The 55,047-nt window shown below is 58.5% G+C and carries 61 protein-coding genes (2 of these 61 running past the window's edge); 13 read left to right on the top strand and 48 right to left on the bottom strand.

Annotated features, from left to right (window positions below; genetic code table 11):
• Together FY034_RS00265 and FY034_RS00270 are read left to right on the top strand one after the other, a co-directional pair.
• Positions 1–586: the 3' portion of an MGDG synthase family glycosyltransferase gene (locus tag FY034_RS00265; RefSeq protein ID WP_265552857.1), read on the top strand. 566 nt of this gene lie to the left of the window's left edge; 586 of the gene's 1,152 nt are visible here — the last part of the coding sequence; the start codon falls outside the window, past its left edge; its stop codon occupies positions 584–586.
• Entirely contained in the window at positions 583–1,074 is a 492-nt protein-coding gene (locus FY034_RS00270) for a hypothetical protein (RefSeq protein ID WP_265552859.1), read from the top strand. The genes FY034_RS00265 and FY034_RS00270 overlap by 4 nt, the downstream gene beginning before the upstream one ends.
• A 24-nt stretch (positions 1,075–1,098) precedes the next feature.
• Here the strand turns inward: FY034_RS00270 and FY034_RS00275 are convergent, their stop codons facing one another.
• Positions 1,099–2,214, bottom strand: a complete 1,116-nt coding sequence (locus FY034_RS00275; protein ID WP_265552861.1) for a 3'-5' exoribonuclease YhaM family protein — start codon at positions 2,212–2,214, stop codon at positions 1,099–1,101.
• A 185-nt stretch (positions 2,215–2,399) separates the two neighbouring features.
• On the opposite strand from FY034_RS00275, the gene FY034_RS00280 reads away from it, so the two are divergent.
• Entirely contained in the window at positions 2,400–3,107 is a 708-nt protein-coding gene (locus tag FY034_RS00280) for a response regulator (protein ID WP_265552863.1), read from the top strand.
• On the top strand, positions 3,104–4,273 hold the full coding sequence (locus FY034_RS00285; protein ID WP_265552866.1) for an ATP-binding protein: 1,170 nt from the start codon (positions 3,104–3,106) through the stop codon (positions 4,271–4,273). Before FY034_RS00280 ends, FY034_RS00285 begins: the two co-directional genes overlap by 4 nt.
• Positions 4,274–4,277: 4 nt before the next feature.
• Here FY034_RS00285 and FY034_RS00290 read toward each other — a convergent pair whose 3' ends face one another.
• From FY034_RS00290 to FY034_RS00300, 3 genes are all read right to left on the bottom strand, one after another.
• Positions 4,278–4,787, bottom strand: a complete 510-nt coding sequence (locus FY034_RS00290; protein ID WP_265552867.1) for a hypothetical protein — start codon at positions 4,785–4,787, stop codon at positions 4,278–4,280.
• An 81-nt stretch (positions 4,788–4,868) separates the two neighbouring features.
• Positions 4,869–6,224: an MATE family efflux transporter gene (locus FY034_RS00295; protein ID WP_265552870.1), complete on the bottom strand. Its 1,356-nt coding sequence runs from the start codon at positions 6,222–6,224 to the stop codon at positions 4,869–4,871.
• Positions 6,225–6,402: 178 nt separating this feature from the next.
• On the bottom strand, positions 6,403–9,306 hold the full coding sequence (locus FY034_RS00300; RefSeq protein ID WP_265552871.1) for a CHAT domain-containing protein: 2,904 nt from the start codon (positions 9,304–9,306) through the stop codon (positions 6,403–6,405).
• Between the two features lie 82 nt (positions 9,307–9,388).
• On the opposite strand from FY034_RS00300, the gene FY034_RS00305 reads away from it, so the two are divergent.
• Entirely contained in the window at positions 9,389–9,886 is a 498-nt protein-coding gene (locus FY034_RS00305; RefSeq protein WP_265552873.1) for a hypothetical protein, read from the top strand.
• Positions 9,887–9,933: 47 nt separating this feature from the next.
• Here the strand turns inward: FY034_RS00305 and FY034_RS00310 are convergent, their stop codons facing one another.
• The 27 genes from FY034_RS00310 to FY034_RS00440 form a co-directional block, all read right to left on the bottom strand.
• Complete coding sequence (locus FY034_RS00310; protein ID WP_265552875.1) at positions 9,934–11,169, bottom strand: MFS transporter; 1,236 nt, start codon at positions 11,167–11,169, stop codon at positions 9,934–9,936.
• Entirely contained in the window at positions 11,169–12,122 is a 954-nt protein-coding gene (locus FY034_RS00315; RefSeq protein WP_265552877.1) for an HD-GYP domain-containing protein, read from the bottom strand. Before FY034_RS00315 ends, FY034_RS00310 begins: the two co-directional genes overlap by 1 nt.
• 105 nt (positions 12,123–12,227) lie before the next feature.
• Positions 12,228–12,812 carry a DNA-3-methyladenine glycosylase I gene (locus tag FY034_RS00320; protein WP_265552879.1) on the bottom strand — a complete coding sequence of 195 codons (585 nt, stop codon included), beginning with the start codon at positions 12,810–12,812 and terminating at the stop codon, positions 12,228–12,230.
• Between the two features lie 163 nt (positions 12,813–12,975).
• Positions 12,976–13,302, bottom strand: coding sequence for a type II toxin-antitoxin system HicB family antitoxin (locus FY034_RS00325; RefSeq protein ID WP_265552881.1), 327 nt, complete (start codon positions 13,300–13,302; stop codon positions 12,976–12,978).
• Positions 13,299–13,553, bottom strand: a complete 255-nt coding sequence (locus FY034_RS00330) for a type II toxin-antitoxin system HicA family toxin (RefSeq protein ID WP_265552883.1) — start codon at positions 13,551–13,553, stop codon at positions 13,299–13,301. The genes FY034_RS00325 and FY034_RS00330 overlap by 4 nt, the downstream gene beginning before the upstream one ends.
• Positions 13,554–13,629: 76 nt before the next feature.
• Complete coding sequence (locus FY034_RS00335; RefSeq protein WP_265552885.1) at positions 13,630–13,938, bottom strand: hypothetical protein; 309 nt, start codon at positions 13,936–13,938, stop codon at positions 13,630–13,632.
• Between the two features lie 259 nt (positions 13,939–14,197).
• Positions 14,198–15,064: an archaetidylserine decarboxylase gene (gene asd, locus FY034_RS00340; protein ID WP_265552889.1), complete on the bottom strand. Its 867-nt coding sequence runs from the start codon at positions 15,062–15,064 to the stop codon at positions 14,198–14,200.
• 273 nt (positions 15,065–15,337) lie between these two features.
• A complete protein-coding gene (locus tag FY034_RS00345) occupies positions 15,338–15,754 on the bottom strand; it encodes a type II toxin-antitoxin system VapC family toxin (RefSeq protein WP_265552891.1) in 417 nt (138 codons plus the stop codon).
• A complete protein-coding gene (locus FY034_RS00350) occupies positions 15,751–15,996 on the bottom strand; it encodes a DUF6364 family protein (protein WP_265552892.1) in 246 nt (81 codons plus the stop codon). The genes FY034_RS00345 and FY034_RS00350 overlap by 4 nt, the downstream gene beginning before the upstream one ends.
• A gap of 99 nt (positions 15,997–16,095) precedes the next feature.
• Positions 16,096–17,313 carry an MFS transporter gene (locus tag FY034_RS00355; RefSeq protein ID WP_265552893.1) on the bottom strand — a complete coding sequence of 406 codons (1,218 nt, stop codon included), beginning with the start codon at positions 17,311–17,313 and terminating at the stop codon, positions 16,096–16,098.
• Between the two features lie 219 nt (positions 17,314–17,532).
• Positions 17,533–18,699 (bottom strand): phosphoribosylaminoimidazolecarboxamide formyltransferase, encoded by a 1,167-nt coding sequence (locus tag FY034_RS00360; protein ID WP_265552894.1) that lies wholly within the window; start codon positions 18,697–18,699, stop codon positions 17,533–17,535.
• Between the two features lie 249 nt (positions 18,700–18,948).
• Entirely contained in the window at positions 18,949–19,485 is a 537-nt protein-coding gene (locus FY034_RS00365; protein ID WP_265552895.1) for a DUF2127 domain-containing protein, read from the bottom strand.
• Positions 19,486–19,582: 97 nt separating this feature from the next.
• A complete protein-coding gene (locus FY034_RS00370) occupies positions 19,583–20,284 on the bottom strand; it encodes a hypothetical protein (protein WP_265552896.1) in 702 nt (233 codons plus the stop codon).
• A gap of 25 nt (positions 20,285–20,309) precedes the next feature.
• Complete coding sequence (locus FY034_RS00375; RefSeq protein ID WP_265552897.1) at positions 20,310–20,633, bottom strand: DUF1634 domain-containing protein; 324 nt, start codon at positions 20,631–20,633, stop codon at positions 20,310–20,312.
• Positions 20,630–21,460 carry a sulfite exporter TauE/SafE family protein gene (locus FY034_RS00380; RefSeq protein ID WP_265552898.1) on the bottom strand — a complete coding sequence of 277 codons (831 nt, stop codon included), beginning with the start codon at positions 21,458–21,460 and terminating at the stop codon, positions 20,630–20,632. Before FY034_RS00380 ends, FY034_RS00375 begins: the two co-directional genes overlap by 4 nt.
• Positions 21,461–21,621: 161 nt before the next feature.
• Positions 21,622–22,284, bottom strand: a complete 663-nt coding sequence (locus tag FY034_RS00385; protein ID WP_265552900.1) for a Crp/Fnr family transcriptional regulator — start codon at positions 22,282–22,284, stop codon at positions 21,622–21,624.
• 32 nt (positions 22,285–22,316) lie between these two features.
• Positions 22,317–22,754 carry a DUF4242 domain-containing protein gene (locus FY034_RS00390; RefSeq protein WP_265552902.1) on the bottom strand — a complete coding sequence of 146 codons (438 nt, stop codon included), beginning with the start codon at positions 22,752–22,754 and terminating at the stop codon, positions 22,317–22,319.
• 21 nt (positions 22,755–22,775) lie between these two features.
• Positions 22,776–23,072 (bottom strand): DUF4242 domain-containing protein, encoded by a 297-nt coding sequence (locus tag FY034_RS00395; protein ID WP_265552904.1) that lies wholly within the window; start codon positions 23,070–23,072, stop codon positions 22,776–22,778.
• A gap of 166 nt (positions 23,073–23,238) precedes the next feature.
• Entirely contained in the window at positions 23,239–24,489 is a 1,251-nt protein-coding gene (locus FY034_RS00400; protein WP_265552906.1) for an MFS transporter, read from the bottom strand.
• A 33-nt stretch (positions 24,490–24,522) separates the two neighbouring features.
• On the bottom strand, positions 24,523–25,143 hold the full coding sequence (locus FY034_RS00405; protein WP_265552908.1) for a DJ-1/PfpI family protein: 621 nt from the start codon (positions 25,141–25,143) through the stop codon (positions 24,523–24,525).
• Positions 25,144–25,162: 19 nt separating this feature from the next.
• Entirely contained in the window at positions 25,163–25,585 is a 423-nt protein-coding gene (locus FY034_RS00410; RefSeq protein WP_265552910.1) for a GNAT family N-acetyltransferase, read from the bottom strand.
• A 66-nt stretch (positions 25,586–25,651) separates the two neighbouring features.
• A complete protein-coding gene (locus FY034_RS00415) occupies positions 25,652–26,563 on the bottom strand; it encodes a cyclase family protein (protein ID WP_265552911.1) in 912 nt (303 codons plus the stop codon).
• Between the two features lie 114 nt (positions 26,564–26,677).
• On the bottom strand, positions 26,678–28,006 hold the full coding sequence (locus FY034_RS00420) for a GGDEF domain-containing protein (RefSeq protein ID WP_265552913.1): 1,329 nt from the start codon (positions 28,004–28,006) through the stop codon (positions 26,678–26,680).
• Between the two features lie 59 nt (positions 28,007–28,065).
• Positions 28,066–28,752 (bottom strand): DUF2461 domain-containing protein, encoded by a 687-nt coding sequence (locus FY034_RS00425; RefSeq protein ID WP_265552915.1) that lies wholly within the window; start codon positions 28,750–28,752, stop codon positions 28,066–28,068.
• Between the two features lie 38 nt (positions 28,753–28,790).
• On the bottom strand, positions 28,791–29,561 hold the full coding sequence (locus tag FY034_RS00430; protein ID WP_265552917.1) for a hypothetical protein: 771 nt from the start codon (positions 29,559–29,561) through the stop codon (positions 28,791–28,793).
• A 203-nt stretch (positions 29,562–29,764) separates the two neighbouring features.
• Positions 29,765–30,238, bottom strand: coding sequence for a hypothetical protein (locus tag FY034_RS00435; RefSeq protein WP_265552919.1), 474 nt, complete (start codon positions 30,236–30,238; stop codon positions 29,765–29,767).
• A 46-nt stretch (positions 30,239–30,284) separates the two neighbouring features.
• Positions 30,285–31,004 carry a PEGA domain-containing protein gene (locus FY034_RS00440; protein ID WP_265552921.1) on the bottom strand — a complete coding sequence of 240 codons (720 nt, stop codon included), beginning with the start codon at positions 31,002–31,004 and terminating at the stop codon, positions 30,285–30,287.
• A 292-nt stretch (positions 31,005–31,296) separates the two neighbouring features.
• Here FY034_RS00440 and rsgA point away from each other — a divergent pair, with 292 nt between their 5' ends.
• From rsgA to FY034_RS00460, 4 genes are all read left to right on the top strand, one after another.
• Positions 31,297–32,373, top strand: coding sequence for a ribosome small subunit-dependent GTPase A (rsgA, locus tag FY034_RS00445; RefSeq protein WP_265552923.1), 1,077 nt, complete (start codon positions 31,297–31,299; stop codon positions 32,371–32,373).
• 10 nt (positions 32,374–32,383) lie between these two features.
• Positions 32,384–32,974 carry a TIGR00730 family Rossman fold protein gene (locus tag FY034_RS00450; RefSeq protein WP_265552925.1) on the top strand — a complete coding sequence of 197 codons (591 nt, stop codon included), beginning with the start codon at positions 32,384–32,386 and terminating at the stop codon, positions 32,972–32,974.
• Positions 32,975–33,017: 43 nt separating this feature from the next.
• Entirely contained in the window at positions 33,018–33,632 is a 615-nt protein-coding gene (locus FY034_RS00455; RefSeq protein ID WP_265552926.1) for a LysE family translocator, read from the top strand.
• Positions 33,633–33,706: 74 nt separating this feature from the next.
• Positions 33,707–34,429: a VIT1/CCC1 transporter family protein gene (locus FY034_RS00460; RefSeq protein WP_265552928.1), complete on the top strand. Its 723-nt coding sequence runs from the start codon at positions 33,707–33,709 to the stop codon at positions 34,427–34,429.
• Positions 34,430–34,465: 36 nt separating this feature from the next.
• On the opposite strand, the gene FY034_RS00465 is transcribed toward FY034_RS00460, so the two are convergent.
• The 11 genes from FY034_RS00465 to FY034_RS00515 form a co-directional block, all read right to left on the bottom strand.
• The gene (locus FY034_RS00465) at positions 34,466–34,930 is read right to left on the bottom strand and encodes a pyridoxamine 5'-phosphate oxidase family protein (protein ID WP_265552930.1); all 465 of its coding nucleotides are present in this window, start codon (positions 34,928–34,930) and stop codon (positions 34,466–34,468) included.
• A 75-nt stretch (positions 34,931–35,005) separates the two neighbouring features.
• On the bottom strand, positions 35,006–36,514 hold the full coding sequence (locus tag FY034_RS00470) for a helicase HerA-like domain-containing protein (protein ID WP_265552932.1): 1,509 nt from the start codon (positions 36,512–36,514) through the stop codon (positions 35,006–35,008).
• Between the two features lie 9 nt (positions 36,515–36,523).
• A complete protein-coding gene (locus FY034_RS00475) occupies positions 36,524–36,814 on the bottom strand; it encodes a YciI family protein (RefSeq protein ID WP_265552933.1) in 291 nt (96 codons plus the stop codon).
• Positions 36,815–37,027: 213 nt separating this feature from the next.
• Complete coding sequence (locus tag FY034_RS00480) at positions 37,028–37,798, bottom strand: acyl-CoA dehydratase activase (RefSeq protein ID WP_265552936.1); 771 nt, start codon at positions 37,796–37,798, stop codon at positions 37,028–37,030.
• Between the two features lie 2 nt (positions 37,799–37,800).
• A complete protein-coding gene (locus tag FY034_RS00485; protein ID WP_265552938.1) occupies positions 37,801–39,090 on the bottom strand; it encodes a double-cubane-cluster-containing anaerobic reductase in 1,290 nt (429 codons plus the stop codon).
• A 198-nt stretch (positions 39,091–39,288) separates the two neighbouring features.
• Positions 39,289–40,497 (bottom strand): DUF6161 domain-containing protein, encoded by a 1,209-nt coding sequence (locus FY034_RS00490; protein ID WP_265552940.1) that lies wholly within the window; start codon positions 40,495–40,497, stop codon positions 39,289–39,291.
• Between the two features lie 53 nt (positions 40,498–40,550).
• A complete protein-coding gene (locus tag FY034_RS00495; RefSeq protein ID WP_265552942.1) occupies positions 40,551–41,486 on the bottom strand; it encodes a hypothetical protein in 936 nt (311 codons plus the stop codon).
• A 100-nt stretch (positions 41,487–41,586) separates the two neighbouring features.
• Positions 41,587–42,774 carry an MFS transporter gene (locus tag FY034_RS00500; RefSeq protein WP_265552943.1) on the bottom strand — a complete coding sequence of 396 codons (1,188 nt, stop codon included), beginning with the start codon at positions 42,772–42,774 and terminating at the stop codon, positions 41,587–41,589.
• A gap of 8 nt (positions 42,775–42,782) precedes the next feature.
• Positions 42,783–43,790: an aldo/keto reductase gene (locus tag FY034_RS00505; protein WP_265552945.1), complete on the bottom strand. Its 1,008-nt coding sequence runs from the start codon at positions 43,788–43,790 to the stop codon at positions 42,783–42,785.
• A gap of 87 nt (positions 43,791–43,877) precedes the next feature.
• Complete coding sequence (locus FY034_RS00510; RefSeq protein ID WP_265552947.1) at positions 43,878–45,683, bottom strand: serine hydrolase domain-containing protein; 1,806 nt, start codon at positions 45,681–45,683, stop codon at positions 43,878–43,880.
• 14 nt (positions 45,684–45,697) lie between these two features.
• Positions 45,698–45,994: a hypothetical protein gene (locus tag FY034_RS00515; RefSeq protein ID WP_265552949.1), complete on the bottom strand. Its 297-nt coding sequence runs from the start codon at positions 45,992–45,994 to the stop codon at positions 45,698–45,700.
• 107 nt (positions 45,995–46,101) lie between these two features.
• Here FY034_RS00515 and FY034_RS00520 point away from each other — a divergent pair, with 107 nt between their 5' ends.
• Complete coding sequence (locus FY034_RS00520) at positions 46,102–46,629, top strand: DUF2975 domain-containing protein (protein WP_265552951.1); 528 nt, start codon at positions 46,102–46,104, stop codon at positions 46,627–46,629.
• Positions 46,630–46,638: 9 nt separating this feature from the next.
• Positions 46,639–46,851 carry a helix-turn-helix domain-containing protein gene (locus FY034_RS00525; protein ID WP_265552952.1) on the top strand — a complete coding sequence of 71 codons (213 nt, stop codon included), beginning with the start codon at positions 46,639–46,641 and terminating at the stop codon, positions 46,849–46,851.
• Between the two features lie 123 nt (positions 46,852–46,974).
• Here FY034_RS00525 and FY034_RS00530 read toward each other — a convergent pair whose 3' ends face one another.
• The 3 genes from FY034_RS00530 to FY034_RS00540 form a co-directional block, all read right to left on the bottom strand.
• Positions 46,975–47,877, bottom strand: coding sequence for a pirin family protein (locus FY034_RS00530; protein ID WP_265552955.1), 903 nt, complete (start codon positions 47,875–47,877; stop codon positions 46,975–46,977).
• A 123-nt stretch (positions 47,878–48,000) separates the two neighbouring features.
• A complete protein-coding gene (locus FY034_RS00535) occupies positions 48,001–49,089 on the bottom strand; it encodes an alkene reductase (protein WP_265552957.1) in 1,089 nt (362 codons plus the stop codon).
• Between the two features lie 31 nt (positions 49,090–49,120).
• The gene (locus FY034_RS00540) at positions 49,121–51,460 is read right to left on the bottom strand and encodes a PAS domain S-box protein (RefSeq protein WP_265552959.1); all 2,340 of its coding nucleotides are present in this window, start codon (positions 51,458–51,460) and stop codon (positions 49,121–49,123) included.
• 280 nt (positions 51,461–51,740) lie between these two features.
• Between FY034_RS00540 and FY034_RS00545 the strand changes: the two genes are divergently transcribed.
• Positions 51,741–53,015: a putative DNA modification/repair radical SAM protein gene (locus tag FY034_RS00545; protein WP_416222774.1), complete on the top strand. Its 1,275-nt coding sequence runs from the start codon at positions 51,741–51,743 to the stop codon at positions 53,013–53,015.
• Complete coding sequence (locus FY034_RS00550) at positions 53,015–53,764, top strand: TIGR03915 family putative DNA repair protein (RefSeq protein WP_265552963.1); 750 nt, start codon at positions 53,015–53,017, stop codon at positions 53,762–53,764. Before FY034_RS00545 ends, FY034_RS00550 begins: the two co-directional genes overlap by 1 nt.
• On the opposite strand, the gene FY034_RS00555 is transcribed toward FY034_RS00550, so the two are convergent.
• The 3 genes from FY034_RS00555 to FY034_RS00565 all read right to left on the bottom strand — a co-directional run.
• The gene (locus FY034_RS00555; protein WP_265552965.1) at positions 53,754–54,263 is read right to left on the bottom strand and encodes a hypothetical protein; all 510 of its coding nucleotides are present in this window, start codon (positions 54,261–54,263) and stop codon (positions 53,754–53,756) included. The two genes, FY034_RS00550 and FY034_RS00555, sit on opposite strands and share 11 nt — an antisense overlap.
• 179 nt (positions 54,264–54,442) lie before the next feature.
• The gene (locus FY034_RS00560; protein WP_265552967.1) at positions 54,443–54,745 is read right to left on the bottom strand and encodes a hypothetical protein; all 303 of its coding nucleotides are present in this window, start codon (positions 54,743–54,745) and stop codon (positions 54,443–54,445) included.
• Positions 54,746–54,770: 25 nt separating this feature from the next.
• On the bottom strand, positions 54,771–55,047 hold the 3' end of the coding sequence (locus FY034_RS00565; protein WP_265552969.1) for a thaumatin family protein. It continues 1,316 nt past the right edge of the window; the window shows 277 of its 1,593 coding nt (coding positions 1,317–1,593); its start codon lies off the right edge, out of view; the stop codon is at positions 54,771–54,773.

Consider the following 55,047-nt stretch of genomic DNA (forward strand, 5'->3'; position numbering starts at 1 on the left):
GATCATGCCGGCCTTTGACCGGCAGTATGACCGGGCAAGCTGTGCCGCCGAGTTTGGCCTTGATCCGAACCGCACCACGCTGCTGATGATGTCCGGCGGCATGGGGGTGGGCGGCATAGAGCAGTTGGCTGAACGGCTGCTGATGCTTCAAGGCGACTTCCAGGTTGTGGCCCTGGCTGGGCGCAATGAAAAGCTGCTGGCCGGTTTACAGTCGCTTGCCGCCCGCTTTCCCGGCCGGCTGGTCCCGCTTGGCTTTACCACGGTTATTGAGCGGGTCATGGCGGCCAGTGACCTGGCCATTACCAAGCCGGGCGGCCTGACCACCTCGGAATGCCTGGCCGTGGGTCTGCCGATGATTGTGGTCTCTCCCATCCCGGGGCAGGAAGAGCGCAATGCCGATTTTCTGCTGGAAAACGGTGCTGCCCTCAAGGCCTGTGATGCCGGAGCCCTGGCCTGGCGGGTACAGCACCTGCTGGATAATCCCGACCGGCTTGCCCAGCTGCGCAAAAACGCCCTGGCCTGCGGCAGGCCTGATGCCGCCCGCAGGGTACTGGCCACGGTGCTGGGTGAAAAGCCACCGTCATGAGCAGGGAGAATCGTTGCTTTCATCCGCTGCTGCTGCTCTGTGGTGTTGTGGTGATCGGTTTTTTCTTCGGCATGACCGAGATCCAGATTGAAGGAGCTAACGGCTGGGCCTGCGCCCTGCCGACCTGGCGGATTGAGTCACACCCGCTGCTGGACATCTTCTGGGGCGGTCGCCCCATGACCGGCTACCACGCCTGGGTCTTTTCCTTCATGCTGCTGCTGTTCCACTTTCCCCTGCTGCTGTTCTGGCGTTTCAGCTGGCGGCTGGAGGCCCGCTGCATGGGCAGCCTGATGCTGTTCTGGATTATTGAGGACTTTGTCTGGTTTGTGATGAACCCCTGTTACGGCATCAGCCGCTTTGAACCGCGCTTCATCCCCTGGCACAAACACTGGCTGCTGGGGATGCCCACTGATTACCTGACCTTTGGTCTGGCTGGGCTGCTGCTGATCGGCTGGTCGTTCCAAAAGAAAACCTCTGCCCACCGGTAACAGGCCTGATTTGCTCAGGCGCCATTAATTCCCGAACAGGTCCAGATTTTTCAGGTTCGCAAAGGGCTGGTTGCCGAAACTCTCTTTGGCCGGTTTCGCTTTATCCTTTTCAGCAGCTGCAGGCGCTTGCGGTGCCGCCTCTGCCAGCGGTTCAGACAGGGCAACCATCTCCTGCTCCTGCTCATCTTCCATGCCGTTGCCGGTAAAGAAGTAGAGGTTATAGAGCCGGTGGTGGCTGGTCCAGCGGTTGCCCTGGGCGGTTTCTCTGGCAATGTGGGAACGGATGCCGTTGATCTTGGAATCCATGTCGTCCAGGTAGTGCAGGATTGTGGCCTCTACGGTCTTGGGGCGTTTGGGCGAGCCGTATTCATACTGGCCGTGGTGTGACAGCAGCAGGTGCTTCAACAGCATGCCCAGCTCCCGCGGGAAGCCGGGGACGGTGGCGATCCGTTCGGTCAGCATCTCCACGCCGATGCTGATATGCCCGATCAGGCGCCCTTCGTCGGTATATTCAAAGGCGCGGTCATAGGACAGTTCGGTCACCTTGCCCAGGTCATGCAGCAGGGCCCCCACCACCAGCAGGTCACGGTTCAGATCAGGGTAGAGCGGCACGATCGCATCCACCAGCCGCACCACCGACAGGGAGTGTTCCAGCAGCCCGCCGATATAGACATGGTGCATCCCCTTGGCTGCCGGGGCCTTGCAGTAGCCGGCCATGAACTCTGCATCGCCGCAGAAGCCTTCCATCAGGGCCTTCAGATAGGGGTTGGACAGCGATGCCACCACCTGTGCCAGCTCGGCCCGCATCTCTGCCTGGGGCACCGGAGAGACCGGTACAAAGTCAGCCAGATCAACCCCGTCCTCCTCCAACCGTCTGATCTCCTTGGCCACCAGTTGCATCTTGCCCATGTAGAGCGAGGCAGTGCCGCGGATCCTGACGAAATCGCCCTTCTGAAAGGCCTTGTCCAGCTCGTCCACATTATCCCACAGCTTGCCGTCGATCTCGCCGCTTTTGTCCATGAACTTCAGGTTCATATACGGCTTGCCGTTCTTTGCCATGGCCATGGTCTTTTCCTTGACCATGAACGGGGAGTCAACGGCATCTCTATCTTTCAGTTCTGCAATAAACTGTTTGGACATGGGATTCCTTCCTGATGGTGCGAAGCAAGTAAGCCTACCAGAAAGGAAGTAGCTGGAAACAACAGATTTTGCAACACCCTAGAGGGACCGGCAGCAGATTTCCAACGGGATGGTACAAAACTTTACACACGTAACCGTGCAGAACGATTATACTGACAGCAGTTTGCGATAAGGCGGGTGTCTGGATGGAAAACAAAATTCTGGTAATAGATGATGACCGCGAACTGTGCGGCCTGCTGGAGGAATACCTGGTGGCCGAGGGGTTTGCGGTGGAGTCGGTGCATACCGGGCCACAGGGGGCGGAACAGGGGGCACGTGGCAACTATGCCCTGATTGTGCTGGATGTGATGCTGCCCGGCCTGAACGGTTTTGACGTGCTGCGGCGGATCCGGGCCGAATCCTCGGTGCCGGTGGTGATGCTGACCGCCCGCGGGGAAGAGGTGGACCGGATTGTGGGGCTTGAGATGGGGGCTGACGACTATCTGCCCAAGCCGTTCAACCCGCGGGAGCTGGTGGCCCGCATCAGGGCGATCCAGCGGCGTCAGTCCACTGCCCAGAAGGACGGTGCCGCAGCCGAGGCGGTGCTGGTGGTGGGGGATCTGGTGCTGGATCCGGGCCGGAGGACCGTGCTGCAGGGTGAGCGCTCCGTGGTGCTGACATCGATTGAATTTTCGGTGCTGGAGCTGCTGCTGGCGCAGGCCGGACGGGTCATCAGCCGGGATGATATCTGCAGCCAGGCCCTGGGGCGCCAACTCAATTCATTTGACCGCAGCATTGACGTACATGTCAGCAGCCTGCGCCGCAAGCTGGGACCGGCCGGGGACGGCACTGAACGGATCAAGAGCGTGCGGGGGATCGGCTATATCTACCTGCGTCCGGCCGGATCTCCATGAGAACCCTGTTTTTCAAGCTGTTCGTTGCCTTTCTGCTGGCCATGAGTATCTCCGGTGCCGTCTTCTTTTCGCTGGCCTTCTGGGCCAGAAGTCAGCAGCAGGAACATCATCCGGCATTGAGCGCCGATCAGCTCAGGCATGAGCTGAAGCCGCTGCTGCAGCCGTTGCCGCCCAAACATGGGCCGGATGGCATGGGGCCACCGCCGCCCCTGGCAGGGCATCCGCCACCGCCGCCGTTTTTTATGGTGCTGGGTTTTCAGGTGGGGATCTTCCTGGTGGTGGGGGGCTGTATCTGCTATCTGCTGGCCTGGCGGATCACCGCGCCGGTCCGGCGTCTGCGGCAGGCCGTGCAGCAACTGGCTGATGGTAACCTGCAGGCGCGGACCGGGATAGCAACCGGCCGCCGTGGCGATGAGATTACCGACCTGGGCAGCGATTTTGACCGGATGGCAGAGCGGATTGAGGCACTGGTGCTGTCCCAGAGGCAGCTGGTGCGGGACATCTCCCACGAGCTGCGTTCTCCCCTGGCCCGCCTGCAGGTGGCACTGGGGCTGGCCCGCCGCAATGCTCCGCCTCAGACAGAGCAGGCCCTGGACCGGATTGAACGGGAAGGTGAGCGGCTGAATGAACTGATCGGTGAGTTGCTGACCCTGAGCCTGCTGGAAAACGGTGCCTCGTTTAGCGCCAGCGAGCCGGTTGAGATGCAGGCCCTGCTGGCTGAGATCGTGGAGGATGCCAGTTTCGAAGCGGCAGAATCAAGCCGCCGGGTCCAGTTGACAGCAGTACCGGCCCTGGTGGCTGGAAACCGTGAGCTGCTGCGCCGGGCGCTGGAGAATGTGGTTCGTAATGCGCTGCATTACACCGCTGAAGAAAGCTGTGTGCAGGTGGCGTCCGGCCTGGAAAACAGTACCCTGGTGATCAGGGTACTGGACCAGGGGCCGGGTGTGCCGGATGAGATGCTTTCGGCCATTTTCCAGCCGTTTTACCGGGTGGCTGAGGCCCGCGACCGGCTCAGCGGCGGCACCGGGATCGGGCTGGCCATTACCGCCCGGGCCGTGGCACTGCACGGGGGGAGCGTCAAGGCCGTCAACCGGCCGGAAGCGGGGCTTGAGGTGGAGATCAGGCTGCCGGTCATGCCGTTGGAAAAGAAGGCGGCTCCGTGTTAGTGCGCTATTTGGTAATGCAGCTATAGAACTCGGGTTCACCAATCACAATCCGCCTGGCCGTGTCATGGTTGATCCGCAGCTCGCTCTGCACAAAGATTTTCTTACTGCCGCCGGTTTCAAAATCCACGTCAACGGTCTCACCCGGTGCAACCGTCACTGATTTCAGCAGTTCTCCATTACGGTCATTATTTTTGAAGGAAAACTCCATGGGGGCCTTAATCCCGTCGTCAATGTAGATTTTAGCGCGGAATTTGGCAAAAGAACCGGTTGCCTTCATGGTGCCGCCAAAATAGGCCATGCTCTGCGGTTTGGGGTTGGTGACGCCCCAGCGATAGCCGTGCAGAATGGTTTTGTCGCTGGTTACGGCGCTGCCGTAGTAGTCCTGGTAGAGCTTGCCCGATTTGATTGGCAGTGTGCGGGTCTTGGTGCAGCCGCCCTCCTCGGCAACAGCGCTGACAACACCCATCAGCAGGCAGCAGGCGAGCATCACAACTGTTTGCAGCAGCTTTTTCATGTCTTCTTCCCCCTTGGTGCAAGACTGGCTACGCCTCAAGTCTACCAAAGGAAACGGATTTGGCAACGGCAGCAGCTCCGGTCAGGCTGCCGGTCTGTGCACGAGCTGTATCTCTCGCCAGCGGCCCGTTCTGAAACGCAGCACCCAGACCACCGCCGTACAGAACACAAAGCCTGTTGCCAGGGTCCATTCAGCCACCAGGCCGGGAATAGAGCGGTCAATCAGCCAGAGCAGGGTCACAAAGAGGCCTGAGGCGATGGCAAAGGTGCGGGCGATCCAGCGGGTCTCCCCTGCCGAGGCCAGTACACAGCCGAACATGACATTGGCCGCATCAAAGACGCAGTAGACGGCCACAAACTTCATCAGCAGCACACCGGTAGCGATAATTCCGGCAGATTCGGGGCTGGTGCCGGCAAAGATCGAGAAGAGCGGCCCGGCTGCCGTGGCAAACAACGTTGCCATCAGCAGCATCCAGATCTCACAGACCGCCAGTGATTGCCAGGCGATCGCCGGCACCTCATCATCCCGGCCTGCCCCGCGGGCGTGCCCCACCAGGATGCCGGCCGCCTGTCCCAGCCCCAGGGCCGGAAAGAAGGCGATGCCGTTAATCCGGAAGGCGATGCTTGATGCCGCCAGTTCGACCGTGCCAAGCCGTCCCACCACCACCAGAAACAGGGTCCAGGCAGCCAGCTCACCGCTGATCCGCAGTCCCATCGGCGCAGCCAGCGATAAAAAGCGCCGGAACTCTACCCGGTTAAGGCAGCGGGCAGCCTGATTGCCGAAACCGCCTGCCCGCGCAAACAGCAAGGCATACAGCAGGGCCGCCACCAACTGCGCGGTTACGGTTGCCAGGGCGGCGCCGGCGATTCCCATCCGGGGCAGTCCCCATTCACCCAACACCAGTCCCCAGGCCAGCAGGGCGTTGACGATCAGGGAGCTGAAGGTTACGGCAGTCACCAGTGCCGGGCGGCCGATCCCTGAGAGCCAACCTGCCAGGGAGCTGCCGAAGACCGGAAAGAATGAACCGGCCATGCAGATCCAGAAATAGGTCTGCTCATCCCGGGCCACCTGCGGTGCATGACCGGCCAGCAGGAACAGCTGCGCCAGCGGCCAGGCAACCAGCAGGGCTGCCAGACCGGCAGCCAGGGCGGTGTAGATGCCAAGCCAGGCGGATGCGATGACCCCCTGCCGGTTACCGAGTCCGTGGTTGTGGGCCACAAAGGTGCCGGCATACCCGGCAGTGCCGAACAGGAAGCCCTGGAACAGGATCACCGCCATGCTTGAGGGGCCGATTGCGGCAAGTGCCTGGCTGGAATCGTAGGACAGCACGATGGTGTCAATGATCTGCATTATCGTGATGGCTGAGGTGGACAGGATCATCGGGCCTGCCAGCTTCAGCAGGCGGGGAATGTGGTTCAAGCGGTTGTCTTGTTTCATGGTCTGATTTCTAGCCTGTCCTCTGTGTGCTGTCGAAGCCTTTTGGTACGGCGCAACAGCTAAAACCACCATCCCGCAATCCCCCCGTATCAGAGGGGCAGCCTTTAAGCCTCCCCTGACAAGGGGAGGTTGGAGGGGTTTGGTGCGAAACAATAGCTGTTCAAATGTTGCGGGTTCATTAGTCCGGGCTGCCCACCAGCTGAAAGGCGCCCCAGTAGAAGGGGTGGGGATAGTTCTTCAGCATGGTCCGCTGGGCCTGACGCAGGGCTGTTGCCTTGGGGCTGCCGGCAGCCATCAGGCGGTAGAATTCGGTCATCAGCTCGGTTGTCTCGCTGCTCGGCACCGACCAGAGGCTTAGGACCACGGTTCTGGCCCCGGCCAGGATAAAGGCCCGTTTCAGCCCGAAGACCCCTTCACCGGCCGTGATATCCCCCACCCCGGTTTCGCAGGCAGAGAGCGTTACCAGATCGGTACCCAGCAGGCGCATCCCCAGGATCTTTTCAGCGGTCACCAGCCCGTCATCCCGGCCCCGGGCCAGTGCGCCGTTCACACCGGCCAGCACAATCCCGGAGCGTAACATCGGGTTAAGCAGCGTGGCATGTGGCGCGGCAGTGACAGTGGGCAGCGCTACCGCCTTAAGCCCCCGTGTGGCGCTGCCGGCCCCGGTTGCCGCGTCCTGCAGAAAAAAACCATGGGTTGCCAGATGCAGCAAGCCGGGTTGAGGCCGTGCAAACAGGGCCGATTCAAGGGCCTGGGCGCCGGTCAGATTCTGTACCTGAAACTGGCCGCCGCGTTTGAGCAATCCGGCAATGGCATCAGCCTCAACCCTGGTGTCAGGCAGTCTGGTGAACTGGAGCGACCTTAAGGCATCAACAACAACCGCCTGGCCATCGTCTGCACCGGCCAGCTTCAGGTCGTAATCAGGATCAGCCAGTATCAGGGCCTCGCCGTGGGGGGTGCCACGCTGTCCGAAGCGGACCATGTCGCGTCCTGAGGCAACGTAACTGATCGCATACTGTTCCAGCAGATAGGGCTGCCCCTTGCCGCGCAGGACCTCGAACGGCAGCAGGTGCAGGCCGGCGTCCGGGCTGATGATCAGGGTGGAGATCCCCTCCAGGTGCGGCAGCAACGGTGCCACGAGCCTGCTGTGCAGCTCTGCGGCAACGGCGGCAAGCCGTGCCGGGTCTGTCTTGCCGCCACCGGCCTGTGCGGCAATCTGGCGCCGGTACTCCGTAATGGCCCGGTTAATGGTATCTGATGGCCCCAGATCCAGCATCTGTACCGTTGCACCCGGTCTGCTGCTGACGATGAAGGCAAGGTAGCGCAGCCCCCGTACCTCCAGCGGCTGGAAATGCCAGTCCTCAACCAGCGCAAAGTCGATATAGGCGCTGCCCTGCGGCAGCAGCCGGCGCAGCTCGGCACTGCCAAAGCGCTGCGCTGAACCGGCCCTGGCATAGACTGCGCTGCGTTTGGTCAGATCGGCCTCCAGCTGCTCTTTGCGATACTCAAGCAGCTCGATTCTGGCGGCATGGCTCTGGGCTGACTGGGGAGCAGGCTGCACCAGCTGCAGGCCTGCCAGCTGTCTGCGGAGGCTGCTCAGCTCCTCAAACTGTTGCTTCAGGGCAGGGTCGTTGGTCGTGTAGAGCGCATCCAGGTAGCGCCCCTGGGATTCCATCACGATCCCCTTCCAGCGCAACCAGACATCCAGGGCCGTGGCTGCAGCGCCGGGGTTCTGCGCCAGCACCTGCCGGGTATGGGCCAGATGCAGCCTGACAAACGCCATTTCCTCCTGCAGATACTGCAGCTTCTGCTGCTCGGTCAGCAGTTGGAACAGATCGTCCCGTTTCCGTTCCTTGATCCTGAGCGCCTCGGTTTGCAGCCGGTGGGCCTCAAGGTGTTTGCCCTGCAGCCGCAGGGCATCGGCCAGGTTGGTCATCCGTGTGGCAACTTCAGGATGATGCGTACCGGTTGGCCCTGCTATGCTGTCCGTCAGAATATCATGCAACAGTTGTTCGGCAGCGGCATAGCGCTCCTGCATCAGGTAGTTGACCGCCAGGTTGTTGCGCTGCATCAGGGTGGTGGGATGGCTGCCTCCCAGGCTGTGTGCACTGATGCTGATCGCCTCTTTCTGCAGTTTTTCAGCCTGTGCGTAGGCCTCTTTCCGTTGCAGCAGCAGTGCCAGGTTATCCAGATACACCGCCAGCTCAGGGTGGCGGTTCCCGTACACGTTGCGGGCAGAGGCCACGGCCTGCTGCAGCAGCCCCTCTGCCTCCTGCGGTCTGCCGTTGTCGCGGTAGATCATCCCCAGATTGTTCAGTTCACGGATCAGCCGCGGATCATCAGGCTTCAGGATCTGACGTTTGATCTCCAGTGCCGCTGCGGTCAGCTCCGTCGCCTCCCGGGTGCGCCGCATCTTGAGGTACAGCCCGGCCAGACTGGACATCCGGTCCGCCAGAAACAGGCTCTGCCGGTCCATTGAGAGATGCATCCTGAGGGAGAGCGCGTCAGGCTGGGCAGCCTTCAGCGCCCACTCATACTCAGCCTTGAGCAGCGGCTCTGCCTCGGCGTAACGCCCCTGGTTCTGATAGAGCACGGCCAGGTTGCCATAGACGGAGATCAGCGCCTCATCATCCTTTGGCTCCACTGTTTTCAGGGTCTCAACCGCCTCACGATACAGCTGTTCCGATTCAGTGTAGCGGCCGGTTTCGCGGTAGAGCCCGGCCAGGTTTTGCAGGGCTGCGGCATAATCAGCCGGGGCCTCCTGGCGATGTGCGCGGACTATCTGCAGTGCCTGTACAAAATATCGCTCCGATTCATCAAATCTGCCCATCTTGCGCAGGATTGCGGCGATGGTATCAAGGCTCATGGCCGTATCACGGTGCTCTGTCCCAAAGAGCCTCCGGGCGTTTGCCAGCACCTGGCGTGCCTGCTTCAATGCCTCTTCATAACGTCCGGCAGCCAGCAGTTTCTGGGCATAGCGGCGCTCCATGAGCAGGTCGCTGGCCTCTTCATAACTGGCAGCCAGGGCAGGGACCGGACCGGTTAACAGGGCCACTATCAGTAACAGAAGCAGGGATCGCATTGATTTTGCCCTCTGGCTTTTCATTTGTGCAGGATATGGTACAGTGCGTACCATCTGACAACCCCTTTGTGGAGGTAGTACTATGAAACGGTTGACCTGCTGGTTAACAACGGTTGTGACTGCGCTGCTGGTCCTGCTGCCGGTGCTGGTGTCCGCTGACCAGGCCGCCGATGATATTACGAATGCCCGCCGTTCCAGGATGCTCCGGCGTGGTCTTCCCGATGCAACCGCCCCCGTGGTCCGGCCGCCAGTACCTGCTCCGGCAGCAGCAACGCCCCAGAACGTCTCTGATGATGCCACCTTTGGCTATACCAAAGAAAACCCGATCAAGATGGGTGGCGCTGACCTGTCGGAAGGGATTGCCGGTTCAAAGTACTACCTGCGTTCTCTGCGGGACAAGCACAACAAGCCGTTTGCGGTCAGCCGGATCAGCAATGTCGGACCGGGAGAAGATGGGCATATTGTTGACCTCTACCAGCTGATCGATTCAGAGGGCACCAGCTACAAACTGTACGTTGATGTGTATCATCCCGAAATTCACCCCAAAGAGGCCAAAACACCGCAGGGGATGACCAGATAACACGTTTCTCCTGATGCTCCTGACGCCGGTGTGCGCGTTTTGACGCACTACTCACCGGCAGGGTAGTTGCGGGCAAACAGGAACAGCAGGCTGGTCAGCAGCAACCCTCCCACCGGCACACTGAAGGCAGCCCGGAAACCTTCCGGGCTGTAACCGCCGCAGCGGGCAATGATCACTCCCATCCCCTGCTGGGTGGTGGCCGCCCCCATCAGCACAAAGAAATTCAGCGAGGTCAGGCCGGTCCCCACCATACTGACCGGCACCATGGCCCGGATGATCGGATAGATCATCACCCCGCTGGAGACCGTCAGGCCGATCCCCAGAAAATAGAGCACCAGCCCCCAGTGGGGTAGAAGCGGCAGCCAGCCCATGAAGCCGGTCATCAGTCCGGTCAGGCAGAGTTGCCCGGCCAGCAGGGTCCGGCTGTAGGAGTGAAACAGGCTGCGGGCTATCCGGTCCATCAACGGCGAACCGATGATAAAGCCGACTGAGGTCCACATCAGCATCTGGCCCGCTCCTTCACGCGGCAGGCCGATCAGGTGCATCAGAAACGGGCCGCCCCACAACCCCTGTACCGCCAGGTAGTTGCCGTACCAGCAGAAGGCGATGGCCGCCAGCAGCCAGAAGGAACGGTTGCGGGCGATGGTTCCCCAGGCTGCCAGTATGCCCGGCGGCTTCAGCTGTTCAGGCGCTACCGTTTCAAGGGGACGTGCCGGCCGGTCCTGCACCTTCAGGAAGATCAGTACGGTTACCACACCCTGCAGCAGGGCGATCAGCAGAAACGAAGAACGCCATCCCATCAGACCGACCGCCATGGCCAGCGGGGCGGTCCCTGCCAGATTACCCAGGTTGCCGACGGCGATCATCAGGCCGGTGATCCGGGCAAACTCCTGGCGGGTATACCAATGGCTGAAGATGGTGAAGCTGGCCATCAGCACCGATGCCGTGCCGATGCCGATCAGCACCCGGCCTGCCATGGCGGCGGTCAGTGATCCGGCCTGGGAAAACAACAGGCCGCCAAGGGTGGTTAAAAGGCCGCAGCCGGAGATCACCAGCCGGGGACCGACCCGGTCGATCAGCGGTCCCAGCGGGATCTGGGCCACGGCATAGACGTAGAACAGCACTCCGGCCAGGGTGCCCAGCTGTTGCGGGGTCAGGGCCAGGTCACGGCTGACATCGGCCGACACCACAGCCAGTGAGACACGGTAGAAGTAGACCAGGATGTAGATCAGCGCCAGGGTGAAGAACAGGCGCCAGCGCAGGTTGTTAAAGGAGTGCGGCATCAGGAACCTTCGGAAAGGATCACGTCCTTGAATTTTTCCAGCAGGCGGGGGCTGAAGACATCCTTGCCGACCCCTTCCATCAGGGTGATCGCCTCGGACCGGCCCATCGCCTTTTTGTAGGGACGGTTTGAGGTCAGGGCGCTGAACACGTCGCAGATCGCCGTAACCTGGGCGGTACGGGGGATCTCGTCACCGGCCAGCTGGAAGGGGTAGCCTTCGCCGTTGATCCGCTCGTGATGGTAGCGGACTGCCGCCAGGCTGATCTCGCTGAAGCCTCCCAGCTCCCGCAGGCATTCGTAGCCGCGTTCCGCATGCTTCTTGATCAGGTTGTACTCGAAATTGGTCAGGATATCGGTCTTTTCCAGGATGGCGCTGGGGACAAAGATCATCCCCACATCATGCAGAATCCCGCCAACCCCCACATCCTCCAGTTCATCGGCTGTCAGGCCGAACACCTCGGCATGCACCAGCAACGAAAGGGAGGCAACATGCACACTGTGGGCGAAGGTATAGAAATCGTGGTTAACAACCGCGTGCAGGGCCTCCAGCGGATTCGGGTTGCTGGCGATATACTGCATCAACTGGCGGACCAGATTGCGGCAGCGGTCCAGGTTTGAGAGCTTGTCCGGCATCTCGAAGACATCCATGACGTAGTTCATGGCAACCTGGGAAAGCAGCTGACCCTTGACCGGCCCGGAGATCGTCTCTGAGGCAAGAATCTCCGTGATGCTCTCCTCAAGGAAATCGCAGACCTCCCTGATACTGCCGGCGTTTATGTAGAGATGTTCCACCTGATTGTTGTGCAGCCGCTGCAGGTCAGCCCTGGTGATTGGCCGGTCGGCCGGTTTGTACAACACCAGGTTGGTGCCGCTCTGCATGTACAGGGCGACCTGCGGGAATTTGTCAGGATTGATACAGGCGGTATGGACCGGGCGATACTTTTCATCAAACATGGTAGCTGCTCCAAAGTGCCTTGGCATGCCTTGTCTGCGTTGACCCAGGGCTTTGACTGCGGAGCATTCTACATGAAATCAGGCCGCCGGGCTGCAGATTTTTGGTTACTGTTGCTGCAGCTCCTGCCACCTGAAACAGTCAGTCGTGTGATCATTCACCATCCCCACTGCCTGCATATGGGCATAGCAGATCGTACTGCCCACAAAGCGGAAACCGCGCTGTTTCAGGTCACGGCTCAGGCTATCGGAAACCGCTGTGCTGGCAGGCACCTCCTTGATGCTGCGCCAGCTGTTCTGAATCGGCCTGCCATCCACAAAACGCCACATATAGGCATCAAAGGAACCAAACTGCTCCTGCACCTGCAAAAAGGCGCGGGCATTGCTGATGGCTGATGCCACCTTCAGACGGTTGCGGACAATACCGGGGTTTGCCAGCAGCTCGGCCTGCTTCTGCTCATCAAAGCGGGCCACCACAGCCGGATCAAAGTTCTCAAAGGCAGCACGGTAGGACTCGCGCTTGCGCAGGATCGTAATCCAGGACAACCCGGCCTGGGCCCCCTCCAGGATCAGGAACTCGAACAGCAGCCGGTCATCGTGCACCGGCACACCCCATTCCTGGTCGTGGTAGTCGCAATAAAGCGGGTCAGCGCCTGTCCAGGCGCAGCGGGTTGGTTGGCTGTTGGTGGTCATGGGAACCTCATGGGGGAACAGTTTAACAGGTTGCCGCTGAGCCGCGAGCGGTGTTGCTTGGCTAACCTGCCAACGGACGACCGAGAGACAGGTGAAATGCAGCGCACAGTACGCCGGCCCGAGTTGGTTGAGCCGTTAGGGATTGGATAGATTGAATGGCTGATTATGAAGCACGTGCCAGAACGTCAGACGCCCACTGGTTTATGCTTACGCCATGAGCCTGCGCCATCATGGCTGCCCGAGCGTGGACTTCGGGTGGTACACGCAGCATAAGCTTGCCGGAGTACGGTTTTTGTGGTGTTCTTCCAAGTCTTTCACAGGTGGCAAGATAGTCGTCAACCGCCTCTTCAAACGCTGCTCTCAGTTCTTTCACGGTTTCCGCATGGAAGCCGATAACATCTTTGATGCCGGCAATATGCCCGATAAAACATGCATCTTCGTCGCTATATTCAATTTTTGCAGCATACCCCTTGAATGTCATTGTACTCATGGTTTTACTCCTACGTTCTCCAGGAACGCCCTTGCATCTTTAACTTGGTATGGTTTGGCCTCTTTTGCTGGGTGCGGGCGATGAAAAGTACCAATTATGCCGTTTAGCTCAAACCTGACCCTTGAACCGTTGCCTTCAATTGTTTGTGCACCGAGTGCAACGAACAATGATTCAATTTTTCTCCACTCCAAAGTTGCTGGAACAGGAAGTGAAAAAATAGCAAGCAGTGTGGTGCGGTGAGATTTATTCATGAATTAAGGTTACCAAAGTGTCTATAGTAGTGCAATCAAATATTGATAGCATTATTTTGGTTAGGCACCACTTTTGTCATTCTGATGTCAAATAGGCCTTATCTCGAAGCTTTCGAGATGAATCGTAATAAAACACATATCGCATGAGGAAGAAGCTATAACTTTCGCCTGTTATTGCATCATGATGTTTTGCTGAATCTTCCTTGTTCAGGGTTTCAGAGAACTTCGGTTCACCGACCCAGCCTCGGATAATGGTTTGGCTGTCGCCAACTTGCGCCACTTCAAATGCCTTCATGGCCCGATCATGTTTGCTCGGAACGGCTAAAAACCATATAGCGAGTCCCGATAGCAATGAGATGATGAGGTAAATAAGTAATTTTTTCATGTTTGCCTAACGGGGTGACCGGTTCACCCGCTTCGCCCGGTCGGTTTTCCGGGCGGGGCGGCGTGCAACCGGCTGGTTGGGGACTCCTGTTATTTCAGTAAATTCTCACAATTGTCAAATGTGTACGGTTTGACACCTATATCTTCTTTCAAGGTCACTGTTTCAGGGCGACAAGTATTTTCATGTGATGCCGGAAACCAGCCGAAAAAAATATTTCGCCAACCTCTGAACTATGTGGAGATCCTTTCCCGGCAGAAGCTTATTGCACTGCTTGCCCCATGAACTCGCCCATACGGACTTGACGAGCGTACGACCATGCTGGGTTAAAAGTTAGGGTGCTTTTGGGGAATAATATAACTACCGTCGATCCGAGGAGGAAGCGTCCCATTTCTTCACCTTTTTTGAGACAGATCGCTGTATCGGCTTCGTAGTTCCATTCACGAACACGTCCGGGGCGCGGTGGGTTGATAATGCCGTGCCAAAAGGTTGCCATGCTACCGACGATGGTCGCGCCGACGAGGGTCAGTGCAAAACGGCCGAATTCAGAGTCGAAGATGCATACCACGCGCTCGTTTCGTGCAAACAAGCCGGGCACTTTGCTGACTGTTATCGGGTTGACCGAGAAATGGGTGCCAGGGATATAGACCATGCGTATTAGGCGTCCGTCGCAAGGCATATGGACGCGGTGGTAGTCGCCCGGGCTGAGGTAGAGTGTAGCGTAGCTGCCATTTTCGAACTCAGCTGCCAAGTCCCTGTCACCACCGACCAACGCGGCAATCGAATATTTGTGGCCTTTAGTCTGTAAAATTTGGTCGCATTCGATTTGGCCGAAATTGCTGATCGCGCCATCCACAGGACAAACGAAATCAGTATTGGCCAACGGACGTGCACCGGACTTTAACGGCCGGGTGAAAAACTCTTGAAAGGTTTTATACCTAGCGATATCGGTGGTCGCCGCCTCAGTCATATTGACGCTGTAACGGTCCACGTACCAGCGGATCACGAGTGTCGTTAGGCTACCGGCTTTAATAGAAGCCAAGCTGCCAGCCAGTACAGTGAGCGCCAGTTTGGGGATCAAATAATTAGGTAAGCTGACAAATCTATTCAACAATACATTCAGGTTCAAAATATTCATCCTTTCGTTTACACTTAATGCCTTTGTTAAGGCAATGAGCTGGCATTGCAGGGTAATTGTTGAAATTTAACGGTTCCTTAAGAACAAACAACCCTCTGATGCCACGGAAGCGTTTCCATCCATATTTCGTATCAATTCATACTGGCATCTCTAGGTTCGGCCAGCTCAGCATTCTTCACCGTTTCAATCAGTCTCAGCATAACTCGTTATTGACCGGTTCACGCGCGCGTGCGCGTGAACCGGTCATCCTCCCAAATGGAACATTTATCCCGCTGCTGCAAAATACCCTTCTGCCGTGACCACACGGATGCTGCTCTTACGGTAATGCCGGACGTTACGGGTGATCAGCCCGGAGCAGCGTGCGCTGAGTGCGCAAAAATACTGCAGTGCATCTTCAAAGTCGGTAAACCCGGCATGCAGGGCCTGCTCAACAATAGCATCATCCACCGCAACCACACTGACCAACTGCTTGAAGGTGCGCAGCACCTGTTGAGCCTGCGGGCCAGAGTGCTGCTTTCTCAGCAGATAGAACAGATTGGCAAAGGTAAGTGAAGAAACACATAAGGTCAGGTTGCCTGCCTCAGCCTCTGAAAAAAGCCGCGCAGCAGCGCCATAAAACGGTTCACGCAGCGCAAGCAGATCAAGCACAACATCCGTATCAACAAACAGACACGGCTTCACCGGTATTTATCCGCCAGATAATCGGTATAGTCTTGCTTGAAATTTTTGACTTTGGCAGCATCAAGTACGCCGGAAAGCTGGGCCACCAGTGGCGTTACCGGCCTGGTCTGCTCTTTGGGAGTTGAAACCTGCCGCAGGTAGCCTTCAATTAGCTTTGAAAGGCTCTGGTGCTGCGATTGGGCAAAGCGCTTGGCCTGTTCAATTACCTCATGATCAAGGCTTAAGGTAAGTTTTGTGTTCATGGCATCCCCTTGCAATACGTATAGTCAAAATGATTATACGCAAACATCAGGATAAAGCAAGTACGCTATGCAGATTGAAACCGCCTCGTCCGCTGCCTATCACCGTTTTCCCAACGTATCAACCTGCGCCAGTTGCGGAAACAGCCGTATCCAGAGCCCTACCACCAGCAAGGTACCGATTCCGCCGATCAGCACCGATGGCACGGTGCCGAAAAGAGCAGCCGTGGCGCCGGATTCAAACTCGCCAAGTTGATTAGAGGTGCCGATGAAAAGCGAATTGACCGCGCTGACCCGGCCTCGCATCTCATCCGGGGTTTCAATCTGTACCAGTGATGACCGGATCACCACACTGATCACATCCGCTGCACCCAACACCACCAGCGCGGCCATTGAAAGAAAAAATGACCTCGACAGGGCGAACACGATGGTGGCAACCCCGAAAACCGCAACAGCCCCAAACATGATTCGCCCCACCCGGCGTTTAAGCGGCCTGCGGGCCAGCCAGAGCGACATGCCCAACGCTCCGGCAGCCGGTGCAGAGCGCAGTAGCCCCAGTCCCCAGGGGCCGGTGATCAGGATGTCGCGGGCATAGATTGGCAAAAGCGCAGTGGCACCGCCCAGCAGCACCGCGAACAGGTCAAGGGAGATGGCACCCAGCACCACCGGGTGCTGTTTGATAAAGGAGATACCGGCAAACAGCGAGCGGTCAGCGGTTGCCTCGGTGGTGAGGGTGTCTGACGGCCGGATGCAGGAGATCAGGATGCAGGCAGCCAGAAACAGCACACTGATGGTGCTGTAGACCGTGGTCACGCCAGCAGCGTACAACAGCCCGCCAATGGCCGGGCCCACAATGGTGGCGGTCTGGTTGGCCGAGGCAGACAGAGCCAGGGCGCGGGGCAGATGTTCGCGTGGAACCAGACGCGGAACCAGGGCGTGCATGGTGGGGTACTCAAAGGCCCGCGCACTGCCGATCACACACATGACCGCCAGCAGGGCCTCCTTGCCAAGCCAGTGGTAAGAGCCGCCAAGCACCAGCACCGCCGCTGCCAGGGCCTCGACAAACTGGCAGGTACGGGCGATGGTGCGGCGATCATAGCGGTCAGCCGCATGACCTGCCACCAGGGTCAGCAGGACCATTGGCAGAAACTGGGCCAGCCCCACCAGCCCCAGGTACCAGGCACTGCTGGTCAGGGCATACATCTGCCAGCCCACGGCCACCCCCAGCATCTGAAAGGCGATGGAGGAACCCATCCGGCCGAACAGAAACAGGACCAGTGGCTGAGCCAGCGGACTTTTGGTAATGTGAGCAGGCGTCATAACAGGTTGGGATTGAAGCGGGGCAGGCCGTTATGACCTGCCCGCTTACCTAGGTTGAGAAAAACGTCAAGAGGAAGGCCGGCTACAAGGCGCACGTGGTTGTTTCGCATCAAACCCCTCCCGGCCTCCCCTTTTCAGGGGAGGAGCAATCAGAGAGACAAAAAGCATCCCCCCTGCCAAGGGGGGATTGAGGGGGGTCGGCTTGAGCTATCAGCAAGCTTAGTGCAGGAACAGCCGCAGCCCGGTGTGATACATGGTCATGCCGTACTGCTGGGCTGCCACGGTCACCTCTTCATCCCGCAGTGAGCTGCCGGCATGGGCCACAAACTGGACATTGCTGCGGTTGGCCCGGTCAATGTTGTCACGGAACGGGATATAGGCATCGGATGAGAGGCAGATGCCCTGGAAGCGCTGCACCCACTCCAGCCGCTCCTGGCTGCTGACCGGCTCAGGCGCCCGGGTCAGGCCGGACAGCATCTGGGCCCGCTCCGGCTCGGAAAGCTGATCCCAGAGCAGGTACTGGTCAACGATGTTGGCCTTTTCTGGCTTCTTGAGCCCATCCTTGAATGCCAGCCCCAGCACCTTGGGATGCTGCTGCAGCAGCCATTTTTCCGCCTTGTCGCAGGCCAGGCGGGTGCAGTGCACGCGGGACTGCTGGCCAGCCCCCATGCCGATCACCTGGCCTTCCAAGGCCAGGCAGACCGAGTTGGACTGGGTGTATTTGAGGGCAATGGTGGCCACGATCAGGGTCTCCAATACCGCAGGGCTCAGTTCCTTACTGGTGGTGACCGCATGCTGGAACAGCGCCTCGGTGATCTTGGCGGTGTTGCGCTGCTGGCGCAGACCAAAGCCGAACAGCTCACGGTACTCGATCCCCTCAGCCTCATAGTCGGGATCGATCTGGAAGATCAGGTAGCCGCCACCCTTTTTGGCCTTCAGGATCTCCAGCGCCTCAGGCTCAAAGCCGGGTGCAATGATCAGGTCTGAGACCTCCGACTTGAGCACCTTGGCCAGGGAGACATCCACTACATCGCTGACAGCAGCCACATCGCCAAAGGAGCACATCCGGTCGCCGCCCCTGGCACGGATATAGGCGTTGGCAACCGGTGACAGCTCACCCACGGTCAGAAACTGCGAGGCGCAGTACTCCGCGGACAGCGGACCGGACACGGCCGCCCCTGCCGGGCTGGTATGCTTGAACGAGGCTGCACCCGGCTTGCCGGTGGCGGCCTTCAGCTCGCGGGCAAGCTGCCAGGCGCCCAGGGCATCCAGGATATTGATGTAGCTGGGGGTACCATTCAGGACCTTGAAACCGGCCTGTTCCGGAACTTCCAGGCTGGCAGGTACTTGATGGGGGTTACAACCGTACTTGAGGGAAACAGTCATGGTTCATCCTTTCAATCGGGGTTCTGATCTGTCCGTTTAAGCATGCTCTCGTGCTCTCTGCAACAGCAAATTACAGCGCCCCCTTTGCCGTGCCGCTATCGGCGGGAGCGGTTCGCTACCGTTGCTCTTGCCGCTCTTCAAATCAGGCCCCCGTCAACCTGACTACAGTGCCGCCTGTTTCTGCGCGATCAGATAGGCATGCCGCCTATCCGGGAACTGGTCCAGCTCCAGGTGCAGCAGGGTTCATCCTCAGTCTGACGGCTGTAAAGCTGCCGCCCGTCTGGTATCCCGCCTGTTAAGCGCATAGAGCAAATAGGACACCACGCCAATGTTGCCGGCAAGCAGGATGACTTTCGGCCAGCTTGGACTACGGGCGACCTCATAGAGTTCAACAGGGATATACATCCCGCCGGTCAGAACACCAAACCACTCCGCCCATTTTTTCCCGAACCAGAGTCCTGCAGCTTCAAAGAAGCGTACACCTGAGTACATCAGGGCTGCAACAGCCAGTGCCCACAGTTCACTGTCGGTAACACGTTCCGTTGCATCCAGGAAAATTCGCGGATAGTGCTTTGCCGGATTGAAATGCAGGTGTTCGACAAGCCGGACAGCCGTGGTGTGTATGTCTTTGTGGATAAACGAAAGCAGTCCGCAGCCTGCCAGAATGACGAGCATGCCTTTGGCCCCCTCAAAAAGGGCGACTGCCCGCAGCCCCTTTGTGACGGACGGTTTGGCACTCGTACTTTGGTGAGTGCGTGCATGCTGTTTTCTCTTGCGTGCGCTCATGGTTGACTCAGCTTCAAGACAGGGGTGGCAACCGTTTGGTTGGTGCGGCTTTCTTCAGCCAGGTCATCCGGCTGATACGGCCCTGTCGCCGGTGTCACTACTCGGCATCAACAACCTTTCCGTCCACAAAGATCACCTTCAGGCCACTGTAGACAAAGACCTGCTTTGCCCCCAGCAGGACCTGTTTCTCGGGAGGCCCGAAGATTGCGGTCACTTGCTCCGGGGTCTGGCCCAGCCGGACCGTGCGGGTTGCCGTGGCTGCCTTGCGTGGTTTTGCTGCGGGACGCGTTTCTTCCTCCGTATCAAACCAGTCGCTGATGTCGTCAAGCAGCTGGTCGGTGGTCAGCGCTGCCAGTCCGTTGTCATACTGGAAACGGACAGAGGCCTGCAGCGCCTGTGGTCCCCTCATGCCGGGCACAACATAGGTGGCAACCGTGTACAGATCAAGCTGCAGATAGGTGTCGCCGGTGCTGACCCCGTACAGATAGAGCCGCTCGCCCGGTTTCAGCCGGTTGCCATGGCCATCGCCAAGGGGCAGATCACCGCCGCCAGCCATGACCAACTGGCGGTTTTTCACCAGGTTTGGCTTGAACAGGTTGCTGGGCCGGTTTACCCCCAACCCCTCCCGGCGTGGTATCAGCACGTTGCCAATGGCCTTGAAATTGCCGAAAAATCCGGGAATGGTGATCCGGTAGTTTGAGGTTACCGCCGAGGACAGTTCGTCAGGAGTGGCTGCGGAGGCCAGAGAAGCCGCCAACAGCAGCAGCAGGATGGTGAGGCAGCGGATCTGCGTGTGCATCGGGTTGTCCTTTCTGTGTACTGCGTTAAGCATGGGCCTGTCCCAGCAGGATACCGGCGGCCAGGGCGCAGATCACCACCAGGCAGAAGCAGGCAAAGCGCCAATCCTTTTGCCGCACAAAGATCAGCCCTGCGGTAATCACCCGCATGATCGGCGTGGCCAGCAGTGCCAGCAGACCGGCGGTAATCAGGCGGGTGGCAACGGCCTCCCTGCCCAGCAGCATGGTGGCGATACCGGCGGCAATCAGCGCCGCGGCAATCAGCGAACCGATCCGCAGCAGACGGGCCAGGGTGATCTCAATCGGCTCGTGGGGTGAGGGAGTCTGCAGCTCTGGGTCATGGGTCGTCATTTCAGCCCCCGGTAGATCATTTCAAAGGCGGTGTAGATGATGATCGGAATAAACAGCTTGCGGATGGTGGAGGTCTTGAGCCTGACCATCAGCTTGGCCCCCAGCACCGCCCCCAGCAGCACCCCCAACACCACCGGTCCGGTGATCATCGGCTTGACATCGCCACGGGCAAAGTAGACCACGGCCCCGGAGGCGGCAGTGACGCCGATCATGAAGTTTGAGGTGGCGGTGGAGGCCTTGAACGGTATCCGCATGATCTGGTCCATGGCCGGAACCTTGAAGATACCGGCCCCGATCCCCAGCAGGCCTGCTGCGATGCCGGAAAAATACATGATGATCAGCCCCGGCAGGGTGCCGGTCACCTGGTAGTCGATCCTTTTGCCCAGCTGGCGGTCGGTATAGGAACCTTGCAGCTGCAGCTTTTGTGAGAGCCGGTCCGGCAGCACCCCTTCCGGCAGCTCGTTCTTGCGGCTCTTGAACATGTTGTAGCCGGAATAGGCCAGCAGCAGCCCGAACAGGATGTACAGGAAACGCTGGTCAAGGTAACCGGCAATCAGTGCGCCGCTCAGCGCACCGGTGGCGGTCCCCATCTCCAGCCAGATCGCAACCCTGGTGTTGGTCAGGCGGTCCTGCAGAAAGGCCACTGCCGCGCCGGTGGAGGTGGCAATGATCGAGACCGTTGAGGCGGCAACCGCTGTCCGCATCGGCACCCCGAACAGCAGCGTCAGGACCGGCACAATGATGATGCCGCCCCCCAGCCCCAGCATGGAACCGAATACCCCGGCGGTAATCGCGATCAGAAAAATTTCAAGCGTCTGTACAAGCATGCAGCTCCTCTGTCCCAGCTTGGCTGATGATCGTTCTCCTTGGCAGGTACTCTTTCAGATACTCCTGAAACAGCTCCTGATCAATGATTTTGGCACGCACACGGTACGATGCCAGAGAAAGTATCCCGTGGATGACCTTGCAAACTGCCGGTTTTGAACGGTTAACAGTCGGCTGTGAGCTCGGTTATCAGCGCAGCAAGCTCCTTGGCATTGACAATGGTGATCTCTTTGCGACGGGTCTTCACCAGCCCTTTCAGCACCAGATCCCCCATCAGGCGGGCAATGACCTCCCGGGTGGTGCCAAGGTGGTAGGCCAGTTCCTGCTGCGTCATGCGCAGTATGCCATCCGCTGAAGCGCGCAGCAGCAGCAGGTTGGCCAGACGCTGTTCAAGGGTGCAGAAATGGACCTGTTCCAGCTCGCCCATCAGCCTGAAGACCAGGGATGACAGGGCATGCACGGTCAGGTTCTGTATCGAGGGTTCGGATTCAAACAGTTGGCGGAAGGTGGGGCCGGGCAGGATGGCAACCGAGGTTTCGGTTTCGGTGGCAACCCAGGCCGGGTAGAGCAGGTCATTGAAGAGGCAGTTGAGGGCAAGGACGCAGGTCTCGCCGGGGTCGATGCAGTACAGCGTGGCTTCTGCGCCGGAAGGAGAGATTGAAAAGACCCTCAGTCTCCCCTTGGTGACAATATAGGCGCCCGAGATCTGCGCCCCCCGGTAGAGCAATTCTGTTGCTGGTGGAAACGCCTTATGGATAAGCCCCTGATCAAGCAGACACCTGCCTTTGGATGAAATGTTCTGAAAAACCGGTAGGTTGTTGTGCATGTCCAGGGGCTCCTTTAACAGCCTGCAGACGGTTAGGCAGCATGCTTCCTGAAAAACGTATCCCCTGCTGCAGCGGCCTTGACCTCGGTGATCTCGTCAAACGGCAGACCGGCCCGTGCATGGGCCCGTTTGACCGCAGCGGCATCCGGTGCCAGGGTAAGACAGAAGGCCCGGCCTTCACCGTATCCAACATGCAGCGTTACCGGGATGACCCCTTCATCATAACAGGCCTTCTCGTATTTCCGGTAAAACGCCTCAAGATCTTCCCGCGACAGCTTCTCGGGAAAGGTGCCGCGGGCCCGGTCATGGGTATCCATAAAATAACGCATTTGCCGTGGAAATGTACCATTTTGTTTGGTCATAACCAGCTTGTCAGCAAAGGCAAGTGAGCGTACCAACTGGCTGCCTGCCACAAGCGCCACGCCTGCAGACAGGGAGCCTTTCAGAAAACGTCTTCTGGGGATGTTCATAGGGCCTCCGTTGTGCGCCGCCTAGCGCCTGAAAAAGGTATCGCCCGGTGTTGCCATGTTGACTTCCGTAATGGAATCAAAGGGCAGACCGACTTTGTCGTGGGCGCGCTTGACCGCTTCGGCATCCGGGGCCATGTTAAGGCAGAAGGCCCGGCCTTCACCGTACCCGACATGCAGACGGACCGGTATAACCCCCTCTGCATAACAGGCCGCTTCATACTTGGCAAAAAAGCCTTCAAAATCCTGGGGGGTGAGTTTCTGCGGGAAGGTGTTGCGGGTCTTGTCGTGGGTGTCCATAAAAAAGCGCATCGGTTTCATAGCAAGCCTCCTCAGAGTGTGGTAGCTGCTTCTGCAGCCTGCCCACACTTTAAGGAGTGCCTGCCGGGACTGTCTGTAGCAAAAGTTACACATCCATACGATGCTGCGCCGAGCTGGCACGATCTGCCCCCTTGCAACCGGATGCAGGCGGAGAACGGACCGGTACTTAGCACCTTGCAACATAACGGGCGCGCCGGAAGTGCAGGTACGCCAGTGTCAGCGAAGCCGCCTGCAACAGGGCGCAGAAGTAGAACGGCGCGCCGATCCGCCAGTCGCCGCGGGGCAGGTGTGAGACCGTTGCCAGGAGCGGGGCGCTGAGCAAGGGTGCCACCACCGCCATCAGGCTGTTCAGGGAACTGACCGCCCCCATGGTCCGGCCCTGGCTGCTGTGGTCGGCAGCCTTGGAGATGATGCTCTGCAACGACGGGGTCACCGTAAAGCTGAGCAGGTTCAGGAAGACCACCGCATACATCATCCAGCCCTGGGAGGCAGCGCCCCAGGCCGTATGGGCCAGCACCGACGAGGCCAGGCCGATCAGCACCAGACGTTGCGGGCTGACATGCTTTAACAGGCGGCCCAGCAGAAAACCCTGCACAACCAGCGACATGATCCCGACCGCAGCAAGGGACCAGCCGTTCTCCTGCGGTCCCCAGCCGAACTTGAAGGTTGTGTACAGCACCCAGCTGGTGAACACGACGAATTGGGCCAGCCCGCTCAAGCCGATCACGGCAATCAAGCGGCCTCCCCCTTCCAGGCCACTCAGGGCGCGGAGCGACTTCCACGGATTGATCGCAGCCCGCCAATGAAACGGACGGCGGCGCTCTTCAGGCAACGATTCCGGCAGCACAAAATAGCCATAGAGCCAGTTGAGCATGGCAAGCGCCCCGGCCACGAAAAAGGGCAGCTGCAATGAGATCGCCCCCAACAGCCCGCCCATCATCGGCCCGACAATAAACCCGACCCCGAACATGGCCCCCAGCATGCTAAAACGCCGGGCCCGCTCCTCAGGCGGGGTGATATCCGCCACATAGGCGTTCGCTACAGCAGCGTTGGCCTGCATGGCCCCACCAACCAGCCGTGCTGCCACCAGCATCCAGAGCTCCGTGGCGAGCCCGGTTGCAAAAAAGTTGAGGCCAAGGCCGCAGAAACCGAGCAAGAGCAGCGGTCTACGGCCATAGGCATCGGACAGCGCGCCAAGGATTGGTGAGGCAAAGAAATTGGCAAACCCGAACGAGAACACGACCACGCCGTACCAGAACGCCTGATCTGCCTGCGAACCGGTAAAGCCGCCCACCAGCGACGGCAGCACCGGGATGATCAGGCCGATGGCCACCATGTCGATCAGCACCGCCAGCATGATGAAGCGCATGGCAGCGGTCCGGTCTGGTCGCTGCTTGAAAAAGTGGTTGTTAGGCATGCGTGATCCTGGCCTGCTCGCTAAACATAGAAATTATACCCGCCGCTGGTTCGTCTCCGGATAGGGATACTCCATCTGGCGGGCCGTGGCACGGGCAATTGCCTCGCCATGATAGCGGGCTACCACCTGCAAGGCCATATCAATACCGGCCGAGATGCCTGCCGAGCTGATCAGGTTGCCGTCCTCCACCACGTGCTGGTCGTACAGCACCGTGGTAGAGGGAAAGGAGTCGCGCATCCAGTCCAGCGAACGCCAGTGGGTGGTGGCTCTGCGGCCTTCCAGCAGACCGGCAAAACCCAGCAGCATGGCACCGGTACAGACCGAGGTTAAAAGCTCCACCTGCTGGGCACGGCTGCGCAGCCACTCCAGCATGGCCGGGTTGGACAGCTCCCGGCGGGTACCCCAGCCACCCGGCACACAGAGGATATCCAGTTTGGGGCAGTCGGCAAAGCGGTAATCCGGGGTTACCCGCATGCCGCCGCTGGTGGTGATGGTGTGGCCGGTTTCACCCACCAGCTTGACCTCAAAGGGCGAGGGTTCCTCGCGGCGCTGTTCCTCGTTAAGACGCACCACGGAAAAGACCTCAAACGGCCCGCAGAAGTCCAGAACCTCGATCTCATCAAACACCACGATCCCAACGGTTGTGCGTTGCATGGCCCCTCCTTACCGCGGTTTATTCCGTGAACCCCTTGGCTGCCATTGTCTCAACCTGTTTGAACAGCGCCATACCGGTCTTCATCAGGCGGAAACCCAGGCTGCGGTAGAACGGCTCCTTGCCGATAGAGGCGTACAGGATCACGTTACAATGGGAAACACGTGCAAGGATGGCCTGCATGATGGTACGACCAAGACCATGCCCCTGGTATTGCGGCACCACCGCCACATCATAGACTGCTGCCTGGTAGACCCCGTCGGAAATGGCCCGGCCAAAGCCGATCATCTGCTGGTTGTGATAGAGGAACACCACGGTATGGCTGGCCTCAAAGGCCTGTTGGTGGGCTTCTGCCGCATAGTGGGCCATGCCCACTTCCTGCAGGGTGTCTGCCACCAGCTGCCAGTTAACACCGCTGCAGTCAAAACGGATCTCCGGTTGCACGCGTACCTCCTGAAGGTTGTGTCAAAACTTGCCCCATACACGCCGCCTCCCGCCACTTTTTGCCCGTCACCTGACCCGCATGCCGCGCGTTGCATCCCAATGCAGCGGTTTCGCGGCCCGTGGGAGCGGACTTTCCGGCAGCTGTCCGACCGACACGCCATACTGCCAGTCCGGCGGGCAGATGGCAATATAGCGCGCATACCCCCCCAGACCGCCCTGGAACTTGGGGAATCCGATGGTCACGAGCGCCCCAGCCTCGGGCACCTGATCGAGATGGGCAACCCCTTCCGCCTGGGTATAGCCGTTTCTGAGCAGCCAGGCCTCTCCTTCAAGGGTGGGTGTGCTGTCCGTGTCCAGCGGCTCATGGCCGTGGAACAGGATATGCCGTTGCTCGTGCAGAAACTTCAGGGCTGCCAGCGAGACCCCCGGGAAGACCTGCCGGGTGGCGAGAGCGGGATTGGGCCACTCCTTTGACCAGTCGGAGCGGACAAACACCACGGACCCCTCGGGAATCCGGCCATGCCTGGCCTCCCAGTTCTGGATGTCCGCCATTGTGAGACTGTAGCCCGGATTCTGTGCCACCTGCTCCACGATGGAGATCACCACCAAAGGCCTCACGGCAAAGGTGGGGGGCAGCTCGTCGATGGCGGGATAATCGGGGTTCCAGTGGGCCGGGGGATCAAGCTGGGTGCCGAACTGATCAGTAGCGAGTTCGTAGCGGGTGGCCTCGAACCCGTCCTTTGACCAACTGTAGGGGGCGCCGGTGGCGGGATTCAGTGCAGGGCTGAAGCTGGAGGGGCCGAAGCCTGCCCAGACCGGGATGGATGGGGTGATGGTGTGGGTCAGGTCAACGTATTTGGCCGCCTTCAAGGTGTTCTCATAGGTCTGCCAGAGGCTGGGCGCGGCAGTAATGCGCGACTGAGGCATGCATGCCGTACACAGAAACACAATGCACAGTAAAATCGGAACGCGTTTCATAAGGTTCCTCCTGCCTTTTGTTCTGCTGATTAACATTTGCTTAAGCGGTAATTCCAGCCCGAAGGGATTGTCAGGTTGAAGCAGTGGTAAGTATTTGACGTATTATTTTCTCACCTATGTATCATAATTCAGCATTACGCATTTGTTGCGCCCCTCCTTTTTTGCTGAATACAAGGCATCATCCGCGGCTTTCAAGAACAGCTCCACCGTCTGATCTACCCGGGGTACCACAACTGCTATTCCAAAACTCATCGTGACATGGCCATATTCTGAAAGGGAATGTGGAATATTAAGATCACGAAAATCCATGATTATTTTCTCCACAATACTTTTTGCCTGTTCACCATCAGTAATCGGCAAGATAAGTGCAAATTCCTCACCACCATACCGGGCCACTAAATCAGATACCCGCTTAGCGTTTCTTTGTAATACGTTGGCAACCAATTGAAGACAATTATCTCCCGCCTGATGGCCATAACTGTCATTGTATTTCTTGAACCAATCAACATCTCCGATTATCAGACATAATGAACACCTTGAGCGGAGCGCTCTGCTCCACTCGGTCAACAATACCGTGTCAAAACGTCGCCGGTTAGCAATTCCAGTCAATTTATCGGTAAAGCTCAACTCCAACAATTCTCGATTCAGCTCTTCTAATTTTGCCTCTGCATTTTTTCGAATTTTTATTTCCTGTTCAAGCTGGATATTCAAGTCAACTAAATTTGCTGTACGTTCTTCTACCTTCTGTTCCAATGTCACAGAATACTTTTCAATCTCATCTTTAGCCTGCTGTAACTCAATAGTTCTAAGGTCAACCATAGCCGTCAATTCACGTTCTTTATCTAGCATTCGTTTCTGCCGTAATTTTTTTAATTCATCCATGATAGTCATGCCAGATTGAAATATCCTTATTTCAACGTAAGGCGTTTCAGCATCAAAGTAGCATGTGTCATTGGCCCAGCAGGGGACTTTAAATGCATGACTGAATATCCCGATTAACTTCCCTTGCAAAAATGGAGCTCCCCATCTCTTTTCTCCTTGAAGATTCTTTTGCGTGCTTAACTCCCATGGATTTTTAACTATAACAACCGCCTGTCGATCTATTGGATTGTACTCAAGTATCTCAAAGGATCCCCATCCTGCCGCCGATACAGCTTTACCCCAGGACAAGAAGCCGTCCTTAAAATTAGTTGCCAAGGTCGAAATCATCGCATGGTAGTCCGCTTCCGTCCCAAGGCTGGAAGAATATGCGACAAGCAGACGGAATAAATCCATTCCAAGCTCATCCACAATAGGCGCCAACATATTCGATATAGAGGGATCGGTCCAAAAGAGTGCGGAATCTATTCCAAAAAAGGTCAGGTTGCCTTTATCCAACTCCCACTGAATAGGGACTTTATTCAGTTCAATAGTAATTTCTGATTTTTCTTGGATCTTTTCCATAACGGACTCTTGTTTTTCCTCTGGTTTGCTATCTTCTTATCCTTTATTGCCCCTCATCATCAACCCTGCTGTACCATCTGCCAGAACAGCTCATACAGCGGTTGCAGCTGCCGGAAGCCTGCGGCCAGGTCATCACGGATATCCCGGGTAAAGAGCCGACCGTCAACCTCCCGGTTGCAGATCAGGCAGACATTTTTGCGGCAATGCCAGCTCTGCAAGTCATCCGGCAGGGCCGGGTTCAGGGGGCGCTTGTAGCAGTCCCCCGCCAGCACAAAGGCATCCTGTTGGGCAAGCCAGGCCACAGTTGCGCGGAAGCGGGCCGGTTTTGCCTCGATCAGGCGCCGCAGGTTGTCCATGGTCTGTCTGGTGGCACTGTAAAAGCCCATGCCGTAGCGGTAGCTGTCGGCGGTGATCTCAAAGAAGAAGCAGGGGGCGGTCTTCCAGTCGGGACTGTAACGTTTGAAGGTGATCCAGAGGCAGGTCTTGTAGGGCGATTTGTTATGGGAAAAACGGGTGTCACGGTGGATGCGGGAGATGGTTTTATCCACCGCCGGGAGGGTGATCAGTGCGGGATCAAGGGCCAGCATGGTGTCGGCCAGCTCAGAGACCAGCAGCTTGAGGGGTTCCAGCAGCAGTTCCTGATACTCGTCGCGATGGTCCTCAAACCAGGCCTTGGTGTTGTTGACAGCCAGCCGCTCAAAAAATCCCGGGGCCAGCGGTGAAAATCCGTTAAACCGGTCAGCCATCTGCACCTCCAGGCAGGGTAGTGCCTCTTCAGCCAGAGCTACCGGACATATCCGGCCGGGTTAAAGGGTGGTACCGGCCCGGTGCCCCGTTCAATACTGCTGTTGTGCCGTTGCATCGCCTTCAGATGCTGGGTGACTTCGTGGGGCAGCAGGATTCGCTCCTTGACAAAGTATTCGCCCAGCCGGGGCTGGCTGTGGTGCTGGTGCCTGACCAGAAAGGCGGCCTGCTTGGGGGTCAGCAGTCCGAGGGTGACCGCCTTTTCACCGAACACGCCGGGGATGTCGGTGGCTGCACGGACAATCTGGATATCCTTGTCCGTCAACCAGCCCCAGGCCTTGGCGATCTCGCCGTAGGGCGGCCGTTGGTCACGCTGCCAGCGCATGCCCCGCACCAGATCCTGCCAGGAGATCTCGGTGGCAAAATACAAAAACTGGCCGAATTTCAGTTTGTAGGTGGGAAAGACGCCCCTGTAATAGCGTTCGTGTTCTTTCTTGGGGATCTTCTCCACAACCGGGCGTACCGGTCTGACAACCGTTGGACGGACATAGGTGGAGAAGGGGGTTGAAGGTCTGGCCGGTGCCGGTCCGGCAGCCTTTTTCTGGGCAGAGGCAAGGTGTTCGATCAGGATATCCCGCGCCGAAACCAGGGAGCTGACCGCCTCGCCGCAGTGCTGCGCCACACTCTGGGCCGAATCCGGGTGAAAGGCGCGCACCCGGCGCCTGAATGCCGATTTTACCTCGGCAGCGGTAACCCGCTGCAGATCAGCGGCCTCGCCAAACAGTATCTTGACTGCGTCTGATGGATGCATAGGCGCGTGTACTCCTCATCAGCAGGATTTCAGACAGCTTACCCGGTGCTACAAAGCTACTGCCTTTTGACCATCCATTTGTACTCCGGTATCAGGCACCTGACAATAGCTGACATTACCTTTTGGTTCAATCGGAACTGCCATGAACAAGGCCGAACGACGCTTGCAACTGGCTGAACCTGCGGCAGCAGGGGGGCGGAGGTTTAGCGGTTGTTGCGCTGCTCGTAAAAGGCCTTTTCAAAGGTTGTGACCGTGGTCAGATCTTCAAGACGGCTGATCGTGACAATAACGGGGCGGCCGGTATCATCGTCCTTTCCTTCCAGACGCAGGTAGTCGCCCTTTTCTTCCAGTGCCCTGAAGCCGTGCTGCTTCAGTCTGGCCAGCGTTGCTGCCGCCGTGTTTCCCTTGAAAATCAGTGTACTGCCTGCCAGGGCACGCTCATGCTCATAGAACAGCCCGACACTCAACAGCGGGGCTGCGTCGTGTATCTGGTACAGTTCAACGGCCAGTCCTTCCAGCTCGGCCACCTTGTCAGCCGCCCCCAGAATGGCTACGACCTCTGCCTTGGGCATCAGCACGCTGACCCGGTCCAACGCGGCAAGTTCAATGGCAAAGGAGGCGGTTGTGCCGATAAGCAGCACCATGCCGGAAAATAGTAGGGTTAGACAGGCTTTCATGGGAATCTCCCTCTGTGGTTGTCAGATCTGCGTATTGCTACGGAAGCTATTGGAAAAGGGTGTCAAGGACACCGATCAGACCGGCCGGATTAACCTTGACTCCGACCGAGGTGGTGGTCTTCTCCTGTACGCGGGTGCCGTCGGAGGTGACATAGTTCCGTGACGAGCTTGAGGAGGTCTCTTTCCCGATCGGCGCTGTTTGCGAAAGGGCCGCGCCGGCTCCCATCTTGAGCAGTTCCTTGGTCATCTCTCCCTGATCCATGGCAGCGCTATTGTCTGATCCGGGGTAGGCTGCTGCGACAGCCGGTGCCGGAGCAGCGGCGCCGGCACCGGACAGCGGCATCAGGCTGACGGAAACCGCCGGTGGAGTAAGAATATACGCCTCGCCGGTCTGCTCCTGGTTTGAGATGGAGTTCATGCCGCTGCCCATCCCCATTGAGGCGTTTTTAAAGAACAGGCCCGAGTTGATGCCGGACTGGACCGCCTTCAGGTAAACCCGTTCCGTCTGGTATTGATTCGTGATGACCACATCTGCCTGGCGGTAGTTCTCTTTGACAAGCGTCAGGATATGGCTGCGGTTCCGTTCAAGGGAGACCCGTGTCGGGGTGACACCGGCGAACTGACCGTCGGCGTAGATCCGGGCGCCGACCGGGTTGGTTGAGACCGGGATATCCTGCTTCAGAACCGGCATGCTGCAGCCTGTTGCAAGGATACTCAGCAACGAGCCGAGCAACAGCATTAAAAGGTGATGCATTGTTCTGGTCATGGTGTTCTCCCTCACATAGAGCTGATACGGTCCATTCCTTATAACGTACTTATGGCTGTATACAAGCTACGACAATGACAAAGGTTGATATACACTGTACAGAGCAGCCAAACGACGGTTGCTGGATAGCCTGCTGCACTGGAGCTTTTGTGACTTCAGGAGTATAACGATATCCTTTGAAGCGGGTTAGCAGGGGCTGAGCGCCTGGTTCGAGATGTGGCGTAGGGAGTTGGGGCACCACTGGGAGGTCTGCCGGAATGCAGCTGTAGCAAACTGAATGGAAGATCATCAGATGTCAAATCAACCGATAAAACTTGAACAACTAGGATGGAACCAGTGGTTTGACGGACTGTTGGCACTGCAGGGACAGCCGTTGGAGAGCGCGGCGCGGGTGGCGGCCGTAGACCGTGAGCAACTGCTGCTGATGAACAGCACGGGACTGTTCCGGGCCAGGCTGTCCGGCAGTTACCTGCACCATAACCGCCGACCCGAGGCGTTCCCCTGCGTGGGTGACTGGGTCTGCGTGGAAAAGGGACCACAAGATGAGATCGGCCTGATCCACAGCCTGCTCGACCGCAGGACCAGCCTGCAGCGCAAGGCCGTGGGCAGTGCTGGTGAGGCGCAGATGATTGCAGCCAACCTGGATTACGTGATCATTGTGCAGTCCTGCCACTTTGATTTCAACCTGAACCGCCTGGAACGCTATCTGGTCATGGTGATGCAGGGCGGGGCCGAGCCGGTCATCCTGCTGACCAAGACCGACCTTATCGAGCCTGATCAGCTGGCCGAACTGCGCAGCCGCATCGATAACGCCGGCATTTTTGCGCCGGTGCTGACCATCAGCACCATCACCGGCCAAGGGATCGACGAGTTGAAGCAGTTGCTGGTGCCGGGCAAGACCTACTGCTTTGTCGGCTCATCCGGGGTGGGCAAAAGCACGCTCATCAACGCCCTGGTTGGTGGCGGCCGGCTGGCAACCCAGACGGTCAGCGCCAGCGGCGAGGGACGCCACACCACGGTCCGGCGGGAGCTGCTGTTGCTGGACAATGGGGCACTGGTGATCGACAACCCCGGCATGCGCGAGTTCGGTATCCTGGATGCAGCAGACGGCATGGCCAGCGGTTTCAGCGACATAACCGGTCATGCTGCCCAATGCCGCTACCGGGACTGCAGCCATACCAGTGAACCGGGCTGTGCCGTGCTTGCTGCCCTGGCCACAGGCGAGATCAACCGGGCGCATTATGACAACTTTCTCAAGTTGCAGAGCGAATCCGCGTTTTACCAGCTATCCCACGCTGAAAAGCGCAAAAAGGACCGTGACTTCGGCAAGTTTATCAAGTCGGTCAAAAAAGATCTGACACGGGAATAGAAAGGTAACCATGCAACAAATCTGCGTCTTTTGCGGTTCCAGTCCCGGCACACGGCCGGAATACAGTGCAGCAGCTCACGCCCTGGGACAGGCCTTGGTGGCCCAGGGGATCGAGCTGGTCTACGGCGGCGCCAGCGTGGGGCTGATGGGGATCGTGGCCCGCACCGTACTGGAAGGGGGCGGCCGGGTGACCGGGATCATTCCCCGCCTGCTGGCTGAGAAAGAGGTGGCCCTGACCAGCCTGGATGACCTGCGGATTGTGGACTCCATGCATGAGCGCAAGGCATTGATGGCAGAGCTGTCAGACGGCTTCATTGCCCTGCCGGGCGGAATCGGCACCATTGAAGAGTTTGTGGAGGTGCTGACCTGGGCCCAACTGGGCATCCACACCAAGCCCTGCGGCCTGTTGAACATCGCTGGCTATTACGACGGGCTGCTGGGGTTCTTTGACCACATGCTGGCAGAAGGTTTTATCCGGCCAGCCTGCCGCAGCACCATCCTGGTTGAGCAGGACCCGCTCAGCCTGTTGGCGGCCATGGGCAGCTATCGTTCTCCCACAGAGGACAAGGCAGCCTGGGCCCTGAAGCTGAGCAACAGTTGAGCGCGCTGCTCTTGAACCAACCAGACCTGCTAAGGAGAATGCCATGGTTACTACCCAGTTTTTGCTCACCTCGCTGATCGTTGCCCTGGTGCCCGGCACCGGGGTGATCTTCACCGTATCCACCGGCATCATGCAGGGGCGCCGGGCAGCACTCTTTGCCGCCTTGGGCTGTACTGCCGGGATCATCCCGCACCTGCTGGCCACCATCCTGGGGCTGGCAGCCCTGATGCACACCAGCGCCCTGGCCTTCCAGACCCTCAAGTACGCCGGGGTGGCCTATCTGCTCTACCTGGCCTATGCCACCTGGCAGGATACCAGCACCTTCCAGCTGGATACCAGCTCATCCCGCAGCACCGCCCGCGGCCTGATGCTCAAGGCCGTGCTGCTCAACCTGCTCAACCCCAAGCTGACCATCTTCTTTCTGGCCTTTCTGCCCCAGTTCATCAGCCCCACCGCAGCCAGCCCGCTGACGCAGCTGCTCCTGCTGTCCGGCCTGTTCATGGCCATGACCCTGGTGGTGTTTGTTGCCTACGGTCTGCTGGCCCATGCCTTCCGTATCAGGGTAATCGCCTCGCAGCGGGTGCAGACCTGGCTGCGCCGCAGCTTTGCCGCTGCCTTTGCTGCCCTGGGGATCAGACTGGCCTGCTCGGAACGATAAAACGGTGGATGGCAGTGGCCGGTCAAGGGCCGGCTGCAAACAACAGACAGGATTGTACTTAAAGGAGTTTCAGGATGCCGCCATCAGCAAACCATGTCCCTCAAGATTCAATGGCCGCAGAGCAGCACTATGCAGAGCGGATTGGCTGGCTGCGTGCCGTGGTGCTGGGAGCTAACGATGGTATTGTCTCAACGGCGAGCCTGCTGGTGGGGGTTGCTGCAGCCGAAACCGGCAGCAGCAACATCATGCTTGCCGGGTTGGCAGGGCTGATGGCCGGTGCCATGTCAATGGCCGCTGGTGAGTATGTATCAGTCAGCTCCCAGGCTGATACGGAACGGGCTGATTTACAGCGTGAGCGCCGTGAACTTGAAGATGATCCTGAGTTTGAACACCGGGAACTGGCTGAAATCTATATGCAGCGCGGTCTTGATCAGGATCTGGCCAGGCAGGTGGCTGAACGGTTGATGGCCCATGATGCCTTGGGGGCCCACGCCCGTGATGAGTTGGGGTTATCGGAGATTCATACTGCCCGCCCACTGCAGGCTGCCCTGGCTTCAGCCATGACCTTTGCCCTGGGGGCGGCAGTACCGCTGCTCATTGCCTGGCAAAGTCCGCACCGGCTCACCATCCCGCTGGTGGCGGCCAGCTCCTTGGTCTGTCTGGCGGTTCTTGGGGGGCTGGCAGCCTCTATCGGCGGTGCCAACGTGCTGCTTGGCGCATGGCGGGTAACGATCTGGGGAGCCGTGGCAATGGCGATCACTGCAGGGGTCGGGATGCTCTTTGGCGCTGTGATCTGAAACATGCCAGCCTGATACCGGCATTGTTTGCGGGCGCTAGCGCCGTGCCTTGCCGCAGATGGTATCGATACTGATCTTAAAGACCCTGGTCCTGGCTGCATCGCTGGCAATATACTGCAGTCCTTTTTCATGATACTCAGGGCAGTATTTGTCCGTCAGCCCTTCCAGGCCGTGCTGCTTCTCTGCATCAAGCGCCTCGCTGACCCGGCCGGAGACAATCACACTTTCATAGCGGGTGGAGAACTTTTCCGGCACCACCTCCGTGGCACCCACCACACAGAATGAGGCCCGGTTGTTGTCTGCCAGCAGAGCCAGTTTGCGCCCTTCCAGGGCACAGTGGAAGTAGATCGCATTATTCAGCACGCAGTAACTGAGCGGCAGACCGTACGGTTCGCCATCAGCGCCACAGAGGGAAAGCACGCCGTACTCCCCCTGCTGAAGCAGTGCCCTGGCCTCTGTTTCAGCGATCCCCCGATCTTTTCGACGTAATTCGTGTTGCATGGGATATCTCCCTGTCTCCCGCCATCAAAGGCCTCTCATACCTGTGGCTTCCGGCTGAGCGGCAGTACCGTCAGGTCAGCGCCTTCCGCCAAACAGGCTGCCCAGTACGCCACGGATTATTGAACGACCGATCTGGCTGCCCATGGCGCGGGCCGCTGATTTTGTCAGGGCCTCAACCGCGCTTTCGCGACCTCTGCTGTGGCCACTGCCGCCACCCAGCATATCTGCCAGCACACCGCCCAAGCCGCTGCTGCCGGAAGACGACGCAGCACCAGTCTGCGTCTGGGTACCGGCTGCGTCGGCTGACTGTTTGGCTCGGGCCTTGAGGATTTCATAGGCTGATTCACGATCAATGGGTGTATCGTAGGCACCGGCAACGAGCGACGTCTGGAGTAACCGGCTGCGCTGGTCGGCGCTGATCGGGCCGATCTGCCCCCGGGGCGGCACCATGTAGGCGCGCTCCACCACACCTGAGCGCCCTTTTTCATCAAGGCAGGAAACCAGTGCCTCTCCCACCCCCAGTTCAGTGATTACTGCAGCTTCATCCAGGGCCGGATTGTCGCGCATGGTTTCTGCGGCAGCCTTGACCCCTTTCTGGTCGCGCACCGAAAAGGCGCGTAAGGCATGCTGGACCCGGTTACCAAGCTGCGACAGGATTTTATCCGGCACATCAGCCGGGTTCTGGGTAACAAAATAGACTCCCACCCCTTTTGAGCGGATCAACCGCACGACCTGCTCGATTTTTTCCACCAGCACCGGCGGGGCATCGCTAAACAGCAAGTGGGCTTCGTCAAAAAAGAAGACCAGCTTCGGTTTGTCAAGGTCGCCGACTTCGGGCAGATTTTCAAACAACTCAGACAGTAGCCAGAGCAACAGCGTGGCGTAAAGTTTTGGCGACTGCATCAGCTTTTCGGATGAAAGGATGTTGATGACCCCAAGCCCGCGGTCGGTCTGGAGCAGATCGGCACTATTGAGCATCGGTTCGCCGAAGATCTGCTCGCCGCCTTGTGCCTCCAGGGTCAGCAGGCCGCGCTGGATGGCGCCGATTGAGGCCGTTGATACATTGCCGTAGTCGGTGGTGAACTGCTTGGCGTTTTCACCGACAAAAGCGAGCATAGCCCGCAGATCCTTCAGGTCCAACAGTAACAGACCATTGTCGTCAGCCACCTTGAACACCAGGTTCAGGACGCCGCTCTGGGTTTCGTTGAGATCGAGCATACGCCCAAGCAGAAGTGGTCCCATGTCAGAGATGGTGGCCCGCACCGGATGACCATTCAAGCCGAACGGGTCCCACAGGGTAACCGGGTATCCCTGGTGGGCAAACCCCTCAAGTTTCAGGGCTTTGACCCGCTCGGCAACCTTGGCATTGCCGCCGCCGGGCTGCGATACACCCGCAAGGTCACCCTTCACATCAGACATGAAGCAGGGCACGCCGAGGCTGGAAAAATGCTCGGCAAGCATCTGCAGGGTCACCGTTTTACCGGTGCCGGTGGCGCCGGTGATCAGGCCGTGGCGGTTGGCCATCTGAGGCAGCAGCAGGATATCTGTGGTGCTGTTTTTGGCAATGAGAAGAGGTTCGGTCATGGCAACTCCTTACAGTTTCAGAAACCAGGCGTATTCAGGGCCGGTCCGGTTCGGTTCAAACTCGGTCACCTCGTACAGGGCAACCCCGTGCTGGTTGAACGGATCCTCCAGCAGGATCGCATCAAGCTGCTCCTTGGTGACGCCGGTAGCCAGAATAATCCCGCCGGTGCGGGGTACCTTGCGGCCCGAGGCGATGAAGGTGCCCTGGCTAAAGTAGCGGTCAAGAAAGGCAAGATGGGCCGGCAGGTGATGATCCACCACCTCCAGCGGCTGTTGGTAGGTTACGGATACGATGAACATGACTGACTCCCTGACTGGATCTCTGTTCTACGGCAAATGTCGGGCCAGTATAGCCGATCTGTTAAAAATCACCAGTGCAGCGGAACGCTGCTTATCCGCGCAAGACATCTTTCAACCCCTCGCGGCCTCCCCTTGTCAGGGGAGGAGCAAACAGGAAAGGTTTAAAGACCTCCCCCCTGACAAGGGGGGATTGAGGGGGGGTGGTTTCAGCTGCTATGCTGCCGGTGAGTCACGATGGTGCAGCAGCTCCGCCTGCAGGGCGGCCCACAGGGCGCCGACAATGGAGGGGTGATCAGGCACCAGTACCGGTACCCCTAGTTCCTGTGCAAGCAGGCTCACCATAATCGGACTGTTGGCAACCCCGCCGCTAAAGACCAGATGATCGCCATACCCCACCTTGCGGACCATGGTGGCCAGCCGGTTGGCAACGGCCAGATGCACGGCCCTGGCGATTTCAGCCGGCGGCATGCCGCTGTTTTTCAGGGAGACCACCTCTGACTCCGCAAACACCGCGCACATGCTGTTGATCGGCGTGGCCTGCTCAACACCGGCTGCAGCAGCGCCGAATTCGGCCATGGTGTAGCCCAGCGACACTGCCATCATCTCCAGAAAACGGCCGGTGCCGGCCGCGCACTTGTCATTCATCTGAAAGTTCTGGACCTTGCCCTCTGCGGTCAGGCTGATTACTTTGGAATCCTGACCCCCCACATCCAGAATGGTGCGGCATTGGGGAAAGAAATAACGTGCCCCCATGGCATGGGCCTTGATCTCGGTGATGACATCCACCTCGGCATGCTGTTGCACCAGATGCCTGCCATAGCCGGTGGCAACCGCCCTGACCGGTACATGCTGTTCCAGAAAGGCCAGCGCCTGGCGGTGCGGTTCAAAGCTGCTTTCCACCACGGTATGAAAACTGATGGCGCCCTGTTTGAGCGCCACCAGTTTGATGGTACGTGATCCCAGATCAATTCCTACTTTCACCACACTTACCCCTTGATCTGCTCGATAAACGCCTCAACACGGGTCTTGAGCTGGCCCACATCGTCGGGTGAATAATCAGACTCAATCGCCATGAACGGGATGCCCCGCTCTTCACAGGCCTTGCGCAGTTTGACCGCCTCGATGTTGTAGGTGTGGCAGAACTGCAGGCAGTAGTCGATGATCCCCTCTGCGCCGGACTGCTCGTACTCCTTCAGCACCTGGTCGATCCGCTCGGTGTTGGGGGTAAAGCAGGAACAGTCGATCTTCATGTAGCGCTCGGTCAGGCGTTCCAGCTGCTGCTCCAGCGTGGTGGAGCCTTCGTCGATCAGGTCCTTGTAGTAACGGGTGCCGATGCAGCTCTCCTCGTTGACCACAATCCCGCCGGAGGTCTCGATGATGTTGTGCAGCTTCCAGTTGGGCAGCGCCATCGGCGTACCGGAAACCATGATGCGCGGCGTGGAGGCCGGGGCAACAGCGATCCCCTGCTTGATCCGCTCCTCCAGTTCATCACAGAGGGCATTGACGTTTTCCACAAAGCGGTTCGGCTCGTCATAAAAGGCGATCTGCTCGATCAACAGCATATCCTTGCCGCTGATCGGGGACGGGTTGTGATGGCGCAGGTTGTTCAGGCGCTGCAACGCCTTGCGTTTGGCATTGATGGTCACAATCGCCTGGGAAAGCTCGTCAAAGCCGGTTTCCGTGCCGGTGATCTTGTCCACCGCAACCTTGAACTCCTTGACCTCATCCAGCCAGAGCGCCTTGTCCTTGTCCCGCTTCATCTGCGGGATCTCCATCACATGGGTCGGCACATACTCGTCCAGCAGCTCCCAGGTCTTTTTCTTGGCATCGCAGGTGGTCTCGCCATAGACAAAATCAACGGCCTGGAAATAGGGGCAGATCTTACCCACCTTGAAGCCAAAGGCTGATTTGACCATCGGGCAGATATTGCGGGGCAGCACCTTTTCAGCATCGGCAATCGAGCCCTGGGCGCCGCCGCACAGCCCGACACAGACGCCACCGGCTGCCACCACCACCTCTTCCGGGATATAGACACAGAAGGTGCCGATCACCGGTTTGCCAGCCTCTTTGGCCTCCATCAGCTCATGGATACGGCCGGTGTGGATGTTCTCCACCATGCCGTCAAAATAGGCCATCTTGGCCGGGCGGTTCTGCTGGGCCAGGAAGATGTTGGTATAGGCCTGGGTCAGCATGGCCGGCATGCCGGTAAAGCGGGCCACGTCCATGCCCAGTTTTTCCCACAGTTGCGGATCGGATTTCACCTCAAAAGCGCTCATGAACGGTTCTCCCTCAATTGAAATAATGGAGACCGAACATAAAAGTGGGGGGAGGGGAAGTCAAACAGGTAATATCGATAATAGCAGCCATTATTATCGTTTAGGTAAATAGCAAAAGATAGGCTGTTTGCGGGAGAATTTCGCAGAGATATCTGGTGGTGCGGTCTTTACCGAACCACCAGGTGATTGATCATAGCCTTATTTAAATTTTGAGATAACCTCTGTAACGCCAGGCATTGTTGGGCCATGGTCTCCTGACAAAAGACCCGTTTCTGTACGACTAAATAACGCCTGGAAAATGATCCTCCTTGATTCATCTGTAAACTCTGTTTCATTGGCAAGAGCAAGATACACATAGGCGAGTTGCTCGCGCTCTTCGGCGTCGCGTTGCAAATGAAACGCACTGAAAGTTAACTTCCCAAAAGTTCGGATTAAAAAGGCAGACAAGGAAAGGACTGATGCAAGTAAAATGATGCCCTGCCAGTGCTGCGCGGAAAACTTCTCAATTACTTTGCCAGATTGTAGCCATTCACTGAAAAGCCATGCAAATACAATGATAGCACCAAATGTCGTAGTAATAAGCGCGGCCCCCCATCCACGACCAGCATTCCTGCACTGACGAGCCCGTTCACGCCAGTATTCTGCGGGCTTTTCAAGTTTCAATTTCTCTGTGTAGAGCTTTTCCAAGTCAAAGAGCTTCGTTTTGGCATTCAAAAAGAAATCGTCACGCTGTTGAGACAACTCTTCTTGAATTGAGGCTTTCCATTCCAGAAGCTCGTTCTTAAATTCTTCACTATCAGTTTGTAAATTTTGCTGTAATAGCTCCGTTTCTTTTACAATCTCATCAGTTTTATCAGAAAGAGTCCTTCGCATTGATGCCAATGCTCGTTTTTCCACATCTCGCCTTTTAGTGATCATTGATTCGTCTTGAAGCAAATATTCATACCCTAGAATTGCACCTTCCAATACTTGGATAGAAAGATTTGTGTTCTGTAGATGTCCACGGTTGTAGTTAGTGACATAATTCCAAAAACTTTGCGCCTGAACAGAACCAATCCTCACTGCATTTAAAAGAGCTTCAGCAAAAGGTGAGTCAGAAAACACCCCGCTTTTCAGTCGTTGCACCAAATCTGATGTTAGGCTTTTCAATTGAATCTTACGATTATTTTCATCCCACTTAGTATAGCCGTTTTCAAAGGTGTCAAGCAGACGTGAAGCACCAGTAAAAGTATTTCTAATGCTCACTATGTGCTCGTTATTTGAGGAGTTTTTAGCAGCCTCATCCCAGAAAGGAGATTCCTTTTCCAGCATAGCTCGAAAAGACTTGACGCTGGTAAACTGCCGAGCTTCGCCAGCAGCGTCTACAATTGTAATATCAAAGCCTACTTCGGATAATAAAGACGACATTTCATCTTCTCCTTCTGTTTATTCAACTCACTGTTTCACCAGAGCCTGCCCCCTTACTCCACCACTTCCCACTTTCCAGCCGGGGTTCTCACCACGGTCAGGCGGGGCGGGTAGAGGGTAAACAGGGCCATGGCCGCGCACATCTGGTTTTCATCCCCCTTGATCTTCTCAAAAGCAGCCCGGTTAAACGGATGCAGCGGGCTGCCCCCCTTGCCCTGCAACAGCAGCTCCGGGCTGTTGGAAATAACCGCTTCCAGTTGCTCTGCGGTAGGTGCCTTGACCCGGATGCCGACCTTGTAGGCGTTTTCCAGGCATTTGGCCTTTTGCATGGCCGCTACGGTCAGGTTGGGCTGTTTTTCCAGCAGTTTGTAGGCAGCAGCAAAGTTGGGCTTGAACAGTGTGGCCCGCTCTTTCAGCAGGGCTGCCAAGGCGGCCTTGTCTGCCGGGCTTACTGCAATGATGGGCGGATAATGGTGCCAGGCACGGTCAACCGCAAAATCAGCAGTAAAGCCCCGCTCAAATACCACCTTACCCTTGACCGGGCGTTCTTCCTTGCCGGTGCCGCCATAGTTGGTGGCAGTGCTGCGACCAGCGCCATCATCAGTACGGGTTTCCTTGTCAGTGACTTCCGACCAGCTGAAACGGGCCAGGTAGGGCTGGGTGGGATTGGCCGGGGTAAACTCGACCCGGATGCTGTTCATGCCTTTACGCAGGCCCGGACCCATGGAGCTGGCCGGTACCCAGACCGCAGGCGAGATCTCCCGCTCTTCAAACAGCACCGGCAGATCGCGTTTTTCAAGTTCCTGTTCCGCAAGCAGCTGGTTGTTGAGATAGACCACCGCCTTGCCCGGTATGGTGTCCACCTGCTTGGCATTGGGGTCAGCAGGGGCAAGATAGGGGGTAAAGTTGAACTCAACATTGATGACAGCAGCAGGGGCAGGCAGACTAAAGGCAAACAACAGGCAGACAGCCAGCAAAAGGGTACGCATGGGAGAGCCCTCCTGAAAGGTGAGATAGCTGATAATACCGCAGTAATCCGCTGAGTCAAACAGGGAGCCCGGTGATTGCGGTCAGCACTGGCTGCAGGGATCAGCAGGTGGTCGCAGCGTTGCTGGTGGGTTTGGAGATCAGCAGCAGGAACAGCAGCATGGTCAGCAGGGCAATGACGCCGGCAGCAACAAAACCGGTGGGGTAGTCCACCCATTTGAAGGCGATCCCCATGGCGGTGGAACCGGTCATCATTCCCAGGTAGATGCAGCTGTTGTACATCCCCATGGCAAGCCCGCGCTGCACCGTGGGAACCTGCTCAACGATCAGCGCACTGATGGCGGTGAAGGTAAAGGCCATGCCGATGCCCATCCCCACGGCACAGAGCACCATCCAGGACAGCTGCGTGGTCTGTCCCAGGGCAGGCAGGGCCAGGGCGAGGCAGAACAGCCCGGCGCTGACCAGCAGGCGGCGCTCAAGCCGGTCGGCTATCATGCCGATCGGTACCCGCCCCACCACGTTGGTGATGGCCTGGGCAGCAAACACCAGGCCGACCTGGCCCGGATCAAGGCCGTGGGATGCGGCAAACAGCGGCAGGAAGGTCAGAAACAGGCCGAAGCCGATGCAGCTGCCGGTGGTGGCCAGCAGGCAGGCCCGCAGGGGGCGGTTGTGCAGCAGGGTCAGGCTGGCAGCCAGGGCGGCATGCAGTTCGGTCTTGTGACGGGCAGCGGTGCGGGGCAGTGCGAGCAGGGCAAGCAGCGCCATGGTTGTCAGCATGGTGCCGGAGACAAAAAAGACATTGCGCAGGCCGACCGTCTTGGCCAGATAGCCACCGGTTGCCGGTCCGATGGTCATGGCAACGTAAATGGCGGTGGTGTACCAGCCATAGGCCCGGCCCAGCCGTTCAGAGGGCACAATATCCGCCACCAGCGAGAGCATGGCCGGGGCAAAGGCGGCCAGTCCGGCGCCAAACAGCAGGTAGGCTGCTGCCAGCTGCAGCGGAGAACTGCACTGGGTTACCAGCAGTGATGACGCTGCGGTGGCCACAATGCCGCCGATCACCGGTTTGGTGCGGCCAAGCCGGTCCACCAGCAGACCGGCCGGGATGGACAAAATCCCGGCCGTCACCATGAAGGCGCCGTTGATCAGTCCCACCTGGGCCGGACCTGCCCCCAGCGTTGCCGCAAACAGCGGCAAGACCGGGATGCGCAGGTAGGAACTGAAAAAGGTGGCTGATCCGATCAGACAGAGCAGTACAAAGGGGGCCCTGCCATGCTTAGTGTGCGTCACGGGCGTGGCTACCGGTTGATGAATGCCATCATGGAGGCTGGATAACGCTCGCCGCTTGCCGCCCCTTTGGGCAGGGCCGCTGCGATATCGGCCAGCTCCTGCGGGCTGATTGCCACCGCGCTGGCGGCAATGTTCTGCTCCAGGTAGCTGCGGCGCTTGGTGCCAGGGATCGGCACGATGTCATCCCCCTGGGCCAGCACCCAGGCCAGGGCCAGTTGACCGGCCGTGATCCCTTTCCTGGCGGCAATCGCCTTGACCCGTTCCACCACCTCCAGGTTCTTCTGGAAGTTCTCGCCCTGGAAGCGGGGCGAGTTGCGGCGGTAATCATCCGGGGCAAAATCATCCGGGCTTTGCAGCTCACCGGTCAGAAAACCGCGGCCCAGCGGGCTGTAGGCCACCAGCCCGATCCCCAGCTCCCGCAGGGTGGGCAGTACCTCATCCTCGGGTTCACGGCTCCAGAGCGAGTACTCACTCTGCAGGGCGCTGATCGGATGCACGCTATGGGCACGCCGGATGGTGGCGCTACTGGCCTCTGACAGGCCCAGGTAGCGCACCTTGCCGGCCGTGACCAGCTCGGCCATGGCACCCACGGTCTCCTCGATCGGCACCTCGGCATCCACCCGATGCTGGTAGTAGAGGTCAATGCAATCGATCCCCAGCCGCTTGAGCGAGGCATCGCAGGCAGCCTTGACATACTCCGGCCTGCCGCTGATGCCGGTGATCGGAGCCCAGCCGCCGTTGGGACCAGCCTGGTTGCTGCGCACAATCCCGAACTTGGTGGCCACGATCACCTGCTCCCGCTTGCCCTTGATCGCCTTGCCTACCAGCTCCTCATTGGTAAAGGGGCCGTACATGTCCGAGGTGTCCAGAAAGTTCACCCCCAGCTCGAAGGCACGCTGGATGGTGGCAATCGACTCTGTCTCATCCCGTGTACCGTAAAAGTCCGACATCCCCATGCAGCCCAACCCCTGGGCCGAGACAATCAATCCCTGTGTGCCGAGTTTTCTCTGTTCCATCGCTGTGCTCCTTTGGGCATCTGCACTGTAAGCCGTTGGCTATCATCCCTCAACTGCCGCAAGGAGACAATGGTTTTTATGACTCCCTCAAGGAGCCTTTTCAAGCCGGTAGCCGGAAAAACTGAGTTGTTCCGTCCCGTTTTCATTGATCACCCGGATGGTTTCACCCATGCCGCGCCAGAGCCCGGTAAACACCGCTTCATGATCGGAAACAGGGCGGATAACGCTGCTGGTCCGACCACCACCAAACTCCGGCAGGGTATACTCCACCAGCAAGAAACCGTTTTCCAGCCGCAGCTCAATATCACTGACCAGCACGGTGTCGGCTCCGGCATTGCTGATCCGGTAGCTGCCGGTACGTTGCCGCCAGGCTTCAGAAACAGGAACCGGCATGACCTTCTCGCCGATCACCAGCTCCTGCTCTCCATCGGCTACCTTCAACAGTTCATGGCCGTTGACGGTTGCGCGGCTGATGCCATAGCGGCCAAGCTCCCCCAGGTCCAGCGGGAACAGTCCCAGCAGCCGGTACTGGAGTTGCAGCTTTTTGTCCTGCCGTGGTACCAGCCGGAATGAACGGTCCATCAGCTCTGCCTTGAGATACCCGGATCGTGGCGACAGCCTGCCCAGGCCGGCCATGGTGGCATAGCTGCCCTGATAGGCCTCCAGTTCATCCGGTGTCAGGAATTCGCCGCTGACAACCGGTTCCTGTTCCGGCTGTTTCCGTCCGGTCTTGATCTCAAGCGCCAGTCTTAATGCTTCGGTGCTGATGCTGTTGACCACCTGTTGGGCGCTGCTTGAGTTTGACAGCACCACAACCCCCAGTTTGACCTTCGGCAGCACCACCAGCTGGGCACGGTGATAGATGGTTGCGCCGCTGTGGTGGGCAACGGTACCGGCGTTCTTGATGTTGATGCCACCCAGTCCGTCCAGCATCCAGCCCAGACCGATCCGGAAGCCCTGGTCCAGCGCCACATCGCGGTTCTGGGAACGCAGCATCTCCTGCAGGGTTTCCGCCTTGATCAGCCTCTGGCCGTCCAGCTCTCCCTCTGCCAGGATCATGCGGATAAAGCGGCTCATGTTGTTGACCGATGCGTTCAGGCCGCCCGCCGGTATATCCCGCAGGGGCGGTTCTGTCTTTTCTTCACCATTGCGGTACGCCTTGGCTGCCGGGGCCTGGGTGGCAATGGCAGCAGAAAAGGCGGCATGCTGCATGCCCAGCGGTAGCAATACCGCCTGCTGCAGATAACGGCTGAACTCCTGTCCGCTGGCATTCTGCACCGCCAGCCCCAGCAGCGACATACCCAGGTTTGAATAGGAGAAGACCGTATTGGGCGGGAACGCAGCGTATTCATCCCTGATCAGGGTCGGCAGCGTGCTGATCGGCTGGGGCTGTTGGGTCCACATCCCCTTCTGGTAGTCGGACGGAATGCCGGAATGGTGGGTCATGATACTGCGCAGGGTGATGGGCGCCGTAGTGCCGGACCTGGAACGGAGCGAAAAATCTGGGATGTAGGTTGTCAGCGGTCTATCCAGCTCAAGCCTGCCCTGTTCCACCAGCTGCATGGCCGCCAAGCAGGTAAACAGCTTTGAGACCGACCCGACCCGATAGACCGTATCTCCGCTGGCGGGTGTCTGTGCAGCACGGTCAGCAAAACCGAAGCCCTCTGACCAGACCACCTGCTGGTCATCCACCAGTGCAATGGAGAGCCCCTGCACGTTGCTTTTGGCCATCTCTTGACGAATCAGCCAGGAGATCTGTTGCTTGAGATAGCCGTACTCACCGGGCACCAGGGTTGCCGGCCTGACCGGCGGTGAGGTAGCGCAACCGCTCAGGGCAACGCTGATCATGATGCCGAGTACATAACGGGTTACTGTCGCTGAAATCTGACGCATAAAGCTCTCCGTGATCATGGCCGCTGTGTTGTGGGGGTGCGTGGGCGCCCGTCATTCTGCTTCTGTTCGTTGTTGGTTGCAGTGGCAATGGCCATGTTTTGAATGACCTGCAGATACCAGGGGCGGTCTTGCGGAGGGATGAGCACATCCCGTAGGGTGCCATCGGGGCGTTTGGCAAGATACTCGGGCAGTTCTGCAGGCAGCAGCATAACCCGGGGCGGTTCGGGAAGCGCTGCTGGTGTGTCGGCTGCGCCATTGCCTGATGCTGCCATCAGCAGCAGTGCTGCAGTAAGGAGCTGTTTCAGAGCCATGCTGTCTCTCCACAAAAAGAATTGCTTTGAATCAAGCCTTGTGTTGTTATAAGTAGTACAATAATAAATTATCGTATTGCAATAATTATTTTTGGGGTGGGATGACGATGAGACAAGCTGGCCTGACCACAACAAGCCGTACCCTGCAGTGGACGATTATAGCGCTCTGGCTGCTGACGCTGCTGATCGCCGTGCTGCGTTGGACTGCCGCAAACCTGGTGGCCTGGCTGCCGCCGACACTGGCAGCCCAGGTTGGTGGCAGCAGTGTGACACCCGCTATCCGGCTGGCCTGTTTTGTGGTAGAGCTGATTCCGCTGGCTGCGGCCTATTACGCACTTGCCGCGCTGTATCGCATCTGCAGGGCCTATGGCAGGGGCGAGATCTTCAGGCTGGAGACCGGTGTCCTGTATCGACGCTTTGGCAGGGGGTTGCTGCTGCTGGGCGGGGCGAACGCGCTCTATACCTCACTGTTGTCAGCCCTGCTGTCGTTTGCGGTGCAGGGCAAGGTGGCAATCTCGGTTGGTCTGAGTACCGCTGACCTGTATCTGCTGATTGTCGGCTGTGCCGTGCAGATGCTGGGGATGGTGATGGATGAGGCCTACCGGCTTCATGATGAAAACAGTCAGATCGTGTAAGGGGCAGGCATGTCGATTGTCGTCAACCTGGATATCATGCTTGCTAAACGCAAGGTCAAATCAAAGGATCTGGCCGAACAGATCGGCATTACCGAAGCAAACCTGTCACTCCTGAAGAGCGGCAAGGTCAAAGGGGTGCGCTTTGCCACGCTGGAGGCGATCTGCCGCTATCTGGACTGTCAGCCCGGTGATCTGCTGGCATACCAGCCGGATCAGGAATAAAACCGCACCGCAGCCCCGCATCCGTTGTTAGCCGTACCCGCCGATCGCGTATTGCTGAGCCACAAAAAGCTACGGGCGTCTGATTCCGGACGCCCGTAGCTCTCTGCGCAACAGCGGCCTGCGCTACTTCACAAAGTTGCCGTTATGGTACTCCTCAAAGGCGATCCGCAGCTCTTCGCGGCTGTTCATCACAATCGGCCCCTGCCAGGCAATCGGTTCCCCCAGCGGCTGTCCGACCAGCAGCAGGAAGCGCACCCCCTGCTCACCGGCAACCACCCGGATACCCTCCCCTTGGTGCTCATACAGTATGGTTGTCTCGGGACCAAAGCAGCAGTCCCGCTCCAGATCCAGCCAGCCTGTACCGGCATAGTCGTAGGCATAGGGATCGCGCCCCTGATCAAAATAGCCCTGGCCGCTGAGCAGGTAGGCCACCACGGTGTAGCCGTCGGTTACGGCATGTTCAAAGATCGCACCCGGCGGCAGGCGTATATCCAGCAGTTCCGGGTCGGCCAGGATATCCTGTACCGGTCCCTGCACACCGGCCACCTTTCCTGCGATCACCTTGATTGAGGCACCATGCTCCAGGGTTACCTCGGGGATGGTGGCAGCCGGGACATCGCGGTAGCGGGGGGCGATCATCTTTTGGCTGGCCGGCAGGTTGGTCCAGAACTGGAAGCCCCACATGGTGCCGCTGGGACTCAGTTTGGGCATCTCCTGGTGGATGACGCCGCTGCCGGCGGTCATCCATTGTACGTCGCCGGCCCCGATCACCCCGCTGTTGCCCATGCTGTCGCCATGTTCCACCCGCCCCTCAAGGATGTAGGTGATGGTCTCGATCCCGCGGTGGGGGTGCCAGGGAAAGCCTGCCAGATACTCGTCCGGGTTGCTGGTGTGGAAATCGTCCAGCATCAGGAACGGGTCGAACAGCGGCAGCTGGTGGTAACCAAAGGCCCGCTTGAGGTGGACGCCGGCCCCCTCTATGGTGGGAACGCTTTTAAATACCTTGCTGATGGAACGTGGTTGCATGTCTGGGTACCTCATCACGGCCTATTTTTTCAAGAGGCGGTAGGGATCAGCCCTGGCTGGTCAGGTTGGCAGCGAATATCAAAGCCGTGGTGCACAACCACTGTATGCGTCATCAGGTACCACTTACGGCATGGCAGGATAGTCGCTATAGCCGACCGGGCCCGGTGAATAAAAGGTTGTCTGGTCCGGCAGCGCCAGCGGGTAGCCGGCCTTGATCCGGGCCACCAGGTCCGGGTTGGCGATGAAGGGGCGTCCAAAGGCAACCAGATCTGCTGCGCCGCTCTGCAGGTCAGCCTCGGCCCGTGTGCCGTCGTAGCCGCCGGAGAGGATCACGCCAGCGCCACCGGCAGCACGGAAGGCCTGACACATGGCCTGCACCGTGGCCGGTTCAGGCTTGGGTGCCCCCATGGCAGAGTGATCCACCAGGTGCAGGTAAGCCAGCTCCAACCCGCCGGCCGCCGCTGCCAGTGCGGTGTACTGGTCGGCAATGCCGTCGTAGGCACCGCTCATCTCGTTGAAGACCCCATAGGGCGAAAGCCGGATACCAACCCGTTCAGCCCCGATTTCGGAGATCACCGCAGCAGTGACATCCAGCGCAAAGCGGTTACGGCACGCAGCATCGCCGCCATACTCATCACGGCGCTGATTGGAGCCGGGATCAAGGAACTGGTTGATCAGATAACCGTTGGCGCCGTGTACCTCAACGCCGTCAAAGCCCGCTGCCAGGGCATTTTTAGCTGCCAGCACGTACTCGGCAATGGTCTGTTCGATCTGATGCAGGCTCATCTCCCGCGGCAGATCATAGGGCTGCTCGCCCTGGCTGTCGGTCCAGATCTTGTTGCCGAGGGCAATTGCCGACGGCGCCACCAGCTCTGCACCTGGCGGCAGATTGAGCCTGCTGCCCACCCGGCCGCAATGCATCAGCTGCATGAAGATCCGGGCACCACCGTCATGGACCCTGGCGGCAACCTGTTGCCAGCCCGCGGTCTGCTGCGGGGAAAAGGCGCCGGGGATCCGGGCATAGCCGAGCCCGTTGGGGGATGGTGAGGTCCCTTCGGTGATGATCAGGCCGGCATCCGAGCGTTGGCCGTAATAGTCTGCCATCAGGCTGTTGGGCAGATTGTCCGTAGCCCGCGAACGGGTCATGGGCGCCATGACGATCCGGTTCTGCAGCTTGACGGCCCCCAGTGTGTACGCTGAAAAAAGTTTCATGGTCATGTCCCTCCCTAACCGATTAGAGCTGTCAGCAGCCCGGAAGATGCTGCCTGATCTCCTGCAATAGCGCCTCAAAGGGTATCGGTTTGATCAGGCAACCGTCAAATCCCTGCTGGAGCACCTGTTCCCTGATCTGCACAGAGGCATGCCCGGTCAAGGCAATGACCGGTGTATGCCTGTTTGTTTCCCGTTCCTTTTCCCTGATCACCCCGACCGCCTCGATGCCGCTTACGACCGGCATGCTGACGTCCATCAGAATCAGATCAAAGTCCTGCTGTTCCCACAGCTGCAGGGCCTCCTGGCCGTCATGGGCCTGGATGACCGTGTGGCCTGATTTTTCAAGCAGCTTGCTGGTGAACTTCAGGTTGATCTCATGGTCATCGGCAAGCAGGATGCGCAGCTGCGGGCCATCCCATTCCGTTGAGGCCGGGACAGGAACGGCAAGGGGACATTCGGCACCTTGCCGGGTACAGACGGAAAACGGTGCGATCAGATGGAAGGTGCTGCCGACGCCTTCAACGCTCTCGGCCCACAACTGCCCGCCCATCATGCTGACCAGTCTTTTGCAGATCGCCAGGCCCAGGCCGGTGCCGCCGTATTTTTTGGTCAGGGAGGTTTCTGCCTGGGTGAACGGTTCAAAAATCATCTCAAGCATCTGGGGAGAGATCCCGATGCCGGAGTCCGTGACATCGATCTCAAGCAGCAGCTGCTGGTCATGCTGTTCCTTGAGGGCGACAGAGAGTGAGATTTTTCCTGACTCCGTAAATTTGACCGCATTGCCAAGCAGGTTGAGCAGAATCTGCTTGAAACGGGTCTGGTCGCCTTTCAGGCAATCCGGCACACTGTCCGGGATCTGCACCTCAATCAGCAGGCCTTTGGACTGCAGTAGCGATTTCAGTGAGTTGACAACCCCATCAATGCTTTCCCGCAGCCTGAAGTCCAAGGATTCAAGCGTGACCTTGCCGGCTTCGATCTTGGAGAGATCAAGCAGATCATTCAGCAGCGACAGCAACGTGGTGGAGGATGATTTGATGTCGGCCAGATAGTCTTTCTGCTCACCGGTCAGGCGGGTAAACTCAAGGAGCTGGGCCGTGCCGATGATGCCGTTGAGGGGGGTGCGGATTTCATGGCTCATGTTGGCCAGAAATGCGCTCTTGGCCCGGTTGGCAGCCTCGGCAGCCAATATGGCCTGTCTGGCCTCTTCCTGGGCCTGCACCAGCTGGCCGATGTCGACAAATGCGGCCACCGCCCCGCTGATGCTGCCGTTTGCATCCATTAACGGCACGGCATTGCCGTAGATCGTGACGCAGTCACCGTTGTCAAAGGTGATTTCTTCTTCAAAACCGTAGACCGGCATCGCGGTTGCCACTGTCCGTTGCAGCGGTAGTTCGTCAGCGGACAGCTCCCGGCCCTTGTGCAGCACCCTGAAATGATCGGTCCGGGTACCGGGGGTGCTCTTGGAGGTGTTGCTGCCGTATTCCATCCGCAGCAGCTCATAGGCGGCGTGGTTGCCGGTGATGACCCGGCAGAGCGGATCATGGCTGATCAGGACGGCAGCCGGAACCGCCTGCATCAACGCCTCCAGCTCGGCCAGACGGGCATGCTCAACTTCGGCATTTTTTCTCAGCTCCGCTTCGTCTTCCTTGCGCTTGCTGATTTCCCGGACCAGGCTGAGCAGGATCCGGTCATCACCGACATCAACACCGCAGGAGCTGACCTCCACCGGAAATGCCCTGCCTGCTTTGGTGCGGTGTATGGTCTCAAAGAGGATTCCCCGCTTGTCCGCTTCATCCATCTGGGCAGAGGCCGAAGCGGCACAATCCGGTATCCTGAGGTCACAGATCGTCATGTTCAACAGTTCAGCGTGGCTGTAGCCGTAGGTCCTGACGGCGGCATCATTTGCCTCCAGGATCCGGCCATCCTCCCGCCGGATAAACAGGGCGATGTCGCGGCTGTACTTGGAGAGCAGTTCGTAACGCCGCAGGGCAGATTCAGCCTGCTTGAACTTGGTGATATCCTCGGAAAAGATGACGATGCCGCCAATCTCGTCATTATTGGCGAACCAGGGCCGGATCTCCCAGCGCAGCCACTGCACTGAACCGTTGGCACGCACAAAGCGGTCTTCATCGGCAGACAGGACTTCCCCCGCCATGGCGCGGCGATGCAGCTCTTTCCAGCGTTGCGGGATCTCGGGGAAGACATCATAGTGCGACAGGCCGTGTAGATCCTGCTGTTCCAGCTGATAATCAGTCAGCCAGCGGCGGCTTGCGTACAGATAGCGCATCTCCCGGTCAAACATGGCCAGGGCCGCCGGCGCATATTCGACAAAGATCCGCAGTTTCTCTTCATTCATCTGTAGTTGTTCCATCAGCGTAACGGCCCCTTGTCAGCGATTAACAGTCAGGCGGTGAGGTTGCTGTCATGAACAAAACAAGTGTGTATCGTCCTATTTTTATCACTATGTTGCAGCCTGTCCAGTCCTTGAGCTGTTTTATTTACCATATCCTAAAGCCGCTGCGGCAACAAACCTGAATCGTCGTCCTGGTTAGGTTGGAGTGGATCGGCTTCAGAATGACCTATCCTGTCACAGCCCTGTGCTATACTCAGCGGCATGAATTTTCAGGAGAGCTTCCGTGGCGACTGATCTGATGGACCGGCTGAAAATACTGGCAGACGGGGCAAAATACGATGTTTCCTGTTCTTCCAGCGGCAGTTCCCGCAGCAACAGCGGCGGGGTCGGTTCAGCTGCCTCCTGCGGCATCTGCCACAGCTGGACCAGTGACGGCCGCTGTGTCTCCTTGCTCAAGATCCTGATGACCAACCGCTGCATCTACGACTGCGCTTACTGCGTCAACCGCCGCAGCAATGATGTGCAACGGGTGGCGCTTTCTCCGGCTGAGGTGGCAGAGCTGACCATCGGCTTTTACCGCCGCAACTACATTGAGGGGCTGTTCCTTAGTACCGGCGTGGTGCGCTCCGCCGACTACACCATGGAGCTGCTGATTCAGGCGGTGCGTACCCTGCGGGAACAGTACCGCTTTAACGGCTATATCCATCTCAAGCTGGTGCCGGGTGCTGATCCGCTGCTGGTGCAGCAGGCCGGACTCTGGGCAGACCGGGTCAGCGTCAATCTGGAGCTGCCGACCCGTGAAAGCCTGCAGCTGCTGGCACCTGACAAGAGCCGTGATAGCGTGGTGGGGCCGATGCGTCAGGTCAGCAGCCTGATCACTGCCAACCGGGCCGAACGGAAGCAGTCCCGCAAGGTTGCCCGTTTTGCTCCGGCCGGCCAGAGTACCCAGTTGATTGTGGGGGCCACGGGTGAATCTGACCGTCAGATCGTGACCCTGTCGGAACAGCTCTACCAGCGGCTGGAGCTGAAGCGGGTCTACTATTCCGCCTTTATCCCCACCGTGGCCGACACCCGTCTGCCGGCCCGGCCCGAGGCGCCGCTCAGGCGTGAACATCGCCTGTACCAGGCCGACTGGCTGCTGCGCTACTACGGCTTCGCGGCCCATGAGCTGCTGGATGAGGCCTCCCCCAACCTGGACAGCGAGCTTGATCCCAAGACCGGCTGGGCCCTGCGCCACCTGGAGCTGTTTCCGCTGGAGATCAACCGTGCCGGCTATGAAGAGCTGCTGCGGGTGCCGGGGATCGGGGTCCGCTCGGCCCAGCGGATCATCCGGGCCCGGCGGCAGGGGCATCTGGGGACTGACGATCTGGCCAGCCTGGGGGTTGTCATGAAACGTGCCCGCTACTTTGTCACCGCCCGTGGCCGCTATGCCGGAGACGCGGGGCTTGATAGTAACGGCCTGCGCAGCAGGCTGCTGGACAGACCACTGCAGAAGCGTCCGGTCCAGTTGAGCCTGGCCCTGGAGCAGCCGGTACGTGATGAAACCGCCAGCCTGATTACGGGTGAGCTGTAATGTCCGGTTGTTATTGCTATGACGGCACCCTGGCCGGGCTGCTGAGCCTCTATGCCCGGCTGCTGGCGGAACGGGTTGTTGTAGAGCGGATCAGTGCCACCCCGCCTGATCAGCAGAGCCTGTTCAGCAGCGAGATCTATATTGCCACGGATCAGGCCGTGGCAGAGGCGTTCTGGCAGCGTCTGACCCGGCGCCTTTCCAGCCACTCACTGAAACTGCTGCGGCATTGTCTGCTGGCCGATCATCCCCAACAGGAACTGCTGATCTATACCTATCTGCTGCTGGAGGCTGAACAGGGCAAAAGGGTTGACGGGATGCTGGCCCATCCGGCCGTGGCGCCGGTCTGGAAGCTGTCCCAGCAGGTGGGGCGGGAGGCGCACCGCTATCTGGGTTTTGTCAGGTTTCAGCAGCTGCAGGGCGGGCTGTACTACGCTGCCATCGCGCCGGATCATCGGATTCTGCTGCTGATCGGGGCCCATTTTGCCGAACGGTTCAGTGATCAGCAGTGGGTGATCCATGACCAGCGTCACAACGAAGGGATTTTGTACGATGCTGAAAAGAAGGAGTGGCTGCTGCTGCCGATGGAGCTGCATGCACAGCCGGAGATCACACCGCAGGAGATACAGTTTCAACAGCTCTGGCGCAGCTACTTCACCACCCTGGCCATCCCGGAGCGCAGGAATCTGAAGCTGCAGCAGGGCAAGGTGCCGCTGAAGGTGCGGGGCTACCTGACGGAGTTTATGGCGTAAGGGTGGCAGTCATATGGGCGCGCAGATCATAGCTGGCCGGCAGCGAGCCGCAGTACAGGTTGAGCTTGTATTTTTCGCAGTACATGTGTCGCTGAACCTTATCACCGCTCACCACATCCTTGACGCTGTACTGTATCCAGAGTCCCTGGCCGTCAGGAAACTGCTGCGCCTTTGCCAGCGCCTTGCCGGGATAGGCACCGTCGGCATCCGGCGTGGTCATGATATTGTGGCCGCTCACAAAAGGGGTGGGATGGTAGCGCACAATTCCCATGCTCTTTGGTTCAAGTGAGATCTCTGAAAACACGGTCTTTTTACCCAGCTGTTTTCGTTTTTCCTTCATCTTGCTGATGGCGATGCTCTCGTTTTCACAGCCGGTAACCACAATTTCATGCACGGCATGCACAACCGCAGTATAGGCGGCAGGCAGTGAGGAATCGACCGGTGATCCAAGGCAGACACAGGCGGGCATGGCTAGTACGCGTACCAAAAATTTTTTCATGGGATAAAACCAGATCATCATGCACGAACAGTGTGCGACTGGCAGGCTCCTTTTGCGGTGATCTGCCTGCAGGGCGGCAGACGGTTTAGTGCGCCGCAGACATCAGCAGCGATACACACGGGCGGCGCGGGACCATCGGCTGGGTCGCCTGTACGCCGCCCGCTTGATCCTGGCCACGTTTACTGGAGCTTTTCAGCGCCGGCCGGCAGATCCTCTTCCAGCACCTTGACGTAGCCCCGTACCCCCATGCAGTCCTTCATACGGGTAGAAATTACCTCTTTGTCACCCCGTTTGTCCATATGCTTGGCAAACAGGGCCGCCTCTTCCTCACACTGCAGGTGATCCTGCTTGAATGCCGCCTGATCCCTGCCGGCCTGATACCAGACATAGCTGGCCCCGCCGCAGCCGCCGAGCAACAGGCAGCCGGCGCTTGCGCAGCTCAGCAGCACCATTTTAATTCCCAGACAGGTAACACATTTCATACTGTCCTCCAAAAGAGTCTGCCGGTTATTTGCAGAGATTGGTAAAAGGCTGATTATCCTCGGCATCCCGGCCGTTCTGGATGGCATCCTTGTTCGGGATGCCAAGGTTGAGATCATGCAGCCGGTCCTTGGCCTCATTCCATGAAATGGCCCCCACCACCGGATTTTTACAGGTTTTGTCGTTGGTGGTGAAGTTGGTTTTGCTGTTGTAGGTCATCAGGCAGGTCAGCTTGCCGCCACCGCTGCAGTTTCTGACCAGGGTGAGGATGGTGCCGTCCTTGACCCGCAGCGGCACGGCATCA

The organism is Trichlorobacter lovleyi, from assembly GCF_015239775.1.
GTDB classification, from domain to species: domain Bacteria; phylum Desulfobacterota; class Desulfuromonadia; order Geobacterales; family Pseudopelobacteraceae; genus Trichlorobacter; species Trichlorobacter lovleyi_B.

What these genes read in the sequence shown, in the direction of transcription:
- FY034_RS00270 (WP_265552859.1), top strand. Translation starts at nt 583, where the DNA reads ATGAGCAGGGAGAATCGTTGCTTTCATCCGCTGCTGCTGCTCTGTGGT.
- FY034_RS00275 (WP_265552861.1), bottom strand. Translation starts at nt 2,214, where the DNA reads ATGTCCAAACAGTTTATTGCAGAACTGAAAGATAGAGATGCCGTTGAC.
- FY034_RS00280 (WP_265552863.1), top strand. Translation starts at nt 2,400, where the DNA reads ATGGAAAACAAAATTCTGGTAATAGATGATGACCGCGAACTGTGCGGC.
- FY034_RS00285 (WP_265552866.1), top strand. Translation starts at nt 3,104, where the DNA reads ATGAGAACCCTGTTTTTCAAGCTGTTCGTTGCCTTTCTGCTGGCCATG.
- FY034_RS00290 (WP_265552867.1), bottom strand. Translation starts at nt 4,787, where the DNA reads ATGAAAAAGCTGCTGCAAACAGTTGTGATGCTCGCCTGCTGCCTGCTG.
- FY034_RS00295 (WP_265552870.1), bottom strand. Translation starts at nt 6,224, where the DNA reads ATGAAACAAGACAACCGCTTGAACCACATTCCCCGCCTGCTGAAGCTG.
- FY034_RS00300 (WP_265552871.1), bottom strand. Translation starts at nt 9,306, where the DNA reads ATGCGATCCCTGCTTCTGTTACTGATAGTGGCCCTGTTAACCGGTCCG.
- FY034_RS00305 (WP_265552873.1), top strand. Translation starts at nt 9,389, where the DNA reads ATGAAACGGTTGACCTGCTGGTTAACAACGGTTGTGACTGCGCTGCTG.
- FY034_RS00310 (WP_265552875.1), bottom strand. Translation starts at nt 11,169, where the DNA reads ATGCCGCACTCCTTTAACAACCTGCGCTGGCGCCTGTTCTTCACCCTG.
- FY034_RS00315 (WP_265552877.1), bottom strand. Translation starts at nt 12,122, where the DNA reads ATGTTTGATGAAAAGTATCGCCCGGTCCATACCGCCTGTATCAATCCT.
- FY034_RS00320 (WP_265552879.1), bottom strand. Translation starts at nt 12,812, where the DNA reads ATGACCACCAACAGCCAACCAACCCGCTGCGCCTGGACAGGCGCTGAC.
- FY034_RS00325 (WP_265552881.1), bottom strand. Translation starts at nt 13,302, where the DNA reads ATGAGTACAATGACATTCAAGGGGTATGCTGCAAAAATTGAATATAGC.
- FY034_RS00330 (WP_265552883.1), bottom strand. Translation starts at nt 13,553, where the DNA reads ATGAATAAATCTCACCGCACCACACTGCTTGCTATTTTTTCACTTCCT.
- FY034_RS00335 (WP_265552885.1), bottom strand. Translation starts at nt 13,938, where the DNA reads ATGAAAAAATTACTTATTTACCTCATCATCTCATTGCTATCGGGACTC.
- FY034_RS00350 (WP_265552892.1), bottom strand. Translation starts at nt 15,996, where the DNA reads ATGAACACAAAACTTACCTTAAGCCTTGATCATGAGGTAATTGAACAG.
- FY034_RS00355 (WP_265552893.1), bottom strand. Translation starts at nt 17,313, where the DNA reads ATGACGCCTGCTCACATTACCAAAAGTCCGCTGGCTCAGCCACTGGTC.
- FY034_RS00360 (WP_265552894.1), bottom strand. Translation starts at nt 18,699, where the DNA reads ATGACTGTTTCCCTCAAGTACGGTTGTAACCCCCATCAAGTACCTGCC.
- FY034_RS00365 (WP_265552895.1), bottom strand. Translation starts at nt 19,485, where the DNA reads ATGAGCGCACGCAAGAGAAAACAGCATGCACGCACTCACCAAAGTACG.
- FY034_RS00370 (WP_265552896.1), bottom strand. Translation starts at nt 20,284, where the DNA reads ATGCACACGCAGATCCGCTGCCTCACCATCCTGCTGCTGCTGTTGGCG.
- FY034_RS00375 (WP_265552897.1), bottom strand. Translation starts at nt 20,633, where the DNA reads ATGACGACCCATGACCCAGAGCTGCAGACTCCCTCACCCCACGAGCCG.
- FY034_RS00380 (WP_265552898.1), bottom strand. Translation starts at nt 21,460, where the DNA reads ATGCTTGTACAGACGCTTGAAATTTTTCTGATCGCGATTACCGCCGGG.
- FY034_RS00385 (WP_265552900.1), bottom strand. Translation starts at nt 22,284, where the DNA reads ATGCACAACAACCTACCGGTTTTTCAGAACATTTCATCCAAAGGCAGG.
- FY034_RS00390 (WP_265552902.1), bottom strand. Translation starts at nt 22,754, where the DNA reads ATGAACATCCCCAGAAGACGTTTTCTGAAAGGCTCCCTGTCTGCAGGC.
- FY034_RS00395 (WP_265552904.1), bottom strand. Translation starts at nt 23,072, where the DNA reads ATGAAACCGATGCGCTTTTTTATGGACACCCACGACAAGACCCGCAAC.
- FY034_RS00400 (WP_265552906.1), bottom strand. Translation starts at nt 24,489, where the DNA reads ATGCCTAACAACCACTTTTTCAAGCAGCGACCAGACCGGACCGCTGCC.
- FY034_RS00405 (WP_265552908.1), bottom strand. Translation starts at nt 25,143, where the DNA reads ATGCAACGCACAACCGTTGGGATCGTGGTGTTTGATGAGATCGAGGTT.
- FY034_RS00415 (WP_265552911.1), bottom strand. Translation starts at nt 26,563, where the DNA reads ATGAAACGCGTTCCGATTTTACTGTGCATTGTGTTTCTGTGTACGGCA.
- FY034_RS00420 (WP_265552913.1), bottom strand. Translation starts at nt 28,006, where the DNA reads ATGGAAAAGATCCAAGAAAAATCAGAAATTACTATTGAACTGAATAAA.
- FY034_RS00425 (WP_265552915.1), bottom strand. Translation starts at nt 28,752, where the DNA reads ATGGCTGACCGGTTTAACGGATTTTCACCGCTGGCCCCGGGATTTTTT.
- FY034_RS00430 (WP_265552917.1), bottom strand. Translation starts at nt 29,561, where the DNA reads ATGCATCCATCAGACGCAGTCAAGATACTGTTTGGCGAGGCCGCTGAT.
- FY034_RS00435 (WP_265552919.1), bottom strand. Translation starts at nt 30,238, where the DNA reads ATGAAAGCCTGTCTAACCCTACTATTTTCCGGCATGGTGCTGCTTATC.
- FY034_RS00440 (WP_265552921.1), bottom strand. Translation starts at nt 31,004, where the DNA reads ATGACCAGAACAATGCATCACCTTTTAATGCTGTTGCTCGGCTCGTTG.
- rsgA (WP_265552923.1), top strand. Translation starts at nt 31,297, where the DNA reads ATGTCAAATCAACCGATAAAACTTGAACAACTAGGATGGAACCAGTGG.
- FY034_RS00450 (WP_265552925.1), top strand. Translation starts at nt 32,384, where the DNA reads ATGCAACAAATCTGCGTCTTTTGCGGTTCCAGTCCCGGCACACGGCCG.
- FY034_RS00455 (WP_265552926.1), top strand. Translation starts at nt 33,018, where the DNA reads ATGGTTACTACCCAGTTTTTGCTCACCTCGCTGATCGTTGCCCTGGTG.
- FY034_RS00460 (WP_265552928.1), top strand. Translation starts at nt 33,707, where the DNA reads ATGCCGCCATCAGCAAACCATGTCCCTCAAGATTCAATGGCCGCAGAG.
- FY034_RS00465 (WP_265552930.1), bottom strand. Translation starts at nt 34,930, where the DNA reads ATGCAACACGAATTACGTCGAAAAGATCGGGGGATCGCTGAAACAGAG.
- FY034_RS00470 (WP_265552932.1), bottom strand. Translation starts at nt 36,514, where the DNA reads ATGACCGAACCTCTTCTCATTGCCAAAAACAGCACCACAGATATCCTG.
- FY034_RS00475 (WP_265552933.1), bottom strand. Translation starts at nt 36,814, where the DNA reads ATGTTCATCGTATCCGTAACCTACCAACAGCCGCTGGAGGTGGTGGAT.
- FY034_RS00485 (WP_265552938.1), bottom strand. Translation starts at nt 39,090, where the DNA reads ATGAGCGCTTTTGAGGTGAAATCCGATCCGCAACTGTGGGAAAAACTG.
- FY034_RS00490 (WP_265552940.1), bottom strand. Translation starts at nt 40,497, where the DNA reads ATGTCGTCTTTATTATCCGAAGTAGGCTTTGATATTACAATTGTAGAC.
- FY034_RS00495 (WP_265552942.1), bottom strand. Translation starts at nt 41,486, where the DNA reads ATGCGTACCCTTTTGCTGGCTGTCTGCCTGTTGTTTGCCTTTAGTCTG.
- FY034_RS00505 (WP_265552945.1), bottom strand. Translation starts at nt 43,790, where the DNA reads ATGGAACAGAGAAAACTCGGCACACAGGGATTGATTGTCTCGGCCCAG.
- FY034_RS00510 (WP_265552947.1), bottom strand. Translation starts at nt 45,683, where the DNA reads ATGCGTCAGATTTCAGCGACAGTAACCCGTTATGTACTCGGCATCATG.
- FY034_RS00515 (WP_265552949.1), bottom strand. Translation starts at nt 45,994, where the DNA reads ATGGCTCTGAAACAGCTCCTTACTGCAGCACTGCTGCTGATGGCAGCA.
- FY034_RS00520 (WP_265552951.1), top strand. Translation starts at nt 46,102, where the DNA reads ATGAGACAAGCTGGCCTGACCACAACAAGCCGTACCCTGCAGTGGACG.
- FY034_RS00525 (WP_265552952.1), top strand. Translation starts at nt 46,639, where the DNA reads ATGTCGATTGTCGTCAACCTGGATATCATGCTTGCTAAACGCAAGGTC.
- FY034_RS00530 (WP_265552955.1), bottom strand. Translation starts at nt 47,877, where the DNA reads ATGCAACCACGTTCCATCAGCAAGGTATTTAAAAGCGTTCCCACCATA.
- FY034_RS00535 (WP_265552957.1), bottom strand. Translation starts at nt 49,089, where the DNA reads ATGAAACTTTTTTCAGCGTACACACTGGGGGCCGTCAAGCTGCAGAAC.
- FY034_RS00540 (WP_265552959.1), bottom strand. Translation starts at nt 51,460, where the DNA reads ATGGAACAACTACAGATGAATGAAGAGAAACTGCGGATCTTTGTCGAA.
- FY034_RS00545 (WP_416222774.1), top strand. Translation starts at nt 51,741, where the DNA reads ATGGACCGGCTGAAAATACTGGCAGACGGGGCAAAATACGATGTTTCC.
- FY034_RS00550 (WP_265552963.1), top strand. Translation starts at nt 53,015, where the DNA reads ATGTCCGGTTGTTATTGCTATGACGGCACCCTGGCCGGGCTGCTGAGC.
- FY034_RS00555 (WP_265552965.1), bottom strand. Translation starts at nt 54,263, where the DNA reads ATGAAAAAATTTTTGGTACGCGTACTAGCCATGCCCGCCTGTGTCTGC.
- FY034_RS00560 (WP_265552967.1), bottom strand. Translation starts at nt 54,745, where the DNA reads ATGAAATGTGTTACCTGTCTGGGAATTAAAATGGTGCTGCTGAGCTGC.